Source organism: Neohoeflea coraliihabitans, assembly GCF_019334345.1.
GTDB lineage: Bacteria > Pseudomonadota > Alphaproteobacteria > Rhizobiales > Rhizobiaceae > Pseudohoeflea > Pseudohoeflea coraliihabitans.
The window spans coordinates 114772-171644 of sequence record NZ_JAHWQX010000003.1 but is presented as its reverse complement, the minus strand read 5'-3'; the positions used below and the strand labels follow the sequence as shown (position 1 = coordinate 171644).

Genomic DNA, 56873 nt, shown 5'->3' with positions numbered 1-56873 from the left:
GCCGACATCTGCGCCGACGACCGATACCCCGGACAGGTTCATGTTGACGATCATCGGCACCAGAAGGTCGAGGTAACTCCAGTCCGTTCCGTTGTCGCCCATCCACAGGCCGCCATATTGCTGCGAGCCGATCTGGCCGCCGCGGGCGATGATGTAGCTGCGTTTGAAACGGTCGCGTGAACTTTCGGTGTTCTTGATGCCTTCGTCATAGGTGGCAGAGCACAGCATATAGGCATGCTCGTTGCGCACTTCCGCAAAGGTCCGCTGTGCGCCATCGCCGAACCGCGGATCGGTGATGTATTGCTGCGGATGGAACGACCGCCAGTTGAACTTGTCGGCATAGTCGACATCCGTCGTGTTCGCGTCGTAGTTCGCCTGTTCCAGCGGCGACATATCGGTCACATCTGTCGTGACCGGATCGCCGATCTCGTGGGTATCCATTGAGGGCGTCGTCATGTCCTGCCAGACAAAGTCGAGGCCGATGTCAAACAGATCCTTGTAGTTCGCCCCCCACCAAGCTGGCGTGCCATCGGCGCCCCAGTCCGGGAAGACGGCCGTGCAGCGGGCCGTCGAGCCATATTGCAGCTGCCCGCAATAGGCGTCGGAATAACCGGACCCGTCATTCATCGTGGTGTAGGAACCGTCCGCCGCATCGGCCTTCAGGTAATAATCGGTCCCCGAGAGGCTGGTGTAGACGTCGTAATCGGTCTGATCGTCGCGGATGAAGCAGGTGATGTTAGTCTGCGTCACCAAGCTCTCGCCTTTGGCCCAGGCGAAGATCGAATCCCCGGAGCCAACGGCGCCCCCGGTCCAGAAGCGGGCATTTGTGGTGAAGACCTCGTAGGTCTGCTGCACGTCGATATCGACAGCAAGGCCTTCCAGTGGAATGCCGGCGTCGGAATAACCCGAAACAATCGTGTCGAAGGAAATGCCGTTGGAGACGTAGGAGATGTCTTGTCCGGTCACGGTCTCAAACGCATCGTCCGTCACCGCAAGCGCGCCATAGACGCCCTGGAAATAGCCGAAAAGATATTTCGGCGGCAGCGCGGCATATTTTGTCAGCGCGGCGCCGGGATTGGAGCAGAGATAGGCCAGCCCCTCGGTCGCCGTCCGCACCGTCCAAGTCAGGGTGTCATCGATGATCTCCGGGGCGCCGAAGACGAAATACTTGTCGATCTCGCCATACTGCGCGCCCATGTAGCACAGGTCGGACTGACCCACGCTGTCGCCGAAGGAGGTGTCGCCCGTATTGGTATAGGTTTGCGACTGGTTGTTGAGAAAAATGCCGTAGGCATAAGGATTGGTGCTGCTTTTGTCGCCCGCCACAATCAGCCATGGCGCAGAGAAATAGAGCGGATAATAGTAATTCGGCGTTGAGCCGTAGGTGTCGACGTCGTTGTTTGCATTCGGGTAGAGCTCGGAATGCTGATAGGATATCTGGTCGTAATTGTAATTGGTCATCGAGGCGCCATTATTGCTCCCCGTATTGCTGGCGCTCGGCAGCTTTATGTTTCCGTTCTTGCGAACGACATAATAGCCGTCTTCATCATAGGTGTTGACTTCCCCCTGCCCGAAGAACTCTTCGGCTTGGCTGGCGTCCTTGTTGTTCTCCCAGAAGGTCGCCACGGCACTGCCATAGGCCGGATCCACGAAGGTGAGGCCGCCGTAATATTGCGTGTCGGGGCACAATGCATCCGAGTAAATGGAGCTGCCGGTGGTTTTGCTGTAGACCTGCAGCTGAAAACTGTCCGTCAGGACAACCCGGATATCGTTCAACGTGAACTGGATCGCGGTGGAGGCAGCGCTGCTGTAGTCAAACAGCGTCTCGGGCGCCCCGTCATCGGCGATCTCGTTGCTGCGAATCGTGTCCAGGTTCACCTGGGTGACCGGCCCGAAAGCGATATCGGGATAGCTGTCGTCGACGCCATATGTCGGATCGAAACGCAGCCGGAAGATATTGTTGATGTAGGAAATCACTTCCAGTCGCGCCGTGTAGGTGCCGGCACTCGCGCCGGTCCCGCGATTGGTCGCCGTTGCGGTGATGATGCTGCGCCACGAATTGCTGGCGTCCGTTGCAGCGCCGGTCACCTCTGTCAGCGCAAGCCAGTTGGTACTGTCGAGCGGAGTGAACTGATTGACCGGAACATAGCGATAGACCTGAGCGGCGTCTTCAGCGCTCGGGCGATTCTTTACTTTCGATTGGATGGCAATATCGTCAGGCATAACATCAATCCCATAACTAGTTGGCAATGACCGAGCTAGGATTGATTTGCTATCTTCTGTCAACGTTACTATTAAGATGAAATAAATATAACTCCTATTTTTACTAGGAAGTTTTTGAAAAATCTCGGTTTTAAATAATAAGACTATATTAACTTCAATCAAACAATGGCGCCAAATTCAATCATTCAAATAAAATTATATATCAATTAAATCCGGATAAGCCATTTAGGGACATGCCTCCTGAATAAGAATGGATATTATTGGCTGTATTTCGGCGCTGTTGATTCGATTTTTTCGCTGCAATAAAAGCAGGCGCTATCGAAGAGGACGGCACAGGAGCGTAGCTCGCTCTGCAATCACACCGAACTTTTGGGACCGGCTATAGCCGGCTATCCGGTTCATCGATATCCTCACATCCGTCAGGTCGACGCCGCTTGCATCCGTCTCGACGCAAACTTGACAGGATGGTCGATCCCGCGCCTTGACGGCACATGGAGGTTCAAGACCCGCGAGGAAGGGCCATCGATCAGCAGACCGTGCGGAACCGGTCGACAATCACGTCGAGCACCTCGTTCGGCGGTCGTTTCCACCACTTTTCGGCGGAGAACACCTCGACTTCGCAAAACCCGGCATATCCTGCGCTTTCAACCGCCATACGGATGGCCTTGAGATCGGCCACACCATCGCCCATCATGCCGCGATCAAGCAGCATGTCGGATGTATTCTCCAGCCAATCGCACAGATGATAGCTCAGTATCCGATCCGGGGCCGCAGCGAGCAGGGATTGCGGCAACATCCGGTCCCACCAGACATGGTAGACATCGACGGCGATGCCGATATTCGGAGCGTCGATCTCATCGCAGATCTCCAGCGCATCGCGAGCGGTCATCAGGCAGGTGCGGTTGCCGCCCAGCATTGGGTTCAGGGGCTCGAGGCCGAGTTTCACCCCGCATTGGGCGGCATATTCGGCATGGCCTGCCAAGCGCGCCGTCAATCGCTTGCGTGTTTCCGTCAATCCCTTGGTGCCGGGTTCGGTGCCGCCCGTCACGATGGTCAGGACTTCGGCGCCGAGAGCGGCGGCCATGTCGATCGCGGACCTGACTTCGTCGTCGCTGCCCGCATCGCGTCCAGTCAGAAAAGGGGTTCGGCAGAGACCCGCAACCTGCATTCCGGCCGCGCGCACACGCTCGCCAATTTCACAGCCGCGGGCGCCGACTTCCCGCCGCCAGAACACGATCGCGCCATAGCCGCGCGCGGCACAGGCATCGATCACCTGCTCGGGCGACCAGCCGGCTCCATAGCCGTCAAGATTGTGGCCGAGCGTCGCGGTATTCAGTGCCAGCGCGGCGTGGTTCGACGAAAAATCGCGCATCACGCCACGCCGTAAAGGGCCAGCAGGCGCCTCATGCGGGCCACGGCCATGTCCGGGTCGCGCAGCAGCCCGCATTGATCCGCCAGCTGGAACACTTCAGTGAAATAAGGCAGGGGCCGCATGGCCTGCGCGCCGTTGAGCATCACGAAATGGTCCTGAAAGCCGTTCAGCCAGGCGAGAAATACCACGCCGGTCTTGTAGTATTGCGTCGGCGCTCGGAAGATCAACTTGGCCAGCGGCACGGTCGGATCGAGGGTCGCGCGGAACCCGGCGGCATCGCCCTGGCTGAGCAGCTTCACCGCATGCGCTGCCGCCGGGGCCAGCGGATCGAAAATTCCCAAAAGGGCATCCGAGTATCCCTGTTCATCGCCCTCGATCAGTTCGGGATAGTTGAAATCGTCTCCCGTATACATGCGAACGCCTTTCGGCAGGCGCCGGCGCAGGATCACTTCCTTTTCCTTGTCGAGCAGCGAAATCTTGATGCCATCGACTTTGTCGGCATGGGCTTCGATGATGGCGACGACCGCATCGAGCGCGTCCTCGAACCGGCCGCTGCCCCAATACCCTGCCAGCGCCGGATCGAACATGTCGCCCAGCCAGTGCAGGATCGCCGGGTGATCGCAGGCTGAAAGCACGGCACCATAGATACGGATGTAATCTTCCGGCCCCTTTGCCACGCGCGCCAGGGCACGGCTGGCCATCACGATCACGCGCGCGTCCAGCGCCTGAATGGCGTTCAGCTGCTGCATATAAGCGCGCTCGACGTCATCGATGCTGCGGGCGGCGGCGGGATCAAGGTGATCCGTGCCGCATCCGTTGACCACCAGCGCATCGGGCAGTTCGGCGCGGGTCTGCCGGATCAGTTCGAGCGCTCCGTCCCAGTCGAGTCCCATGCCGCGCTGTGCGGTGTCCATGGCCTCGGCGATGCCGAGGCCGAGACCGTGCAGATGGCGCCGGAAGCGCAAGGTTGCCTCCCAGTCCAGCGTCGCCGGCCCGGAAGGATCATTGCCCGTGAAGGGATCGGCGACCACATGCGCAGCCGAGTAGATCACCCGCGCGGCATTGGCGGGCATGGCTGTCTCTGCAACGGGAACCCCCGTCAGGGTGTAGTCGACCAGAGCGCCTGTCGGAGCGGGCAAGAGGATTGTCATGGAAAGGCCTTTCAATAGCGTGGCACAAGCAGACCGGCATCGGCCGAGATCGCCTGTCCCGTCGTGTAGGGCAGCTTGCCCGCGGCAAGCGAGACGATAATGCCGGCCATGTCCTCCGGCTGACCCACGCGCGGAAACAGCGTCAGGCCTGCTTTGGCGCGCTCTTCATAGTGCGCGATGACCGACGCGGTCATATCGGTGGCAACAAGGCCGGGCTGCACATCGTAGACGGCGATATTTTCCCGCCCCAGCCGCACCGCCCATGCCTTTGAGGCCATCGCGGCGGCGGCCTTGGACACGCAATATTCTGAACGCGGTTCGGCAACCGCCACGGCATTGGACGAGGTCACATTGACGACGCTGTGAAACAGGCCCGGATCACGGTTCCGCGCCAGCAGCCGACGCGCGAAAGCCTGGGTGAGAAAGAACATCGCCTTGGTGTTCACGGTCAGACACCGGTCATAGCTGTCCTCGCTCACCTCCAGCGGGTCGCCGCGCTGCATGACGCCGACCCCTGCATTGTTCACCAGGGTCGTCAGCGGGCCGAGCGCCGCCTCGATCTCGCCGAGGACACGATCATGCGCCGACAAATCGCTGACGTCGAAAGGGGCAGCAAAGACCGCGACCGCTTCGGAGCGCACCTGCTCGAGCGCCGCATGCAGCTCGGAATCATCGGCCGGACCGTTCACGGCAACCGCAAACCCCTCGCGCGCCAGGGCCAGGGCTGAAGCCAGCCCGATGCCGCGACTTGATCCGGTGACCAGTGCGACCTGTCTGCTCACGCGACCGCACCTTTTGCCAGCAGCTCGCGCGCGATGATCATGCGCTGGATCTGGTTGGTGCCCTCATAGATCTGCGTGATCTTCGCGTCGCGATAGAGCCGCTCCACCTCGAAACCTCTGATGTAGCCCGAACCGCCGAAGACCTGCACCGCATCCGCCGTGCGCGCCACGGCCATGTCCCCGGCAAAGCACTTCGCCATGGAGCAAAATTTCGTGGCATCGGCCAGGGTGTCGATCTTGTGCGCCGCATTGAGCACCAGAAGACGGGCGGCCTCGACATCCTTGGCGATGTCCGCCAGGAGCCACTGCACACCCTGAAATTCCGAGATCGGCTTGCTGAACTGCTTGCGTTGCTGGGCGTAATCCACAGCCGCCTCCAGCCCGGCCTGGCCGATTCCGACCGCCAGCGCGGCAATGCCGACGCGCCCCTTGTCGAGGACGCTCATCATCATGTGAAACCCGCGACCTTCCTGGCCCAGAAGGGCATCGGCAGGCAGGCGCACATCGTCGAAATTCAGCGCCCCGACCTGGCTGGCGCGCTGGCCCATCTTGTGCTCCTTCGGACCACGCGAGACACCGTCGGCGTGAAGATCGACAATGAAGATCGACATGCCTCGGCGCCCCGCCTCGGGATCCGTGCGGGCGAGCACAAAACCGATGTCGGCCACCGGCGCGTTGTGAATCCAGATCTTGCCGCCGTTCAGAACCCAACCATCGCTGTCTCGCACCGCGGTCGTGCGGATGCCCGACACGTCGGTCCCGGCCTCCGGTTCGGTGATACAATAGGCCACGCGCGTTTTCGCCGCCAGCACATCGGCCAGCCAGCGGTCACGCTGGGCCGGGGTGCCGTGCTGCACCAGCAGCGTGGAAATCAGTTCGACCAGCCCGCATTGATCCGCGACCGACGCATAGCCGCGCGACAGCTCTTCCATCACAAGAGCATAGGTCATCGTATCGAAGCCCGGCCCACCCATCTCCTCGGGCACGCCAATCCCGAACAGGCCCAATTCCGCCATCTGATCGTAGATCTCGGCTGGAAAACGCTCCTCGCGGTCCAGCTCTTCAGCCATCGGCCGTATGACATCCTCGGCAAACCGGCGGGTCATGTCGCGCACTTGTATGCAGGTCTCGGTCAGAAACATGCCATCTCCTTTGTAACTGTCTAGTTACTTTATGGCGGATGCCGGTGCCGGTCAAGAGACGCGGCGACTTGATCCCGCACGCCGTTCATGCATATAACTATCCAGTTACTTATGGGAGGATGGCATGAAGCCGGATAGCAAGGTGAAATTCGGGCGGGTCGATCTGAAGGTGACCCCTTTCGGGTTCGGCACGGCGCCGATTGGCAATATTTTTCGCGAGATCACCGAGGAATGCTCGGATGCGATGATCCAGGAGGCGTGGACGCAGGGCGTGCGCTATTTCGACACCGCGCCGATGTATGGCCATGGTCTTTCGGAACTGCGTACCGGCCATTCCCTGCGCTGGAAGAACCGCGACGATTTCGTCCTGTCCTCCAAGGTCGGCCGCATCTTGCGACCGGCGCGCAAGGAGGACATCGACTACGCGCCCTGGACGAATGCGGGCCGCTTCACCATGCATTTCGACTATAGCTACGATGGCATAATGCGCAGCTTCGAGGACAGTCTGCAGCGACTGAACCTTGAACGCATGGACATCTGCTTCATCCACGATATCGACGTGTTCACCCGTGGCAGCGAACAGCCCGAAGTGTTCAAACAGGCCATGGACGGGGCTTGGAAGGCCCTGTCAAACCTGCGCGAACAGGGTGTGGTCAAGGCGATCGGCGTCGGTGTCAATGAGTGGGAAGTCTGCTACGCCGCCCTGCAACAACGTGATTTCGACTGTTTCCTGCTGGCCGGGCGCTACACTTTGTTGGAACAGGAATCGCTCGACAAGTTCCTGCCGCTTTGCGAAGAGCGCGGTGCGGCGGTGGTCGTGGGTGGCGGCTTCAATTCCGGCATCCTCGCCACCGGCGCAAAGGACGGCGCCAAGTACAATTACGCCCCCGCTCCCGATGATATCATCGACCGGGTTCGCAGGATCGAAGCGGTCTGTGCCGAGTATGGCGTGCCCCTGCCCGCCGCTGCCCTGCAATTCGTCGTCGCGCATCCGGCAGTGCCGACCTTCATGGCCGGCACGCGAACGGTCGAGCAGTTGAAACAGAATCTTGCCTGGTTCAGCCACCCGATCCCGGCCCAGTTCTGGGCGGACCTCAAGGCCAAGGGCCTGCTGCGCGAAGATGCTCCGACGCCATGAGGTCGATCACGATGTTCAAGACCGGATCAGGATCGCCCTGAAATCATTGACATTCGTTCCGGTCGGACCCGTCACAAAAAGATCATCCACCGCCTCGAACGCGCCCCAGGCATCATGCGATGAGAGCATGGCGACCGGGTCGAAACCGGCCGAGCGCATGCGCGCCGCGCTGTGGCCGTCCGCAAAGGCCCCGGCATTGTCTTCCGACCCATCAATCCCGTCGGTGTCGGCCGCCAGAGCGGCCGTGCCGTCAAGCCCATCCACCGCCGTGGCAAATGACAGCAAAAACTCCGTGTTGCGCCCGCCGCGCCCCTTTTTGCCGCGAAGCGTGACAGTCGTCTCGCCACCCGACAGGAGAACCACCGGTGCGTGAAACGGGCGGTCGCGGATCGCCACTTCCCGTGCAAGCGCTGCATGCACGAGGCCGACATCCCGCGCCTCGCCCTCGATCGCATCCGAAAGTATCACCGCCGGCACACCCTGCCGCACCGCTTCGGCCTGCGCCGCCTCGAGCGACAGCCGCGCCGAGGCGATGACCCGTGTCTGGGCGCGAGCAAAGACGGCATCCCCCGGGTCCGGCGCACGGGCCGCTTCGCTTTCCAGATGCGCCATGATCCGTTCGGGCAAGGCAATGGCATGGTTGCGGATCAGGGCCCGTGTCGCCTCGAGGCTGGTATCGCAGGGCACGGTCGGCCCGGATGCCACCTGCGCCGGGTCGTCACCCGGCACGTCGGACACAACCAGTGAAACCACACGCGCCGGAAACGCCGCCGCCGCCAGCCGTCCGCCCTTGATCCCACTGACATGTTTTCGGATGGCGTTCATCACGCCGATCGGCGCGCCCGAGTCCAAAAGCGTTTCGTTGAGCATCTGTTCGTCGGCAAGCGCCAGACCGTCCGGCGGCGCCGGCAAAAGCGCGGACCCACCGCCACAAATCAGCGCGACGACAAGATCGTCTTCGCTCAAATCCGACACCGCTGCCATCAGCGCCGCGCTGGCCGCAAGCCCGGCCTCGTCCGGCACCGGGTGCGCGGCCTCCAGCACCCGGATGTGGCGGCACGGGACGGCATAGCCGTAGCGCGTGACGATCACGCCCTCGACCGGCGCAGCCCAAAGCTTCTCGAAAGCGGCGGCCATTTGCGCCGCTCCCTTGCCGGCCCCGACGACGATCGTGCGCCCTCTGGGGCGCGCTGGCAAATGCGGACGCAGCGCCTGCACCGGATCGGCTGCGGCCACGGCCACGTCAAACAGGCCTGACAGAAAGGTGCGGTCCGCGGGCGTCATCACAGGGCGATATCGCAGACCAGGATGCCGTCCGCCCCGCCGTCCAGACAGGCAACGATATCCGCCCCGATAGCCTGATGGACTTCGTCGGCCAGATAGGCATCGCGCGCAACAGCATCGCGAAAATCGAACCAGAACATATCGAGGAACCCCCGCATCAACGGCTCTTCCACTGACACATTTTCGCGGTGCTGAAAATCTTCAACGCCCGCAATTCGGTCGGTCAAAGCGGCAAGACGGTCATACAGCTTCTGTTTGGTGGCGACATCCACATCCGAACGAAAGCGCAGGTGAACAAGATGTCGGATCATGGTTGTCTCCCTTGAGCTGCCAAAATCAGGCTGCCGTTTCTGTTTGAAGGCGGCCACGCCCTCGCGCAAGTCCTCGCTGGCTGCTGCAATGTGCCCGGCAAAAGACTCCAGCACGCGTTCGTGCTCTTCATCTTCGGCCGCATTGATCAGCATCTTTGTCAGCTCGGTAGCGACCGGGCCGCGGCGAAGAACCTGCCGGGCCAGCTCCCTGGCGGCTTCCAGCGCCTCACCTTGAGAAACGACCTTGTCGACGAGCCCTTCCGCAAGCGCCTCGCGTGCTGAAAGCACTTCGCCGAACAAGGCCATGCGCCGGATGATGCGGGAGCCGAAGCGCCGTACGGCGCGCTGCGTGCCGGACCAGCCCGCGATGATGCCGAGCGCCGATTCAGGCTGACCGAATTTCACATGCCCCTCGGCAATCCGGTAGTCGGCACAGGCCGCAAGCTCGAGCCCTCCCCCCAACGCATGGCCATTGATTGCAGCAATGACCGGCTGTCGCAGACGAGCCAGCCGGTCAAATGTCTCATGCCCGTCGCGGATCCAGCGGCGTGCGAAGGCATCCGGACTCCGGCCGCTCCAAGCCGAAATGTCGCCTCCCGCACAAAAGCTTTTTCCGGTTCCGGTGAGCACGAGGACGGCAATGTCGTCGCGCCGCTCGATTTCTCGACACAGATCCGCCAGGGCGTCTATCATCTCTGCATCGAGCGCATTGCGCTTGTCTTCGCGGTCGATGCGCAGAATTGCGATGCGATTGTCGACCTGCAGCGAAAAGGCCGTCCGGCCAGTCACGGTCACGCCGTCTCCAGTTCGAGCTGCATCGGCTCAGGACGAAACAAGCGGTCATCCATGACCTTTAGATCATTGGCAACTTTCAGGTCTGTGTCCGCCTGATCCAGGACATCGCGACGCACGTTCAGGCCCGGCGCGATCTCCGTCACCACAAGTTCACCGCCCAGCAACCGGATGACGCAACGCTCGGTGACATAGATCACATCCTGATTCTGCTCCTGCGCACGCGCGCCGGAAAATGAGACCTGATCGACCTCCTCGACGAATTTCGCCACCTTGCCCTCGACGTCGATGACCGGGCGCCCGTCGGCGATCCGCATTTTCGCTCCGGCATTGAAATTGCCGGAAAAGACAATCTTGCGGGCCCGTGCCGTGATGTCGACAAAACCACCCGCCCCGGCCGTGCGATGCGGCACCGCCGAAAGCCGGGAGACATTGACCGAGCCATCCCGCCCGACCTCCAGAAAGGACAACAGCGAGGCGTCAAAACCTCCGGCCTGAAAATAGGTGAATTGCTGCGGTGAGGCGACAAACGCCTCGGCATTGGCCGAGCAGCCAAACTTGAAATCCAAAAGCGGCACGCCACCCACCGCCCCCTGCTCGATCATCCAGGTCACCGAGCCGTGCAGGTCTTCCTCGACCAGGATGCGCGGCACATTTGCAGATATGCCAAAACCGATATTGACCGCCCACCCACAGCGCAACTCCTGCGCCACGCGGCGGGCAATCACCTTGCCGATGTTGAATTCGGCTTGCCGGAAGGTATGCAGCGGACGGATCAACTCGCCTGAAATGGCCGGATCGTATTCCGTGGCGGTGGTCTGCAGTTGATCGGGCGCCTCAACGATCACATCGACGAGGATACCCGGCACATGCACGTCGTGCGGGCGGATCGACCCGTTCTGCGCCACTCTCTTGACCTGGGCAATCACCAGGCCACCGGAATTGTGAGCTGACAGAGCCATTTCCATGGCGCCGAGATAAGCGCCTTCATGTTCGAAACTCAGATTGCCGCGTTCATCGGCAGTTGTGGCCCGGATGATGGCCACGTCCGGCGCAATCGCCGGGAAATAGAGCCAGTCCTCCCCATCGAAATCGCGATGGAAAACGATCGGCGACGCGCCGGCGGCGGCGTTCATGGCACAGGCTTCGAGATCGGGATCAACAAAGGTCTTCAGCCCGACCTTGGTCAGGACACCGGGTCGCTTGGCCGCGCTTTCGCGCAGGATGTCGAAAATGATCCCGGAGGGAACATTGTAGGCCTTGACCTGGTTGGCCGTGATCATCTGCCAGATCTTCGGGGGCTCGGCTTTCGTGGGGCCGGAGGGATAGGACCCGCCGATGATCCTGCTTAAAAGGCCGGGCTTGGCGATATGATCAATGCCTTTCGTGCCGAACATGTCGCCCGCGGCAATTGGGTGAATGGAGGTCAGGTTTCTTGGCGCCCCCTCCTTGTCGAACCGTTCGCCCAGTGCGGCCAGAACGGCGTCCGGACAACACAGCCCGCTGGACGAGTTCACCGCTATGATCGCATCATCCTTGATCCGGCGCACAGCCTCGTCCGCGGTCGCGATTTTCGACATCATCATTTGCCTTTTGTAACTAACTGGTTATTTTAATATGACGTCAAATGATGGAGCAATCAAGTCCGATATTCCAGTCAAACGGGCTGGATTGGCTTGGCGCAGCACAGGGAGATCAATCGATGACAATCTACTTTGAAAAGACGTACCAGCGCTGCTTCGGTACGTTTCCTCTCAAAGGACAGCAATTGCATGACGCCGTTCTGGCGGCCGCGGAGGTTGGCTATCGCGCGTTCGACACGGCGCAGATGTACGAGAACGAAGCTGAGACGGGGGCCGCCTTGCAGGCGACGGGCGTACCGCGGGATGAGCTGTGCATCACCACCAAGGTCGACATCGCCAATTTCACCGGCGAGAAATTTCTGCCTTCGGTCGAGGAGAGTCTGAAGAAACTGCGGATCGATCAGGTCGACGCGTTGCTGCTGCATTGGCCGGCGCCCGACGGCGACATACGGGAATCTCTCCAGTTGCTGCAGCAGGCGCAGCGTCACGGTCTGACCAAACATATCGGCGTTTCGAACTACACGGCGCAAATGATGCGCGATGCCAAGGCGCTTCTGGACACACCTTTGGTGACCAACCAGGTCGAGTTTCATCCCCTGCTCAATCAGGACAAGCTCCTGAAGGCCGCCACGGAAACGGGCATCCCGCTGGCGTCCTACTGCTCCGTGGCGCGGGGCGAAGTCTTCAAATACCCGATTTTCGCGGATATCGGTGCCGCCTATGGCAAGACTGCCGCCCAGGTCGTGCTGCGCTGGATCCTGCAGAAAGGGGTCAGCATCAACACGATGTCGACCAAGCCGGCCAACATTGAGGCGAACTTTCACGTGATGGATTTCACCCTGTCGTCAATCGACATGCATCGCATCGAAGACATGACGAAGACCGGCTACCGCATCGTCGGCAAGGACCTTGTGCCCTACGCTCCGGACTTCGACTGAAACGCGGGGCAAGAGCGCCGCGTCAGGTCAATGGCGCGGCGTGTCATTACCGCGAATGAGATCAGCGGCTTTTTCCGCGATCATGATGGTCGGCGCGTTGGTGTTTGACCCGATCAGGCTGGGCATTGCCGAACTGTCGCAGATGCGCAGGCCATCGACGCCGCGCACGCGCAATTGAGGATCGACCACCGCCATAGGGTCGCTGTCGGCGCCCATCTTGCAGGTGCAGGTCGGGTGATAGGATGTGCGGCCGTATCTTCTGGCGTAAGCCTCGTAATCGGATTGCGACTTCACATCCTCATCGGGAAAACGGATCTTGCGGATGTATTTCTTGAGAGCCGGCTGCTCGAAGATCTCACGGCTGATCTTCAGCCCTTCCACCGACGTCTTCAGATCATCCGGGTGCCCCAGGAAATTCGGGTCCACCAACGGCAAATCGTCCGGGCGCGCCGAGCGCAGACGCACCGTGCCTCGCGCCTTCGGCCTGAGCGTATAGCTGTTCAGCGTGATGCCTGACGACCCCGCCGGTACCGAAGGCACCCCCGCCTCGGCGCCGGCGCCGGCGAGGAAGTGAAATTGCAGATCGGGAACGGGCTGGGAGTTGTCCGCATACCAGAAGGCCCCGCCTTCGACCACGTTCGAGGTCACCGGGCCGGTCCCGAACAGATAGTACTGAGCGCCCGCCCAAACCATCCAGTGCAGCCTGTTGTACTTGTCAAGACTGTCATGGCGCTTCAGCTCGGCGACAATGTCGATACCGAAGTGATCATTGAGATTGGCGCCCACGCCCGGCATGTCCTGCACCACCGCGATTCCGTGTTCGCCCAGATGCGCCGCGGGGCCCAGCCCCGACAACATCATCAGCTTTGGCGTGCCGATCGCGCCCGAAGTCACAAGCACTTCCGCATCCGCCCGCGCGCTCTGGCGTCCGGCCTTGTCGATATAGTCCACGCCGATTGCGCGGCCTTTCTCGATCACGATCCGTTGCACCATGCACCCGGTCTTCACGGTCAGATTGCGCCGCTTCATCGCCGGGCGCAGATACCCGACCGCAGCCGAGCACCTTCTGCCGTTGCGGATCGTCGTCTGGTAAACGCCCGAGCCTTCCTGCACCGAGCCGTTGAAATCGGGATTGTAGGGGATGCCGCGCTGCTGGCAGGCCTGCACGAAGGCAGAGGTCATCCTTTGCGGCCCGGCCAGGTTGGAGACGCCCAATTCGCCCTCCGTGCCATGCCAATCACCGGCAAAGAAGCTGTTGCCCTCCGAGCGCAGGAAGTAGTTCCGGATTTCCATAAACGACCAGCCTTCGCACCCCTCCTCCTGCGCCCAGCGATCGTAGTCCGCCGGGTTGCCACGGGTGAAAACCTCGGCATTGATCGACGAGCCACCACCGATCACCCGCGCCTGCGCATACGGGATTTCACGGTTGTCGGCGTGTTTCTGCGGTGTAGTGGTAAAGCCCCAGGTGTGCGGGCCGGAGGTCAGCTTGGCAAAACCGACCGGCATATGAATGAGCGGATGGTTGTCCCTGCCGCCCGCTTCGATCAGCAGAACCCGCACGGCGTCATTCTCACTCAGGCGGTTGGCCAGGACACAGCCGGCTGACCCGCCGCCTACGATGATATAGTCATAGCCTTCGGCCATGGTGCACCTCCCTCATGCAATCCAAGGGCTGCGCTTGCCGATCTCGATGTGAACCGATTTGACCTGGGTATATTCCTCGACCCCGTACATGCCCGCCTCACGCCCCCAGCCCGATTGCTTGAACCCGCCCAGGGGCAGTTCCGGTCCACCCGCCAGCGTCGTGTTGACCCAGAACCGGCCCGCCTGAACACGCCGCGTGACCAGCAGCGCCTTGTCGATATTCTTGGTCCAGACCGACGCAGCCAGACCGTACTCGGTATCGTTGGCGATGGCGATCGCCTCTTCGACGGCATCGAAGGGCATGATGGTCAGGACGGGACCGAAGATTTCCTCGCGCGCAATGGCCATATCGCGGGTCACGTCGCCGAACAGCGCCGGCGAAATGGACCGTCCACCGCCGAGACCGATCTGCTCTCCGCCACAGATGAGGCGGGCACCTTCGGCCCGGCCTTTCTCGATATAGGACAGGATGGTGCTGTTCTGGGCGTCCGTGGTGATCGCGCCGATCTGCGTGGCGTTATTCAGCGGATCGCCTATGACCACCTTGGTGAATTTCTCCTCAATCATGCGGGCCAGATCGTCCGCGACCGAACGTTCCACGATCAAACGAGAGCCGGAGACGCAGCATTGCCCCGTATTGAACCCGATGCCGAAAGCGACCCCATCGGCGGCGTCCTCCAGATCGGCATCAGCGAAGACGATCTGCGGGTTCTTGCCGCCCAGTTCCAGTCCCAGCTTCTTGAAGTTTGTTCGTCCCGCCGCTTCGACGACTTTCCGCCCGACGGATGTCGAGCCGGTAAAGGAGAGCATGTCGACCAGCGGATGTTCGATCAGCCCCTGTCCGATGGTCGAGCCTGAACCGGTGACAACATTCATCACACCGTCCGGCAGGCCAGCCTGGCTGAGAATTTCGGCCAGTATCAGGGTCGTGGCGCTGGTGACTTCCGAGGGCTTGGCGACAATCGTGCAGCCGGAGGCGAGCACATACGGCACCCGTTCGCAAAGGATCAGGAACGGAAAGTTCCACGGCGTGATGATGCCGACGACGCCGATCGGCTCGCGGGTGACAAGACCGAACATGCCGTCGCCCAGATTGTTGAAGCTGTCGCCGTGCAGGCTGCGCGCCAGACCGCTCGCATATTCGAACATGTCGGCACAGCCGCCCACCTCGGCCCGCGCCTGGCTGATCGGCTTGCCGTTCTCCAGCGTCTCCCAATAGGCGATTTCCTCACTCCGCTCGCGGATCAGGGCACCCGCGCGCAACAGGACCGCCGCCCGCGCCTGTCCGTTCAGACCCGACCAACGCCGATCGTCAAAAGCGCGCCGCGCCGCCGCGACCGCGTCGTCAAGATCCTCGGGCGTACATTTGGGAATGCGCGTCACAGGCACACCGTGACCCGGCGAGTTGCGTTCAAACACCTCACGGCTGCCGGCTTCAACGGATTGCCCATCGACAAAGAAACCGAATTTGCGCGGCTTGGCAGGCGGCGACAATGCCTCGATGTGCTGGTTCACGGCTCACTCCCAAAATTTTCGAACTGCATTATAAGTAACTAGATAGTTATATCAAGGGCACGGAGAAATCTCCCGCCATGCGCCATGTCGGATTCAGTCTTCGACCGAAACCATCGTTCTTATGACCAGCGGCGTGGACAAGGCCGCCTCCATTTTCGGTGCCCATTCGGCGAACCATGCCTGGGCCAAATGCGCGTCGAGCGCTTGTTGGGAGGACCACACCTCGATGATCGTCATGCGGGCGGGATTGTCCGCTTCGCGCCACAACTCATATCGCTCGCATCCATCTTCGCGGCGTGATCGGGCGATGAACTGGGCCTGAAACATCTCCGCAAAGGAGGCTTGCGCGTTGGGTTTGATGTCGAGCTCGACCAACAATCTTGCCTTGCCCATCAGTTTGCGAGCTCCCAGAACCGTTCATATTGAGATTGCAGCGGATGCAGGTCCTTGCGGCCTTCCATGTAATAACCGACCCATTCCGCCAGGCGACGGCCCGCTCTGCGGCACGATTCCTGGGCGTGCACCGCGCGGGGCTCACCGGCAACGACCGCGCCGTAATGCAGGCTCTCCTTCTTGGCCACGTAGTCGGTGATGCCGAAGACGAAATAGCCCATGTTCATCATCATTATGCTCAGCGCATTGCAGGCCAGTTCGCCGCCCCCGCCGAGGCTGCCGGCGGATGTGAACGGCACGGCGAATTTGCCATCGGTCTTGAACCAGATGTCCGGGGTGCGGTCGTCCCACCATTTTTTCATGCGCCAGGAAATGTTGCCCAGATGGGTCGGGCATCCGATCGCGATGCCGTCGGCCCAGAACACATCCTCGGTTTCAGCCTCATCGACGAAACGGACCCGCACCTCCATGCCCTCGACGGATTCCACGCCTTCCTTGACCAGCGGAACCATGGTCTCGGTAAAGCGCCGATCGCTGTCGGTGTCATAGATGATCAAAATTTTACCCATTGATCGAATCCTCTCAAATAATGATTTGGCTCTTAAGATCGCCGGGTCTCTTGCCGTGCGTGTCAAAGGCGGCCTGAATGTCGTCGAGATCGAAAACCGCCGACGAGAAAAGCGACGGATCGATGCGGCCATGCACCAGCAGCGTCAGCGCGTCGTGCATGTCCTGGCCGATGCCCGCCACCGATCCCTTGATCGAATTTTCTTCGAGAATGGTCGACAGGATATCGACGGCGAGCGTCTCGCCAGCGCCGGTCAGACCGAAGGCAGCGATATGCCCGCCCTTGCGCATGAGCGTCGTGGCCAGCCCGTAAAGCGCGGGATCACCAACGCTTTCGATAATGATATCAGCACCGCGACCGTCGGTGACGTCCATCACCGTCCTGTGCAGCGCTTCCGGATCGGCAACGCCGATGTCAGCCCCCACCGCGCACGCCATATCGACCCGCATCTGGGACAGATCCGTGACGATGATCGGCGCGGCACCGATGGTACGCATCAATTGCACATGCAGATTGCCCATCGGCCCGGCGCCGATGACAACCACCGACTGCCCGAAAGTCACCTGCGACTTTCGCGCCGCGCGCACAACGCAGGCCAGGGGCTCGACCAGCGCCAGCACCGCATCGGGCACATCATCCGGCGCCGCAATCACCAGACGCTCGGGCACGCAGATATACTCGCTGAACGCGCCATCCATCGTGATGCCGATCTGGTGCATGGACGGGCAGCTCAGGATCTCCTGCCGGCGGCACCAATAACAATTCCCGCAGCCGATATTCATGTCGACCACGACTTTCTGACCGACCCGCAACCGCTCCGGACCCTCGCCCAACGCCGCGATTGTGCCGGTGAACTCGTGACCGGGCACCAAAGGCAGATTGTCGGCGGCGTAGTGGCCGTTAAACATATGCAGGTCGGTCCCGCAGATCCCCACCCTCGAGATCTTGATCAAGGCTTCGCCGGCACCCGGGCGCGGGATCGGTCTCGTCTCGATTTCGAAACGGCCCGGCGCGGCAAGGACGGCCACACGCATCATTTGACGATTCGCATCTTCGAGCGGTCGATGGTCGTGGCGATGGCGAGGATCAGGATCAGACCGAAGATCATCTGCTGCATCGTGGCGTCGATCTCGAGATAAACCATGGCCGAGCGGATCACGACGACGATCAGCGTGCCCACCAGCGTGTTGATCACGCCGCCAACCCCGCCCGTCAGCGGCGTGCCGCCGACCAGCACCGCCACAATGGCGAGGATGAGAAAGCCGTTGGCCAGATTCGCATCGCCGCCTGACAGCTTGACGGAGAACATCAGTCCGGCAATCGCGGCGAAGGCGCCCGACAGCGCAAAGGCCAGGATCTTTATCCGATGAACATTCAATCCCGAGGCCACAGCCGCGAGCTCTCCGGCGCCAACGGACTTGAGTGCCCGGCCGAATGTGGTGCGGGTCTGAAGGAACCATGCCAGTGCCAGAAGAAGCGCCGCGATGATCAATTCATGCGGAACACCGCCGGTATTGCCGAACATCCAGCCAAAGCTCGCATCCCGCGCCTCAGCATTCATCGACAGGGCCCGCTCGCCCGACAGAAAGCGCGCGCCGGACAAGGCGATGAAACCCATTGCCAGCGTTGCGACGAAAGAGGGCACGAATTGCCGTGTCGTCACCCATCCGGATACGGCGCCGATGGCAAATCCCACCGCGATGCAGATGACCGTCACGAAGACACCGAACTGCGCCAGATAGACGGTCGCGATGACCGTTACGAGGTTCGCGACCTGCTGCACCGACAGGTCGATACCCCCGATATAGATCGCAAAGGTCATGCCGACAGCCATAATGAAGAGCGGCACGATGTCGGCCACCAGCTGCAGGAGGCTGGCGGGATTGAGGAACGACGGATTGACCGCCCCCACAAGCAGCAACAGCACGCCCAGCGTAAGCCATGGGAAATAGGGTTTGAGTTTTTCAAGTGACATATCCGCCGCCCTCAGGTCATGTGATGTACAAGGTCGTAGAGTGTCGGCTTGTCACCCGGTGACCCGTCAAAGCGTTTCTGGAAGATACCGTCCTTGAGCACGAGAATGGTGTGGCTGAGGCCGATCGCCTCTTCCAGCGTGTCGGCGACCAGGACGATGCCGGCGCCCTCGTTGCACATTTCGCGGATCATGTCGTAGACGTCTTCCTTGGCGCCGATGTCGAGGCCGCGTGTGGGGTGGTCGAGCAGGATGATATCCGACCCACCCGAGCGCCACTTGGCGAGAACGACTTTCTGCTGGTTGCCGCCCGACAGCCCGCCGCAATCCTTGTAGACATCCGGCGTCTTGATCCCGAGCCGGTCGATCCAGGTCTGCGCCAGCGCCTTTTCCTCGGCAATGCGCAACACGCCCCTGGTCGAAAATCTGCCCATCTGGCTGAGCGTCATGTTCTCGTAGACATTCATGCCGTCCACGATGCCTTCGACCTTCCGCTCGCGCGGGACATAACCGACACCGCGGGCCACCGCCTCCTGCGCCGTGGCGCAATGCGACGCGCCCTTGACATCGACCGTTCCGCCTGTCGGCCTTTCCAGCCCGAAAATGGTGCGCAGGATCGCCTCGCGCCCCGAGCCCTCGGTGCCCACAAGGCACAGGACCTCTCCGGCGTGCAGATCGAAGGAAATGTCGCTGAACTTTCCCGCAACGCTCGCGCGGTCGAAGCGCACCAGCGTCTTCGAGGCGTCATAGGGTTTCTGCAGTTGTTCGCGGTAATATTCCTTGTCCACGTCGCGGCCGACCATCTTGCGCTGAATCGCGTCCACATTGGCCTCGGCCTGTGTGACCACGTCGACAACGGCGCCGTCCTTCATCACGTAGATGCGGTCGGAGAGTTCGAGAACCTCGTCCATGCGGTGAGAGACAAAGATGAACGAGGCGCGACTGGTCAGTTCACGCACCAGCGAGAACAGCAGTTCCACCTCCTCGCGGGCCAGAACCGAGGTCGGCTCGTCGAGCAGGATGACCAGATCGCCCTTGATGCGCTCCTCCAGCGCCAGCACCTTGGCCAGTTCCACAAGCTGGCGCTGCGCGAAAGACAGCTGCGAGGTGACCATGGCCGGATCGATATCCAGCTTGACCTTGCGCAACTGGTGCCGGGCAGCCTTGGCCATGGCTTTCCAGTCAATCACCCCCCAGCGCACGAATTGCTGTTCGAACCCCAGAAAGATGTTTTCCATCACGGTCAGGTTGATGATCAGCGATTGCTCCTGAAACACCATTCCGATGCCGTGGTCCATGGCCTGGCGCGGGTTCTGGAACCGCACCGTCGTTCCATCGATTGACACGGTGCCGCCATTGGGTTGGTAGGCGCCGTAGATCACTTTCATCAGTGTGGATTTGCCCGCGCCGTTTTCGCCCACCAGCCCGACGATCTCGCCGCGTCCGATGGTGAAATCGACCGCCTTGAGGGCATGCACGCCGGGGAATGTCTTATCGACCTTGTTCAGCTGATACATCGGACCACCACCTATTTCACGAAGCTGATGGATTTGCGGTCGGTCGACAGGATGACGGCCAGGATCACGAGGATCCCCAGCACTCCGTCCTGCACATAGCCGGGCAGCCCGATGACCACCATGCCGTTGCCGATGACGAAGACAATCAGCACACCGACCAAAGTGTTCCATACCCCCCCGATGCCGCCCCAGAGCGCCGTGCCGCCGACCACGACGGCAGTGATCGACAAAAACATGAAATTGTTGCCCGTCGCGGTTTCGGCGATGCCGATCCGCCCCACGGCGAGAAGCGCGCCGACAGAGAAGAACATGCCGGCCAGCGCAAAGCCCATGACCCGCACCCGGTTGACGTTGAGGCCCGATGCGACGGCCAGGTCTTCGCCGCCGCCGACCGCATAAAAATTGCGGCCCAGCGTCGTGCGTGTCTGGATGAACCAGGCGATCAGCAGGAAGATGCCTGCCACGTAAACCATCAGTGGGAAATTCAGAATCCGCTCTGTCAGCAGCGAGCGGAACAACTCATCCTCGATGCGGATGCGGTCACCGCCGGTCGTCACCATGGCCAGCCCGGTCCCCACAAAACCCATCGCCAGAGATGCCATGAACGAGGGTATCTTCAGCTTGACGTGGATCAGCCCGTTGATGAACCCGAGCGCAGCGCCCACCAAAAGAGTTATCGGCAGTGCCAGCCACGCCCAGCTTGCCAGCGTGCCGCCAAACCACAGGAAGCAAAGCGCAAAGGCGACCGCGCAAACCGAGACGGTGCCCTCCATCGACAGATCGATGGAGCCCATGATGATGACGAATGTCACCCCGATCGCGACCATCAGTGCCGGCGATGCGGCAATCAGGATTCGTGCGAAATTGCGTGTCGACAGAAAGCGTGGCTCCATCAGCGCGAAAATGCCGCAAAGCACCAGAAGAACCAGAAGCGGCGCCCATTTCACGAGCACCTCTCGTCCGATCGCGGCCCGACCGCGCTTGCCGCCGGATGTTTCCAAAATGGTCACACAGTGCCCTTTCCCCAAAGCGACTGCATAAAGACAAATTCTGCAAGAATAGGAGGGTGGCCGGACACGACGTCCGGCCGTCCCCCACAGGTCCGCCCTTATTTGTAGACGATGGCACCGTTGGATGGACCCCAGAAGTCCGTCCAGTCATAAGTCGGCACGCTGTCGAGGTAGTTCGCCTTGAACTCGACCGCGTCCTCGGGCCTGATCAGGATCGTCGGCCCATAGAACTCGCGGTGCTCATTGGGCTCCTCGGACGGTTTGAAATGACCCGTCGCTGCATGATAGGCGAGCGAAGCGGTGATGCCTCCGCCCCAATGCGGATTGGTGAACACGGTGGCGAGGATCTTCTTGTCCGCCACGAGCTTCACCGCCTGCGGGTTGCCATCATAGGAAACGATGGGCATGTCTTCGATGCCTTCGGCGCGCAAGGCCTCCAAGACGCCGTACGCAATCGTGTCGTTGGCGCAATGCACACCGGTGATCTCGTCGCCGTACCGCGTCAGGAACGCCGACATCACCTGGTTGGCCTTCTGCGTGTCCCAGTCGGCTGGCTCGGCCGCCAGAAGCTCGACGTCCGGATAGTCCTTCAGCGCATTCTTGAGCCCTTGCAGGCGCTCGATGGCCGGATTGTTGGACGCGATACCGCCCAGATGCACAACGCCGCCCTTGCCGCCCATGGCATCGAGCAGAATGCGCGCCGTCTGCTCCGCCGGCCCCTCGTCCGACCAGCTCATATGGCTGACATAGTTGTCCCCGAAATCCCACGGATGCAGATCGTCGGTCTTGTTCCAGAGCGTTGACGCATAGCCCCCCGCCCCGGCGACCGCTTCGACCACCGGCCGCGCATTCGGCGCGTCATTGGTGTCGATCGCCAGCGCCAGATTGCCGCTGGTCTTAGCCAGAATCGCCTTCACATCCGCCAGCGACTTTTCAGAGGACCCCTCATTGATCAGATGGGTGAGCGCGCCTTTCGACATGCCCAGGCTTTCAACAAAGGCTTCCCCGCCGGAGACGATTTCGTTCCAGTACGGATTGGTTCGATTGCGGTACGACCAGGCAATGGTCGGATCCGTCAAAGCCGCACGCGCCGTGCCCGGGCCGAATGCGCCCAGAGCAGCCGCCCCGCCCAGGCCATAGGCCGAGGCAAACAGGAAATTCCGGCGGTTGATTTTTTCTCTCTCAATAAATTTTTTTATGAATGTAGACATTGGTTTCCTCCTCAATCGTCATGCTGCCGTTTCTAAGTCACCTGCCCCTTTATTTGACCCGCGCGATTGCCGGCAGTCGCGGGTCGTAGGCACATAACGCACTAAACAGTTACTTCCTTATTGCCATTTCCTCAAGCCCTATGTCAAACTTTAAGATCGGTGCCATGGAAAAACGCTGGATATCGAACGCTTTGACGTCCATTCCATGTGCGAGATAGATGCAAAAAAGCTGCGAAAATGGACCTGACGAAACCAATGGCAACAAAAACGATCAAGAAGGTTCGCGATGCGGATGCCACGCGCGCCCGCATTCTTGCGGGCGCCAAAAAGGAATTCGCCAAGAACGGCCTGGGCGGGGGCCGTGTCGACGAGATCGCCCTGCGCGCCAAGGCCAACAAGCGGATGATCTACCACTATTTCGGGAGCAAGGAGGATCTCTTCAGAACCGTCCTGGAGGAAGTCTATACCGACATTCGTGCCGCCGAACGGGCTCTTGAACTCGAGCATCTGCCGGCCCGGGAAGCCCTCGAAAAGCTGATCCGGTTCACCTGGGACTACTATCTGAAAAACCCCGAATTCATCACCTTGGTGAATAGCGAGAACCTGCACAAGGCTCGCCATCTGAAGAAATCCGAAAAGATCGAAAAGTTGTTCAAACGCTTTGTCAGCATGGTCGGCGGCCTACTGGATCGGGGTGTCCAGGAGGGCGTCTTTCGCCCCGGTATCGATCCGGTGCAACTGAACATCACGATCGCGGCCCTGGGCTATTATTACCTCACCAACCGCTACACCGGCTCGATTGTGTTCCAGCGCGATCTGATGGCCCCACAAGCGCTCGAAGAGCGTCTCGCATTCAATATCGAGACGATCATGCGGCTGGTGTGCGTCGATCCGTAACGCCGATCCCGGGGCAGCCGCTCTTATGGTGACCGCTGGAAACAGGCCAACCGGGGCGCACCTGCCTCAGTGATCAAGTTGACCTGCCAGGAACCGCACGAACAAAAGCGTAAGGTTCTCGCGACGCGAGGTGTCGGGCCAGACGGCGAAGATGCCCAGCGGAACGAGCTGCCAGTCTGGAAACAGGCGGATCAGTCTGCCTTCGGCCTCCCCCCGCTCTGCGAGATGTTCGGGCAGAACCGTGGCGCCAAGGTTCTGGCAGCAGAAATGATACAGCGCATCCACGCTATCGACCTCGAGCCGCGCCTGCCCCAGGATCTTCGCCTCCTCGCCTCCGGGTCCGTTCAGCCGGGTATATTCGGAGCGGTGCCGGTAACGTATCCAGTCCCAGTCCTCGAGATCGGAGGGGTGTCGCGGCGCCGGGCGCATTGCGGCATAGCCGGATCCTGCCACCAGCGCCCGCGCGCTTTCGCCCAGCTTGCGTGACATCATCGCACTGTCGTCGAGCCAGCCGACGCGAATGTTCACGTCAAAGCCGTCATTGATGAGATCCATTCTCTGATCCGTGAAGGCCAGCGACAGCGCCACCTGCGGGTGAAGGCGCGAGAACCTGGCGATCGCGGTCGCAAGGGACGATGAAGACATGAACGCCGGCATCGACACCCGGAGCGCGCCGACGGGCTCCAGCGCCAGGGCGTTCAGCTCATTCAGCCCGTCTTCAGCGCTGCGCAGCATGTCGGCAACGCGTACATAGAACATGCGCCCCTCGTTGGTCAGCGCGATCTTGCGCGTCGTGCGATAAAGCAGCGTCACGCCGAGGAAATTCTCAAGCTCGGACACCGTTTCGCTTACCCGCGAAGGTGCCACACCGACAGCTTTGGCCGCGGCGCGGAACGAGCCTTCGTCGACCACCCGCGCGAAGATGGCCATATGCCTCAGATGGTCGATCATTGTTCCGAATTCCGGAATTATTACTTCTGAATTCAAGGAATAAACCGATCAATCGCGAGGCGCTAGATGTTCTTTGCAACACAAGGAACCATGGCATGAAAGCGACGACCCATTTCAATACCGACAAGGCGGAGCGCTACCTCGAGACTCTCTGCAAACATTTCGGCCACAAGGTACCGGTTACCCATAAGCGCAATGAAGGCCATATCGCCCTGCCGTTCGGAGCATGCGATCTCATCGCATCAGAGAACGGATTGACGCTGAGCGCCGCCGCCGATGACCGCGCCAATCTCGAGCGGACCGTGGAGGTCATGACCAGCCACCTTGAGCGATTCGCATTCCGCGAAGCGCCCGAACTGTCCTGGAACTACCCCGCCTGACAGCTGAATAGCTGCCCCTTTTCCAAGGACCATCCGCCCGTGCAGCCGGTCAGGTTGCGCCGCCACACGTCCACCCCACTGAAACGAAGGAATTTCCGATGCAACTGAAAACTCTTCTCGCCTCTGCGGCGATCGTGGCCACGCTGCCCTTTGCGGCGTTCGCCGACAGTGCGGCAAACAAGGCGTTTGTCCTGGAAGCCCTGGAGAACACACTGCTTGCAGGCGATGTCGCCGCCGTCGAGCGGTACTTCGCGGCGGATCTCATTCAGCACAACCCGATGTTCGCCAACGGCCTTGAGGCCCAAAAAGGCGTCGTCGGCTTCCTCGCCGGCAGCGGCGACTTCAAGGCCGAGTATTTCCGCGTGATCGCAGACGATGACCTCGTCGCCGTGCATGCCCGCTACGAAGGCTTCGGTCCGACGCCGGTGATCGGCTTCGACGTGTTCCGTGTCGAAGACGGCAAAATTGCCGAGCATTGGGACAATCTGATCGATGAGCAGCCGGTGAACCCCTCGGGCCGCAGTCAGATCGACGGTGCGACCGAAATCAAGGACCGCGAACTGACGGCGCAGAACAAGGCCAAGGTCGAGGACTTTCTGACCCGCGCCCTGATCAACCACGAACAGGTTGACTTCACCCAATACATCAACCCCACCAACTACCTGCAGCACAATCCGCAGGTGGCCGATGGCCTCGACGGCTTCGGCGCCTTCATGGCCGAGATGGCAAAACAGGGCATCAGCATGGACTACACCGAGATCCATGAGGTGATCGGCGAAGGCAATTTCGTGCTGGCCCTGTCAGAGGGGACGCTCGGCGAGGACGCCATGGCCTTCTACGACCTGTTCCGCCTCGAAGACGGGCTGATCGTGGAGCACTGGGACGTCATCGCTCCGATGCCCGGCCCTGATGCCGCGCACAATGAAGCAGGAAAATTCTGATCGAAACCGGCGGCCCGTTTCGCAGCGGAGCGCCCTGACATGGAGCAACACATGAAACGCAGAACCCTTCTCACGACCTCGCTCGGCGCATCGCTGGCGATCATTCTCGGACAACACGCAGGAGCACAGGACATGGATGCAACCACGCAAGAGAGCTTTGACACCGTAATGGCCTTCATGGGCGCGATGGGGTCAGGCGATATGGAGAAAATGGCCACCCTGATGGCCGACGATATGGTCTGGCACAACGAGGGCGATGAAAGCCTGCCGTGGATCGGCGAGGCGCGCGGCAAACAGGCGGTCTTCGACTTCCTTGCCGTCTTCAGCGAGAACTTCCAGACCACTGCCTGGGACAACACCGATGCCTTTGCCTCGGGCGACACCGTCGCCGTCTTTGGCAAGATGAGCGGCATCACAAAGAAATCGGGCAAGGAAACCGGCCCCTTCACATTTGCCCTGCGGGCCAAGGTTCGCGATGGTCAGGTGGTGTTGTGGCACTGGTTCGAGGACAGCTTCGCCGTCAGCCAGGCCTATCACGCCTGATATCCGCAAGCTGGCATGGTCCGCCTGTCGGGCCATGCCAGCCTTCCCCAAGCCGAAGGAGAGACCCGTGCGCTATGCCGTCACCGCCGTGTCCGGCCAGCTTGGCCAGGAAATTGCCCGCAAGCTCATTGCACGAACAGATCGATGGTCGGTCATCGGCCTCGCCCGCACACCCGCCAATGTCACCGAGTTGGGGATCGATCTGCGGCCAGGCGATTATGACAAGCCGGAAGACCTTCAAGCATCCCTTGCAGGCATCGACGCGCTTGTCCTCGTCTCCGGCATGGCCCCGCCCGAAGACCGCATCGGCCAGCACCGCAATGTGATTGCGGCCGCCAGGGCCGCCGGCGTTCGCAAGATCGTCTACACCAGCATTCAGGGCCCGAAAGACGGCACCGCCTTTTCGCCCGTCGTGCAGAGCAACCGCCAAACCGAGGCCGACATCCGCGCCAGCGGATTGGACTGGGCCATCGGCCGCAACGGCATCTACATCGAGCCGGACGTGGAATATATCGACACCTACCGAGCCAAAGGCGAGATCGCCAACAGCGCTGGAAGCGGCAAATGCGGTTACACAACGCGCTCGCAACTGGCGCATGCCTACGCGGCCTTGCTGACGCGGGAAGATCTGAATGGCCAGATCTTTGATCTGAACGGCACACCGATCACTCAGCCTGAGCTGGCAGATTATCTTAACGCCGCGTTCGGCACCCGCCTGACCTATCGCAGCATGTCAGCAGAAGATTATGTCGCTGACCGCACCGCCGAACTTGGCGATTTCATTGGCCCGATCATCGGCGGCATTTACGACGGCATCCGCCGCGGCGCCTACGACACACCAGGTGACTATGAGGTCGTGACAGGACGCCCGCACCAGAGCTGGGATGACTACTTTTCCTCTCTCACGCGCTGAGAACGACACAAACGCGGGCTTGCTGCGTAAAACCACACCCTCCTCGGAGACAGGCCATGTCCATCCTCAAATCAATCTGGGATCATCCCGTCACCTTCTGGGTGCTGTTGAGCCTTCCTGCCATTCCGATGATCCTCGGCCTCACCTCCGGCGATCCGGAAGCGATCGCCGACGTGCTGCATCCAACCGGTGAGTTCGCCGCGCGTTTCATGATCCTCGCCATGATGATCACCCCGCTGATGCTGCTCTTTCGCAACGCAAGCTGGCCACGCTGGCTGATGAAGCGTCGGCGCTATCTCGGGGTGGCCGCGTTCTTCTACGCGCTGGCCCACACGCTGCTCTATCTTCTGGATGAAGGGGCCGTCGCCTTCACCGGCGGCGAGGTGACAAGGCTCTACATCTGGACCGGCTGGGTCGCTTTTCTGATTTTCGTGCCTCGGGCCATTACCTCGACGGACCAATGGGTGCGGCGCCTTGGACGGTCGTGGAAAAGACTTCAGCAATGGGTTTATGGCGCGGCTGTGTTGACGCTTGTCCATTGGGCTGCCCTGCACGATTGGGGCGGGGTCGCTCCGGCCGTGGTGCATTTCGCTCCACTGGCGCTGCTTGAGATTTACCGTGTCTGGTCGAGGCAACAACGCCGTCACCAGCGCGCTGCAGCGTGAGCCGTGCCTCGCATTGGGCCGCCGGATTTTCCTTCTTTTCAGAGACTTGCGCCAGTTTCCGCTAGTCGCGCGCAGCACCCTGTGATCAGCGCAGCAGCCTCCACACCCGGCGTTTTCGAAGGGCATAGGCCGTTGCAGCAAGCACGAGCAGGCAGAGTGCCGCCTTTGTCACCACCTCCATCGTCCCATCGATCAACCAGGTATGAACGACGGTGCCTGCAACGATGATGACGACCGCAACGCTATGGCCCAGGCGCCAGAACCGCGGCCCGATCTTTCGTCTCACTGCAGCAAGAAGGGCGGCGGCGAAGACCCCCCACATGGCCATCGCCCCCCAGACGGCGAAGGGTGTGGGTGAGCGGAAGAGCAGCACATCCACGACATCCGGCGGGCTGGTGATCCACAGACCCGCCACATGCAGGACCACCGCGACAACCAGTCCGGAGCCGAACCAGATGTGCAGTCGCCGCGCCGAGAACCCGGAAAAGGCGCCGGCGATCAGAAGCGGTTGCACGAGCAACAAGGCCAGACCCACGATCCCCGCAAAGCTGGCGGCGATGTAGATCGGATCGCGCCATTGCAGCAGTGGGCTTTGCGCCGCAGCGAAGAGCGGCAGGAAGACGGCCAGCGCGACGGCGGCCCGGATCAGCACGCCGCGCCGGGTCATCAGACCGGACGCAGGACGAATTCCACTTCAAGGCGCGTGTCCGACGCCCGCGCCAATAAGGGGCGCAGGAAAACGGTCTCAAAGCCGGCGTCATCGAAATCCGCATCATAGGCAAGATGCCCATGCGCCTGACCGAAAGCGGGAACGATCTGCGGCATCTCGATACGGAAAACGCCATTCGCATCGGTCAGGGTCGCGCCATGCGATCGCGCATCACGCTCATGCCCTTCCGTCGTATGCGCCCAGACCTGAATGCGCCGCCCGGCCAGAGGCGCGCCGTCGCCGGCACGGCGCACGGTGCCGGTCGTCAAAAATCCGCCATTTCCAATTCTTTCAACGATCGGCGCGCCGGGTCGATAATTGTTGGCACCACCGCGCATCGTCGGGGTGGGCGCAAGAGATTTCGCGCGGGCGGGCACAGTCAGGCCGGAGGCGCTCACGAGCAGCACTGCTGCTGCGCCTGTTACAATCTCCCGGCGTGTCGGCGTCGCTATCGGCATCTCGACTTCTCCCTGCCTTGCCGTCGTGGAATGGGCTTGACTATTTCTGCATATAATTCGCTTTGAGCTTGATCCAACCAGACCACACGCGAAATTTATCCCCGTTTATCAGAGCAATATCGAAGCCGATCAAACCCGGTTTATCCCGCCAGATAGGTGCGGAACCATGCGATCATGCGCTCTTCGGCCAGACGGGCGGCCTGTTCATCGTAACGCGGCGTGGTGTTGTTGTGAAATCCGTGGTTCACGCCCGGATAGATGTGCGCCGTGTACCGCTTGTCGTTTTCCTCCAGCGCCTTCTGGTATTCGGGCCACATGGCATTGATGCGCTGATCGAGCGCGGCGAGCTGGATCATCAGCGGCGCCTCGATCCGGGCGACCTGACCGCTTTCTGGCGCAGCACCGTAGAAGGGCACGCCCGCCGCCATTTCGGGATAGGCGACCGCCAGCTTGTTGACGACGCCGCCGCCGTAGCAAAAGCCCGTTGCCCCCACCTTGCCATTGGTGCCCTCGAGCTGCTGGAGATACTCGAAGCCGGCGAAGAAGTCGTTGAGAAGCGCTCCCTGATCAAGGCTTCGCTGCATCTCGCGACCTTCTTCATCGCTGCCGGGATAGCCGCCGAGCGACGACAGACCGTCCGGTCCCATTGCCACGAACCCCGCCTTGGCAAGGCGCCGCACGACATCGCGGATATAGGGGTTCAGCCCGCGGTTCTCGTGGATGACGAGCACGGCTGCCGGCGGGCGGTCGGCGTCCATCTCGGTGGGCCGGACGAGATAGGCCGTGATATCGCCGGTGCCGTCTGGGCTGGGGTAAGTGATGTCTTCGCCTTGGATGTCCGCATCATCCTCGGCCACCTCCTGCGCCAGCGCGTAATTGGGTGCAAGCGTGCCGAGGATTGCCGCCGCTGTCAGACCCCCGACGGCCCATTTGCCCGCCCGGTCCAGAAACTCCCGTTTCGAGATCTTGCCGTGGGCGTAATAGTCGTAGAGATCGAGAAGCTCTTGATCGAAATCGGCGGCGGTAAGACGGGGCTGGGTCGTGTGGCTGGCCATCGGATAGTCTCCTTTGCGGGATGAAATTCACCAAGCGCCCCTCTTGTGTCCTCGACGGCACTATAGCTCAGCTTGATGGCAAACCTGCAACGTCTGTTGATGATCCAGGCGCCTGAATCAGCCCCCTCTCCGCCCATCTCCATCGTTCTCGCATTTCGCCGCATTATTCCCGATACTTACGGGCGATACCGGATTCAGTACTGAAACAAAGACCAAGCGGTCCGACGCTCGCTGCCTCCGCAGCAAGGAGCGCTCCCAAAGGAGAAATCACACACGCCCTATCGCATGAAAGCGGATTGGCAAGCGCGCTGGCGACCGGATGACGCGTGCAGACCAAGCTGACTGCAATAGCCAAGCGTGGTATTGGCTGTGAAAAGGAACCCGAAACATGCAGATTGTTGTCCTTTACCTGATCACCGCCACCGTCTTCCTGCTCCTCGACGCGGTGATGTTGAAAACGCTCATGAAACCGCTGTTCGAAAGACATATCGGCGATTGGCTTCTGGACGACATCCGCCTTGGGCCGGCCACCGTGTTCTATCTCTTTTACGTCGCGGGCGTGGTGTGGTTCGTGTCACTCCCGGCGCTGCGCAGCGGAATGCCATCCCAGGCCCTGCTTGCCGGCGCCCTTCTCGGTGCGATGGCCTACGGCACCTACGAATTCACCAATTATGCCACCTTGCAGAACTGGTCTTTGCAGATGGTGGCTGCCGATGTGACCTGGGGGGCCGTCCTGACCGGCTTTTCCGCATGGCTCGGGGTGACGCTGACACGGGCCTTTGTCTAGGCAGCGGCCGTTTCGCGATGTTCCGGCAGCCGTGTCTGGCGGGGATACGACAGACCATCGCAGCACATCCGGCCAAAGGTGAGCCCCAATGAAAAAAGCTTTGATCGTCGGCGCAAGCCGCGGCATCGGCGCCGCGCTGGCGCAAGACCTGACCGATCGCGGGGAGAGCGTCATCGCCCTGTCGCGCAGCGCCGATGGCCTTGACGTCACCGATGAGCAGAGTGTCAAAGCGAGCCTTGCCCGTCTGGACGGGACGTTCGACACGATCATCGTTGCGACCGGTGCGCTCTCTGCCGAGGATCATGCGCCGGAAAAAACCCTGAAAATGCTCGATCCGGCCGCAACAGCTGCCCAGTTCGCGGTGAACGCGACAGGGCCCATGCTGGTTCTCAAACACGCCCTGCGCCTGCTGCCGCGCGACCGGCGTTCGGTTTTCGCGGCGCTGTCAGCGCGCGTCGGATCCATCGGCGACAACCGGCTGGGCGGCTGGTACTCCTACCGCGCCTCGAAGGCAGCCTTGAACCAGCTCGTGCATACCGCCGCCATAGAAATTGCCCGCAGCCACAGCCAGGCGATCTGCGTGGCCCTGCATCCGGGCACGGTCGCCACCGCGTTTACTGAAAACTACCGCGACCGGGACAAAGTGACCCCGAAGCATGCCGCAGCAAACCTGCTGGCCGTGATCGATGGCCTGTCAGCCGCAGATACCGGTGGCTTTTTCGACTGGGCTGGCAAAAGCATCAAGTGGTGAACGCCCGACCCAGCGGCGCGTAAATGCTGGTGCAATTCATGGCCACCCGTTCGCCGGCCCAGGCGTGCGAACCCGCCGCTTCACGGAGTTTTGTGGCGACGCCGCGCTGTGCCGCTGCCATACTGCCTGATCCGGGCAAGCGCTGCATGCCGGACCCGCGTCACTCATTTGAGGAGGAATTCAATGCCCGATTATGTGTTTGCCTATCACGGTGGAGGCCGGCCCGAGACCCAGGAGGAAGGGGAACAGGCAATGCAGGCCTGGGGGAAGTGGTACGAGGAAATGGGAAACGCCGTCGTGCATGGCGGCGGACCAGTCGGCGCCTCGAAGACCGTCAGTTCAGGCGGCGTAACCGATGATGGCGGCGCCAATCCGCTCTCGGGATTCACCGTGGTCCGTGCCGACAGCATCGATGCCGCCTGCGCAATGGCCAAGGGCTGCCCCCTGGTGGCGGATGGCTCCGGCTCGGTCGAGGTCGCCCCGATCATCGAGATGTAGCACCTGGCTTAACTCTGCTACTGGTTCGGGTGACCAGAAATACTGGATAGCGGCCCCTGATGACGTTGCTTGCCCAGCTCGCTGAGGTCGGTCGAGGGCGCGCTCGATCTTGATCGCCGCCGGTCCGGCGATCCATGTCGCAGGATGTTCCGAGCATGGCTAACCCTTGTCGCGAGAAAGGGATTGAGCAATGACCGGAAGGGCGACAAGATATTCCTGATCCTGTCGGCTCCAGGGATGTAAGCATGTCTCGATCGACCTTTTTCTGCATTGACGGTCACACCTGCGGCAATCCTGTGCGCGTGGTCGCCGGCGGCGCCCCGGTGCTCTCTGGTGCGACAATGCTCGAAAAGCGCGCCGATTTCCTGGCCCGGCATGACTGGATCCGGACCGGATTGATGTTCGAGCCGCGTGGCCACGATCTCATGTCCGGCAGCATTCTCTACCCCCCGACCCGCCCCGATTGCGATGTCGGGGTGCTCTTCATCGAGACATCCGGCTGCCTGCCGATGTGTGGGCACGGAACCATCGGCACTGTCACGATGGCGCTGGAAAACGGCCTGATCACGCCGCGGCAGGACGGCGTCCTGAAACTCGATACGCCGGCCGGGCTGGTCACCGCCGAATACACGATGAGTGGTGGCAGGGTCTCGGAGGTACGGCTGACAATGGTCCCCTCTTTCCTCTATGCCAAAGGCATGTCGGTGCCGGTTCCCGGCCTGGGCGAAATCACGGTCGATGTCGCCTATGGCGGCAATTTCTACGCCATCGTCGAAGCGCAGGAGTGCTACCGCGATCTCGCCGATCACACGGCGGCGGAATTGATCGCCTGGAGCCCGGCCCTGCGAACTGCGCTGAATGAGAAATTCAACTTCGTGCATCCGGAACGCCCCGAGATAAACGGGTTGACGCATGTCCTCTGGACCGGCGCCCCTACCTCACCCGAAGCGTCGGCACGCAACGCGGTTTTTTACGGCGACAAGGCAATCGATCGCTCCCCCTGCGGCACCGGGACCTCCGCACGCATGGCGCAGCTTGCTGCACGCGGCGCATTGCGGGTGGGAGACAGCTTTGTTCATCAAAGCATCATCAACTCCGAATTTCGCTGCAAGGTGCTGGCACAAACCCGCGTTCAGTCGTTCGGGGCGATCCAGCCGCAGGTCGGTGGCTGGGCCCGGGAGACGGGAAAGAACACCATAACGATCGATGATGACGATCCTTACGCGCATGGGTTCGTGGTGCGGTGAGAAGAGCAGTAAGGAATTCGGATCTCTGCAGGCCGGGTGCGGTGGCCGGTGCGGCGCCAGGTGACGCTTTCACCCGATTCAATCGCGGCGCCAATTGTTTTGCAAGGACGCATAGAGCGTCCGCGGCCGATCGGTCTGGATCAGGCGCACGCCCAGTTCGATCGCGCGCCGCCAGACCTTCTGCGGGTCCATCATTGCATCGCGATCCTTCAACACATCTCCCGCAATGCCATCGAGAGAATTGAGAAACACATCGGTCCCGTGTTTGCGCATGCGTGGCACGACCGCTTCGATCTGCTCCCAGGTTTCAAACAATGCCTCGACGACCGGAAACGCGCGCCGCTCCAGTTCGCTCAGCATCCAGTCAAGGTTCCCCGCCGTGACCATGACAACCGGCTTGAAGATGAATCCGGTGTCTCGCGCCATTCGCTCACACCGGTCGAAATCCTCCGAGCGATGAATTTCGATCTTCAGAATGATCTGTCGGCCCATATCCAGCGCTTGGATGGCGGCGACAGTATCGTCGAGCAGGTATTCATGCTTGATGTCAAGATCGATGTAGATGCGCTCGCGCGCCGCCTCGAGAATATGTTCAAGCGCCGGGATGGTATGCGGTGAGAGCTCCGCCGCCGGCCCGCCATCGGCATATTTCAGGGCGGTAGACGACAGGGTGCGCCAGTCGTGCAGGTCGACCGGCCCGGTCATCGCGGTCATTCGATCTAGTGTTTCGTCGTGAAAGCAGATCAGCTTTCCATCGCGGCTTCGGCGCACGTCGATCTCGACGAATTGCAGATCGCTGGCGATCGCCGCCTCGACCGAAGCCACGCTGTTTTCGCTGGAATCGCGCCACACGCCGCGATGCGCAACGATGGCACAACACCAGTGGGGATCCCGGTGAAAGTCGTGCAGGTTCTGCAGTGTCATATCCGTGCTCGTTTCAACATCTGCCTGTCCGAACCGCCACCCGATCCGCGCGCGGGAGCGCAATGCCCCCTGTGCCGGGCGCCGCGCCGCACGCGTCTACCGCTCCAGTATAACGGTCTCAATGAATTTCTCCTCGACCGGTTTGCGCAGCTCGTCGGATGGCCAGGCCGTGCTGCGGCTGCGCTGCGTGTTCGACACCAGCGCCGCGCTGTCATCCGACGCAGCGTTCATCGGCGCGGTTCCGAATACCCGGTTGAACTCGGACTGTACCTCCGGGGAAGTCAGCCAGTGCACCAGGAGCGCCGCTGCAGCCGGATGTGCGGCGTTTCGGGGGATGGCGACGCCGTTGGAGCCACCGCTCATGCCGAATTCCGGAATGTAGAACTCTATGTCCTTGCGCACCTCGCCGCGGTTCTGCAGCCCGGCGAGATGATCCTCCCAGCCCGGAACGAGCCACAACTCGCCATCGCTGACCCGGATGATGCTGTCGGCATTGGATGCCGTGACGACATAATTGTCCGCATGCGCATTGAAGAAGTCATATCCGGGCTGCAGTGATTGCATCGTCGCACCGTCCGCTGCCGCGGATGTCATATCCACGCCGGCAACCGCGCCCATCAGGTTGAGATAGAAGGACGGCCCGGAACCGCCATTCTCGTAATTGAAGCCGAACTTGCCGGGATGCTCGGTCCAGAAACGGGCAAAATCCTCCGCGGTCTGCGGCAGGTCCGCCTGCGCCAGCACCGATGTGTCATAGGCGATCCCGGTCTGATTGCCCCAGAACGACAGGATGTAGGACTTGCCATCCTCGCCGGACACACTCGCCAGCCGCCCCTCATCTTCTGGCAGGAAGTCCAGCGGAAGGAACAGCGCCGTAATATCCAGGCTCTCGAAATTGTTCAGCCCGTAGGTGAACACGTCGATATCGCCGGGCTCGCGATCGCGTTCGGACAACAGCTTCTGCGCATTGGCATCAGCCGTGCCCTCGGGGATCGTCACCGCGATCCCGTATTTCTTCTCGAAGGGCTGAACGAAACGCCGCAGGTCATCGCGCAGGTACCAGACGAACCAGTTCACCCTGCCCTCCTCCCTGGCCTGAGCGACCGTCTGGTCCCACTCGTTTGCCGAAACATCGTCGGCTGATGCCATCGCTGCCCCGGCGACGCATAGCGCCGCGGCCACGAGTAATTTTCTCAACATGTTTTGCTTCCTCTTTTTGTTCAGTCGCGGCTTATCCCTTGCCGGAACTCAGGCTGGGATTGGCCGATTTCAAAAGCCGTTCGAGAAACAGCATCAGCAGAATGTTCGGGACCACCAGGATCAGCGACAGCACGGCGGCGTTCGGACGCACATAGTCCTGGCCCAGTGAGGCGAACAACAAGGACGGGATCATCACGATATCCGGCGAACCGACGATGAAGGCGATGGCGAACATCTCGATGGATTTGATGAAGACGATCAGCGTGGCCGCGAAAATTCCGGGCCGCAGGGCCGGCAGATAGGCCACGTACCACCGACGCCAGAAGACGGCCCCGAGATCGCGCGCCGCCTCGATGTGGTCATCGCGCACCTGCTCGAAACTGACGATCAGGATGCGTATCGAATAGGGCAGAAACAAAACCGCATGCGCAAACACGATGGCACCGAACTTCCATCCCGTCAGCCCCAGCTGGAACAACAGCGATGAGAAGAACACCGCCGTCACATAGCTCGGCACCACCAGCGGCAGAAGCACCAGAAGCTTGGCGATCTCGCGTCCCGGAAAGCGGATGCGGCCGAGCGCATAGGCCGTGGGAAAGGCCAGTGACAGCGACAGCGCCGCCGCCAGCGGCGCTTGCGTGTAGGAATTGATCAGCGCCGCTTTCAGAGACGAATTCTGCCACATGTCGATCCAGCGGCTGAACGACAAAGCCGGAGGAAGCAGGCGATCGGCGGTCCACGGCGCGGCGGGATCGACCAGCGACCACAGGATGGCCATGCCAAAGGGAATGACCAGCCAGACCACGCAAACGGCGAGCAGCGCGAAAAGAAGGATATCATTCAGCCGTTGCTGGCTCACCGCACTCGCTCTCCCCTGACCAACAGACGGGCGAGCACGGCAAGAACCGCCGAGCCGATCAGCGCCAGCACCATCAGCGTCACGCCGACCACGGCGGCATCGTGCCAGCGGCCATGGCCCTGGAAGTAAATCATCAATTGCGACATCGATTGCCGGTTTGTCGGTCCGGCGATCACCTGAAAGCTGAAATCGGCCAGGGCCCCGATGAAGATGATGACCAGCGCGGCCTGCATGGCCGAGAGACTGAGCGGTGCGATGATCTTGCGAAACCGCGTGAAGGATCCCGCGCCCATATCGCGCGCCGCATCGAGAACGTCATCCGAGATGCCCTGAACTGCGCCTGTCAGCAGCAGCAATGCGAACGGCATGTTCTTCCAGGTCTGCAGGATCAGCACCGCAATGCCGTAGCGATCGTTCTGCAGCCGGCGCGGCCCGTCCCAGATGCCGAGCGCCTCCATCAGCTGATTGACGATGCCGTGATAGGCAATGACATTGATGAACAGGAAGGCGGCCACCAGCCCGGGAACCAGAAGCGGAGCTTTCAGCAGGGTTCCGATCAGCATCGAGCCGGCAAACGGCTTGCGCAACCAGATGGCCAGCGGATAGGCCAGAGCCACGGAAAAGACGGCGCTGAGCACACCGATATACAGCGAATACTGAACCGAACGGAAATAGAGCCTGCGATCCAGCATCTCCGCCCAGTGCTCGAGACTGAAGACACTCTCGCCGGACAGGTTGTAGTAGCCGAACGATTGCGTGACAGCCATGTAAATGACGGTGCCGATCAGTGCGAGAATAAGGCCGAGTCCCGGTGCGAGCAGCAACGCAACCTTCGCCCACGCCTTTGCGGTCATCTGCATGGCCCGGCGGCCACCGAAAAGCGGAGCGGCGCGACGATCTTGCGCAGCAGCGTTTTCACGCCGGCTCGCAAGTCGCGCGCCGCCTCCGGCACCTTGCCAGATTGCCCCTTTATTGCTCTGGCAGGGTGAGGAAGCGCGAACAGCATGGTTTTCCAGGATTGCCGAACGGGCGCGCCGCCGATGCGGCGGCCACCCACAACCCTGTCAGGTCCGTCCAGAATGCTAAGCGCTTCCATGGATTTGATGTCGATGGTCCCGGGCGGCAGGCCCCCGGGATAGAAAAGAGATGCCGGAAAACGGGGGGCCGGCTTGCTTCTCGCATCCGACCGCCCGTCGCCACCAACCTGCCCGAACCTCATGCCACCGGCTCCAGCAGCACGATCTTTTCCGGGGCCAGCGTAAAGCGCAGGAGATCGCCGACATCGGCATGCACCTGCGGCACCAGGATGCGAAATTCGCAGCCCTCCTTGTCGAGGAACAGGTCGGTATAATGACCCTGAAACGAACGATGCGTCAGCCGGGCCTCGATGCTTTGCGCCTCGGTTCCGTCAAGCTCCGCCGCTTCCGGACGCCAGCAGATGCGGATCTCCTTGGCCCGCGGCGGCGCGGCACTTCTGGCCTGCAATTGACCGAGTTCAGTCTGCAGCCGCCACAGGCCGGGCTTGTCTTCACCCAGAACGGCGGCATCGATCACGTTCGCATTGCCGATGAAGTCGGCGACGAAACTGGTGCGCGGCGCGTGATAGAGTTCCTCAGGCGTGGCCACTTGCTCCACACGCCCGGCGTTCATCACGACCACCCGGTCTGACATCGCCAGCGCTTCGGCCTGATCGTGCGTGACATAGATCGCAGTCAGCGCATGGCTCTTCTGAATGCGCCGGATTTCGATGCGCACCTGGTCCCGCAGTTTCGCGTCGAGATTGGACAGTGGTTCATCGAACAACAGCACTTTCGGGCGCATTGCCAGGGCGCGACCCAGGGACACACGCTGCTGCTGTCCGCCCGACAATTGGTTCGGCAGCTTCGCGAGTTGCAGCTCCAGCGCCAGCTGCGCGGCCACCTCATCGATCCGCTGTCCTCTTTCGCCGCGCGCCATGCCCTTGTTGAGCAGACCGAATTCAAGATTGTCGTTGACGCTGAGATGCGGAAACAGCGCATAGGATTGAAAGCACAGCGCCGTGTCGCGCTTTTCCGGAGGGACCTGCGTGACATCCTCGCCGCCGATCTCGATGTGCCCGCTTGTCGGCACCGTGAAACCGGATATGATCTTCAAAAGAGTTGTCTTGCCGCAACCGGATGGACCCAGCAGCGTGACAAATTCACCTGGTGCCACGGACAGGGATACGTCTTCGAGGGCGACGAACCGGCCGAACCGCATATGCACATTGCGGATGAAGACACCCGACACGGCGAACTCCCCCTTCCGCCCCAATTATTACCCACTATAGGTAATAAGTTGATGACAGTCGAGCGCTTTATGGGCTAATCTTCCGAGAACTTCCTAGAAATCCAGTTGTTCCAGGGGTTTATGTCTGGCAGATTCCCACACCCGGTGCATCCTTCGCTCAATTTTCCGGTGTCCCGGACCCACGCGGAATTGATCGAGATCATCCGCGCCCATGGCCCTCTCGCGCGCAGCGAGATCGCCCAGCATACGCTTCTGTCGCAACAGTCCATTCATCGGCTGACGGAAGAACTCGTCAAGATGAAGCTGCTGCAGCGGCATGACGCGATCATCAAGGGCCGTGGCAAGCCCAGTCCGCGCCTTGCCATCGACCCGAACGGAGCCTATGCGGCCGGCCTTTCCATCGAGCCCGATGCCATCACCATCTGCTGGGTCGATTTCAGCGGTGCGATTCTCAAGGTCGCCACCGTCGCTGCCACACCCAACAGTCCCGCCGAGGTACTCGCAAGAACCGTGGAGATGATCACCGATGGCTGCAGCGCCCTGAAGCGACCGCTCGCAGACCTGGCCGGCTTCGGCATCTCCATGCAGGGCTTCCGAACCGACCGCAGGGACGCCTCTTCCTTCACCACCCCGCTGCAACTCGAGGCCTGGTCGGGGGTGGACGTTGCCGCCCTCTTTGCTCCGCGCCTGACCTGCCCTGTCTATGCGGAAAATGACGCCGCGCTCGGCGCGGTGGCGGAGCAGTGGTACGGCGCCGGGCGCGGTCTCAGCTCCTTTGTCTATCTCGCCATCAACTTCGGGCTTGGTGGCGGACTGGTCATCAACAACCGCGTGTACTATGGGGCTCACGGCAACGCCGCCGAACTCTCGGACATGTATCTCAAATCCGACACGCCCCGCCGCCCGGCGCTGGGCGGGTTGCTCGCCCAGATGCGCAAGGACGGACTGAACGTGTCATCCATTCGCGAGGTCATCGAACATGCAGATCCTCAGTCGCCGAGCGTGAAGAAATGGATCGAGACGGTCTCGCCGCAGCTCAACCAGCTGGTCCGGGCAGCCACGGCAATCATCGATCCGGAAGCAATTCTGTATGGCGGCCAGGCGCCGCGTGCACTGCGGCGATTGCTGATTGCCGCCACTCAACCGCGCTATCCGGACCGATACGGGCGCGCCGTGCCCGGACCGCAGCTTCGCCTTGCCGAAGTGGAACAGGCGCCAAGTGCTGTCGGCGCGGCAATCTACGCGATGCGCCGAACCGTGCTGAACCGCTTCTGACCGGCAAACGGAGAGCGAAAAGAAAAAGGCGGTGCCGGACATGCCGGCGCTGCCTCTCGGCACGCTTTGCTGGACCCAATCGGCCCGCTGCCCATTACCTGTTCTTCGAGGGCACTTCCTCATAGGAGGTCACCTCGACCGTACCAACCCCTTGCATGCAGAACGACATATCAGCGCGGGTGCCTTCTATTTTCGCATATTCCCCCGGCGTGAAATTCATGTCGCCGGTCAGAGACCACAGATCGCCATCGGGCGTGGTCAGCGTAGCGCATTCCACGCCCTTCCCGACACGCCCTTCAAGCTCGACATGCGCGTCACGACCGGTGTCCTGCCGCGCCGTGACGTCGAAGTCTGCCGACTTCAGCGTGACGCCGCGATCAGTGTCGACGATGAAGGTGAGAACATCGCCCGGATCAGCCCATTCCGGCACCCGCACCTGTGTCGAGATCTCGCCGTCCGCAGCAACTTGCACATCGCGCAGCGCCCGCCATTCCGAAGAACGCGGCCCGACGCCGATGGTGACATAGTCGGCAGGACGCAGGTGACGGGCGCGAACAGTAATCTGCGAACCGGGAGAGCCGCTGAGAGGACGCACGCGCAGCGCTGCCGAACGACGGCCGTCGACCGGCACATTGATCATTTCGCCGACCGCAAGCCGCAAGGGGTCGAGATCCTTATTGCTGTTGAGCAATTCCATCAGCGAGATCCCCATAGCCTGCGCGATCGAAGAGGCTGTATCGCCCTCCTCGATGCGGTAGCGGCCATCGGCATCCAAGCGCCTGCGGCTTTCCTCGCGATTGTCGGCGTCACTTGCAGCCTGCCCACCAGTGAGGCGAACTTCCGTGCCGACGGAGAGGCTGCGCGGATCGAGCTGCGGATTGAGATTGTAAATCCGGCTCAATGCCACCCGGCAATCCTGGGAGATGCTATAGAGCGTGTCGCCCGACTGCACTGTCGCTGTGGAGCCGCAGCGACTCTGTGCACTGGCGCCGGACACAACCACCAAAGAAAGTGCGGCGACAGCGGCCGCGGTTTCAAGGTATCGAACCGAGATCATGAAATCCTCCTTTCATTTGAGCGTTTGTACGGCGAACCCCACACCCCGGGAGCATGTTCCGATATCGCAGAAAAATTAAATCCCGCGCGCCGCCCTCCCCGGCTGACCCCGCCTTTCCCTCGACCGTCGCCGGACATTGCGCTGAATGCAAAGCCGAAAGGCAGCGCCGCGGCCTAAGCCTCGCTGCTGCTCCCGCCGCTGCGCCCGCGACGCCTGTTCTTGCGCACCACCTCAAGCAACAGGGGGTCCGCCTCGGAGGACGCCGCCCATCGGCGCAGCTGCTCAAACGTACGCCGCACATCCGCTCTGTCGCATCGGATGATGCAGCCTCCCTTACCCAATGGCGAGACCGGCTTGTTGGCAATGCGAACGGTGATGTATGCCGTATCGTCGACATATTTGACCCAGCTTCGCGGTCGGCGAATCTTGGTCTCGACCGTGCCATCGCGCTTGTGCACCGATTTGCGCAATTCCAGCCGATGATCGGCAAGCAGCTTGATCTGCAAGTCGATCTCCCGTAGCAGGTTGGATCGCGCAGCACTTAGGCATGATGAGGTGGCGCGCTGATCGCGCGCCGGGATCGTCTTCACAAATTCCATACTATCCAGTAGTGACATTACTTCTTCTCGAATCGTTCCCTATTTAACAATAGCTCACAGTATAGTGATTCTACTGTTTATGGAAAGAATTGTATTTTTAAGTTTCCTGTAATTCGATTTTCGTCTGACACCCGGGATTCAAGTATTTCATTGCGATGCCGGCATGGATATATCTTGCCTGATCTCAGCCCAGATACACGTTTGAATTGTGAAATGCAAAATATGCACGCTTCAAAAGAGATTGCATCGATCCTGTCGCTTTTAGCCGGGGGCGCCGATCGGATCGGCGCGACGCCTTGCAACCTCGGGCCGCAAGCCTTGCGAAGCGACCCGCAAAAACGCTAGACTCGCCTCGTTTCAGTTCTGCTTTTTTATTTTTCTGCTCTCGGGAAGCCCCCGACGAGCCGCCCATTTTAGCCTGGCCATTTTCATGGAGCTCTTTTCGCATGCTGACCAATTTGCAGATCGGGCGCATTGCCGCCCTGGCAACCGATGTACTCGCTTCGCCCCTGTTCGCCCGAAGACAAGCAACCCCGGACCAGTTGCACCAGTACGGGCTGGTCTTCTGGCCGGTGCAGGTCGCCCTGGTTGCCGGTTTGCCCGCTCTTGTCGCAACGCTTTGCGACGCCATCGCAGAGGTGGCCCTGTCCGGCGACAATGTCAGACAAGAAATCTGTCTCCAGCAGGCGCTACGATCGATTCTGCCGGCGGCCAATGATGAACTGGGAAGCGGCCACGACCCGCTCGGCTGCATGCGTCATGACTTTTTCGCCGCACAGTTGCAGGAGCGCAGCGGGCTCGACCCGGCTCACCTGCGTGAAAATTGGGTGCGCGGCGGCGCCAACGCACAATTGGCCGGGGAAATGAGGCGCGCCTTCGCCTCGCTCGAATCCGGGTTGCACATGATCTATGTCGTCGACACCTTGGCCCCGCATTTTCTCGCGCACCAGGAGACCCTGTTCGGCAGCTGTGCCGAACCCGGCGCAACCATCCATCCCCGACGCCATCAGGAGCACGCTCTGCACGTCTCGCCGAATGCAGCGGAATTCACCGGCCTCGTCTCTCTGGAAATGCAGCGTCTTGAAACCTTCTTTCGCCTTTGGCGGGCGACCGCGGACCAGCTGCATCACCGTATGAATCTTGCTGTGGCATCGGACGCGCCGTCCCAGCACGATGCGCTGAGAGCTTGATACCGCTTGCTGGCAAGGCGTTTTTCAGGCTTGCGGATCGCGCCGCACAAACGCGCTGCGGGATTGACGCACCAGTGTCGTGATGAAATCGACGATTGCCGCCACGCGCGCGATGCCGCGCAAGCTCTCGTGATAGACCAGCCAGTAGGACCGCTCAACGTGCAACTCGGGCAGGACCGGCACCAGTTCGTCAACACCCGCGGCCAGATAATCGTGCAGAACGCCGATCCCGGCGCCGTGGCGGATGGCCTGCAACTGGCCCGTCGCGGTGGCGATCTCCAGATCCGACTGCCAATGCGGCCAGAACAGCCGCGCATAATCGAGCGAGCTCGACACCACCAGATCCTCGACATAGCCGATCAGCCGGTGCGCCGCCAGATCCTCGGGACGCTGCGGCGTACCGTTCGCGGCCAGATAGGCGCGGCTGCCATACAGACTGACCGTGTAATCGGTGAGCTTCTGCCCGACCAGGCGCCCGGTCTCCGGCTGCCCCACCATTACGGCAATGTCGGCCTCACGCCGCGACAATGACAGGCTGGCACCCAGCGGGACGAGTTGCACGGTCAGTTTCGGATGCGCGGCGCGCAATGCCGGCATCTCCGGCAACAGGAAAGACGTTCCGAACCCGTCGGGAGCACCGATCCGCACGGTCCCGCTGACATCGATGCCGCCGCCCGAGAGCGCCGATTGCGCGCGCATGAACTCCGCTTCGATGCGCTCCAGCGAGCGCATCAGTTCAACGCCTTCGTCGGTCAGGCTGCTGCCTTGCGGATGACGGATCAGAAGACTGGCGCCGAGCGACCGCTCCAGTTGCGCCATGCGCCGCGACAGGGTGGCCTGATTGACACCGACCACCCGCGCCGCCGCCAGCATCTGGCCGGCCCGCGCCACGGCCAGGAACAATTTGCCGTCGTTCCAATCCATTCCGGCCCCTCCGCCCAGCGGCAAGCTATGCATTCAAGCATACCAAAATTCGATTTCGGCTAATTGCCTTTATTTTTTTGTCATGTCAAATCGACGGCAGAGTTTGCAATCGAGGACAAAGCCATGGAAACCGTCACGCATTTCATCAACGGCGAAAAGACCCGCGGAGACGCCGAGCGCTCCCAGAAGGTGTTCAACCCGGCCACCGGCGCCGCCGAGAAGGAAGTCATCCTTGCCGCCGCAAGTGACGTCGACACCGCCGTCGCCGCTGCCAAGGCAGCGTTTCCGGAGTGGTCGAAGACGCCGCCGCTGCGCCGCGCCCGCATCCTTGACCGGTTCAAGATGATCCTCTGGGACCGCCTCGATCAGCTGGCCGCCCTGATCACCGCCGAGCACGGCAAGACCTTCGACGATGCCCAGGGCGAAGTCACCCGCGGTCTGGAAGTCGTGGAATTCGCCACCGGGGCGCCAACCTTCCTCAAGAGCGATTTCTCCGAGAATGTCGGCACCGGCGTTGACAGCTTCAACGTCCGCCAGGCCCTCGGCGTCGTTGCCGGCATCACCCCCTTCAACTTCCCGGCGATGGTGCCGATGTGGATGTTCCCGGTCGCGATCGTCTGCGGCAACACGTTTGTTCTCAAGCCGTCGGAACGCGATCCCTCCTGCGCCTTGCTGATCGCCGAATGGCTCAAGGAGGCCGGCCTTCCCGACGGCGTCTTCAACGTCGTCCAGGGCGACAAGGTTGCCGTCGATGCGATCCTCGCCAATCCCGACGTCAAGGCCGTCTCCTTTGTCGGCTCGACGCCGATCGCCCAGTACATCTACACCCAAGGCACGGCCAACGGGAAACGCGTCCAGGCGCTCGGCGGCGCCAAGAACCACATGGTCATCATGCCGGATGCCGACATGGAAGGCGCGGCCAACGCGCTGATGGGCGCAGCCTATGGCTCGGCCGGTGAGCGCTGCATGGCCATCTCGGTCGCCGTCCCGGTCGGCGAGAAGACCGCCGACGCCCTGATCGAGACGCTGGTTCCGAAGATCAAGGCGCTGAAGATCGGCCCCGGCATGGATGCCGACAGCGAAATGGGCCCGCTTGTCACCGGACAGCACCGCGACAAGGTGCGCTCCTACATTGATGCTGGCGTCGAGGAAGGCGCCGAGCTGGTGATCGACGGTCGTGGTTTCTCGGTCGACAAGCAGGGCTATGAGAACGGCTTTTTCGTCGGCGCGTCGCTTTTCGACAAGGTGACGCCGGATATGTCCATCTATCGTGACGAAATTTTTGGTCCAGTATTGTCAGTGGTCCGCAGCACCAGCTATCAGGACGCGGTCGATCTGATCCACGGACACCCCTATGCGAATGGCACGGCGATCTTCACCCGCGATGGCGATACCGCCCGTGCCTTCCAGCAGGACATCGAGGTCGGCATGGTCGGCGTCAATGTGCCGATCCCGGTGCCGATGGCCTTCCACTCCTTTGGCGGCTGGAAGGCGTCGATCTTTGGCGACCACGCCATGCACGGGATGGAGGGAGTGCGCTTCTTCACCCGCATCAAGACCACCACGGTGCGTTGGCCGACCGGTCAGCGCGTCGACCCGGAATTCAAGATGCCGACACTGGGCTAGCACTGGTGGGGGCGTCGCAGCAGCCACAAGGAACCGTTGATGACGCCCCACCCCTCCTATGTGCTCACCGTCAGCTGCCAGTCGCAGCGCGGGATCGTCGCCGCCATTGCAACCTATCTGGCGGCGATGAAATGCAACATCACCGATTCATCGCAGTTTGATGACGAGGTCACCGGCGCGTTCTTCATGCGCGTCTCGTTTGATTCCGAGGGCGGCATCGCGCGGGAGGAACTGGCCGAAAAATTCGAGGAGATCAGCGATCGCTTCTCCATGCAGTTCGCCATTCATGACATCGCCCAGCGCACCAAGGTCGTCATCATGGTCTCGCGCTTCGGCCATTGCCTGAACGATCTCTTGTATCGCTGGCGCATCGGCGCCCTGAAAGTCGATATTGTCGGCGTGATTTCCAATCACCTCGACTATCAGAAGCAGGTCGTCAATCACGACATCCCCTTCCACCATGTGCCGGTCACGCCGGCCAACAAGGAGAAGGCCGAAGCGCGGATGATGGAGATCGTCGAGGAGTCCGGCGCCGAACTGATCGTTCTGGCCCGCTACATGCAGATCCTGTCCGATGCCATCTGCAAGAAAATGTCGGGCCGGATCATCAACATCCACCACTCCTTCCTGCCGAGCTTCAAGGGCGCCAATCCCTACAAGCAGGCCTATGAGCGCGGCGTCAAACTGATCGGAGCGACGGCGCACTACGTCACCGCCGATCTCGACGAGGGGCCGATCATCGAGCAGGAAACCGCGCGCGTCACGCACGCCCAGAGCGCCGCCGATTACATCACGATCGGCCGCGATGTCGAAAGCCAGGTGCTGGCCCGCGCCATCCACGCCCACATCCAGCAGCGCACCTTTGTCAATGGCGACCGGGTCATCGTCTTCCCGCCCAGTCCCGGCGCCTATGCCTCAGACCGCATGGGCTAGGCGGGCGGGCGCTCAGCCCATCGCCGCGTCCGAGGCCGCGCGAATCGCCGCGATATTGTCGCGATAGGCAGCCTCGCTGCCGCCCTTGAACACCGCCGAACCGGCGACCAGCACATTGGCACCGGCAGCGGCAACCAGCGGTGCGGTCTCTGCCGTCACGCCGCCATCAATTTCGATATCGATCGGCCGCTCGCCGATCATCGCCTTGACGCGCGCCACCTTGTCGACCACCGCCGGGATGAATTTCTGCCCGCCAAAGCCGGGATTGACCGTCATCAGCAGCACCAGGTCGAGGCGGTCGAGCACATATTCGATGACGCTTTCCGGCGTCGAGGGATTGAGGGAAACGCCGGCCTTCTTGCCGAGATCACGGATCGCCTGCAGCGACCGGTCGAGATGCCGCGTCGCCTCGGCATGCACGGTGATGATATCGCAGCCCGCCGCCGCGAAGGCGGCAAGATAGGGATCGCAGGGTTCGATCATCAGATGGCAGTCGAACACCTTGTCGGTGCGATCGCGAACCGCTTTGATCACCGGCGGACCGTAGGTGATGTTCGGCACGAAATGACCATCCATCACGTCAAGGTGAATCCAGTCGGCGCCCGCCCGCGCCACGGCCTCGATTTCATCGCCCAGGCGCGAGAAATCCGAGGCGAGCACCGAGGGGGCGATAAGGGTCCGGCTCATCAGTGAAGTCTCCCGTTCGTCGGCGCGTCACACGCCTCATGGCCAGTGTGACCCGCAACCCGTTGTGATTGTGCGCGGCGCCGGGCTCAGCAGCCCGGCCGACCATGAGCGAGGCCTATAGCCATCCGCGCGCCGCGCGTACAGCCCGTTTCGTGTGCAATTCCGCGTAAAGGACCGCTCTGCTGATCAGGCCTGCGGCCCCAGCGTCTCGTCCTCGACATCCGGCGACAGGTCCTGCTCCGCCTGCTCGGGCTCCTCGCCCAGCTTCTGACGCGTGAAGCCTTCCGCCCCATGCAGCGTTTCCTCGAAATCGCTCTTGATCTTCACCGGCGAGCGCACATAGGCGGTAATCAGCTCCGCCAGCGAGCGCAGCGCATGCAGGTGAATGCGCTCGTAACCGTGCGAGGCGTCCACCCCGAAGGTCAGAAGAGCCGTTCGCACATCCGCCCCGGCGGCCACCGCGCTGGCGGAATCCGACCGATAGTAGCGGAACACATCCTTCTGGTAGCGCACCTCATTGTCCTGGCACAGCCCGACCAGTTTCTTGGTCAGGTGATAGTCGAATGGCCCCGTCTGGTCGGCCATCGCCACGGTGACCCCGAACTCATCGGAATTCTGACCCGGCGCCGTCGTGCCGTTGTCGATCGAAATCATCGAGGCGACCTCCGGCGTCAGGATGGAGGAAGCGCCGACGCCCACCTCTTCGGCCACCGTAAACAGGAAATGCACGTCGACCGGCGTCACCGCCTTGTGCTTCTGCAAGGCCTTGAGCGCCGCCAGCATCAGCGCCACACCGGCCTTGTTGTCGAGATGGCGCGACACGATATAGCCGTTCTCGATGAATTCCGGCTGCGGGTCGACGGCGACCATGTCACCGATCTCGATCCCCAGTTTTTCGAGGTCCAGCGCGTTGCGTGACAGCGCATCGACGCGCAGTTCGAGATTCTCCCAGCTGACCGGCTGGGTGTCGATCTCCTCGTTGAAGGTGTGCCCCGATGCCTTCAACGGCAGCAATGTGCCCCGGTAGCTGCCCTTTTCCGAAAACACCGTCACCCGCGCCCCTTCGGCGAATCGCGACGACCAGGTGCCGATCGGCACCACAGAACACCGGCCATTGGCCTTCAGGAACTTCACCTGCGCGCCGAGCGTGTCGAGATGCGAGACGATGGCCCGCGCGCCCTTGCGCCGCGATCCCTGGCGCACGGCCCGGATTGCCCCGCGCCGGGTCAGTTCCGGCTCCAGCCCGAGAGCTTCGAGCTCGCGCGTGACGAACCGCACGATGGTGTCTGTGAACCCTGATGGGCTTGGGATGTCCAGCAATGCCTTCAGCGTGGTCTGCAGATACTCATTGTCAATCGTCAGACGGCTCATCAGTCCTCCCTGCCTGCAGGTTCTTGCGCAACGCCTGGCGCGCCGCCAGAGGCATCGACAGCGGGAACAAGAGGTCGATGAACCTCTCGGCTGTCGGTTGCGGTTCGTGATTGGCCAGACCCGGCCGTTCATTGGCTTCAATGAAAGCATAGTCCACGGACCGCGGTGACGTCACCATCAGATCAATGCCACACACAGGGATATCGATCGCCCGGGCCGCCAGCACCGCCGCTTCGACCAGATGCGGGTGCACGATGTCGGTGACATCATGGATCGTTCCGCCGGTGTGCAGATTGGCGGCCTTGCGCACCGTCAGTTCCTCGTTGCTCTCGAGTACATCCTCGAAGCTTCGCCCCGCCGCCAGCAGCGTGCGTTCGGTTTCCGCATCGATCGGGATCTCCGATTCCCCGCCCGTGGCCGCCGAGCGCCTCCGGCTTTGCGCCTCGATCAACTCGCGGATATTGCTGCGCCCGTCGCCGATGATCTTGGGCGGCAGGCGGATGGCCGCGGCGACCAGGCGGTAATTGATCACCACCAGGCGCAAATCCTTGCCGCGCACCATTTCCTCGATAATGACACTGTCGGCATGCTGGCGCGCCTCCTTGATGGCCTCGCGCACCTCGTCCGGCTGCGTCAGGCCGATGGAGATGCCGCGCCCCTGCTCGCCACGCGCCGGCTTGACGACGACCGCGCCGTGCTTGGCGACAAAATCCGCCACCGCCGCGTCGCCGGCCGACGCCATGATCTGTGCCGGAACCCGCACGCCGGCCCGCGCCACCGTCCGTCGCGTCACGGTCTTGTCATCGCAGATCGACATCGCCACGGCACTAGTCAGTTCGCTCAGGCTCTCGCGGCAGCGGACGGAAACGCCGCCCTGGGTCAGGCGGAACAGCCCGCCCTCCGCATCGATGATCTCCACATGGATGCCGCGCCGCCGCGCCTCCTTGACGATGATCTGCGCATAGGGATTGAGACCCTCCTCCGCTTCACCACCGGTAAACAGGTTTTCGTTGATGTGGTTCTTGCGCTTGACGGCGAAATACGGCACGCGCTGAAAACCCAGCTTTTCATAGAGCTTGATCGCCTGTTCATTGTCGTGCAGCACCGACAGATCCATGTAGGCCGCCTGCCGCGCCTGGAAAAATTCCGCCAGCCGCCGCACCAGCGCCTCGCCGATGCCGGGATGCCGCGCCTGCGCATCGACCGCCAGGCACCACAGCGACGAACCGCGTTCCGGATCGCCAAAGGCCCGGGCATGATCGACCCCCGTCACGGTTCCGATCACGTCGCCGGTGCGCTCATCCTCGGCAACGAAATAGGTCAGCACGCGCGCATCGCGCTTCGACCAGAAGAAATCCGGCGAGATCTGCACCATCGAACGCGAGGCATAGATGCGGTTGATCGCCTGGGCATCCTCGCGCGACGTCAGGCGGCGGATGAAATAGCCCTTCGGCATTCTTTTCGAGACCCGGTAGGTGGGCAGATTGAGCCGGAACGTGTGTGAGGGATCGAGAAACAGCTCATTCGGCGCGCTGGCCAGCAGCACATGCGGGTCGCGCACATAAATGGCGATGTCGCGGGTGTCGCCGCGCTCCTCGCGCAAGGCGCCGACCAGCGCATCCGCCTCGTGAAAGGTTTGCCCGAAAGCCAGCCGTCCCCACCCGCAATCGAGCACGTAGTTCGAACGCACCTCGTGCGCGCTCTCCGCGCCATGCGGCGAGATCGGTGGCTTCAGACCCTGCTCACGCAAGCGCTTCAGCCGGTGGCCGGCGCCCTTTCGCCCCTCGCGCTGCAGGCGCGATTCGGATCGCTGCGACGTGTTCGGCTTGTCGTCGTCGGACATCGGCCGGCTCCTCAAAAATCGTGGGTCTGCAACCACATTTCCAGAAGGGCCGCCTGCCAGAGCTCGGAACCGCGCAGCGGCGTGATATGCTCGGAGGGATCAGCAAAAAGCTGGTCGAGCCACGCCGTCTGGAACAGGTTGCGTTCCTTCGCCTTCTGCGATGTCAGTGCATCGCGGACCATGTCGAGAAATTCGCCCTGGATGTATTTCAGTTGCGGAACCGGGAAATAGCCCTTCTTGCGGTCGATCACCTCGTGCGGGATGACCAGCCGTGCCGCATCCTTCAAGATGCCCTTGCCCTGATCGTTCAGTTTCAGTTCCGGCGGCACCCGCGCCGCCAGTTCAACCAGTTCGTGATCGAGGAACGGCACCCGCGCCTCGAGCCCCCAGGCCATCGTCATGTTGTCGACGCGCTTGACCGGGTCATCGACCAGCATCACCTCGGAATCGAGCCGCAAGGCACGATCGACAGCCGTCGCCGCTCCCGGCGCCATCAGGTGAGCGCGCACCAGTTCGAGACTCTCGTCCTGGTCCGCCATCCACTCGGGCGACAATTGCGTCGCCAGCTTCGCGTGGCTGCGGTCGAAGAACACCTTGGCATAGTCGCCGACAACGTCGTTGCTCGTCTGCAGCGGCGGATACCAGTGATAACCGCCGAACACCTCATCGGCGCCCTGCCCCGACTGCACCACTTTGATGTGTTTCGCGACTTCCCGCGACAGCAGGAAAAAGCCGATATTGTCATAGGAGACCATCGGTTCCGACTGCGCCCGGATCGTATCGGGCAGATGCTGCATCAACTCGGCCGCCGGAACGAAGATCTTGTGATGGTCGGTCTTGAAATGCTTGGCGATCAGGTCGGAATAGACGAACTCGTCGCCTTTCTCTCCATTGGCCTCCTCGAACCCGATCGAGAAGGTTTTCAGATCATGCTGGCCCTGTTCGGCAAGCAGCCCCACAATGACGCTAGAATCCACGCCGCCCGACAGCAACACGCCGACCGGCACATCGGCGACCATGCGCCGGCGCACCGCCAGCCGCAGCGCGTCGAGCACCCGGTCGCGCCAGTCCTCGCGGCTCAGCCCGCTGTCCTCGGCGCGGCGTTCATAGATCGGCTGCCAGTAGCGCCGCTCGCGGCTGCTGCCGTCGGCCTCGATGCGCCGGATGGTTGCCGGCGCAAGCTTGCGCACGCCTTTCAGGATGGTGCGCGGCGGCGGAACCACGGCGTGAAAACTCATATAATTGTGCAGCGCCGCCCGGTCGATCTCCGTATCCGTATCGCCGGCCGCCACCAGCGCCGGCAGCGACGAGGCAAAGCGCAACCGCTTGCCGTTCGGCGCCAGATAGAGCGGCTTGATGCCGAACCGGTCGCGCGCCATCGTCACCACGCCGCTGTTCATGTCCTGAATGACGAAGGCGAACATGCCGTGAAAGCGCTCGACGCAGGCATCACCCCACTTGTGGAAGGCCTTGAGGATCACTTCCGTGTCCCCGTGCGAGAAGAAGGTGTAACCCGCTTCTTCCAGTTCAGTGCGCAATTCGGGATAGTTATAAATGCAGCCGTTGAAAGAGATCGTCAGCCCGAGCGCCGAATCGACCATCGGCTGGGCCGAATGATCCGACAGGTCGATGATTTTCAGACGGCGGTGGCCAAAGGCGATGGGTCCGCGCGCAAATACGCCTGACCCATCCGGGCCGCGCGGCGCCAGCACATCGAGCATTCTGGTCACCGAAGTGGCATCGGCAAAACGTCCGTCGAAGCGGATCTCTCCGGCAATTCCACACATTGAACGTTGGTCATCCTTTTTTGGCGGCGCGCCGGGGCGTTCGCCGCATATAAAAAAAGGTGCGGCTTGCCCCACACCTCCGGTTTGTCGTGACTGGATGCAAACTAGGGCACGCCGGCAGGGAAATCAAATGCACTGCCAGCCGCCGGATGCCGTTTTTTATGCGCGGTGCGACCTAGTCAAAAATGCTGCGGGGCATGTGAAACGAAACCACCCAGTTGGGGGCGTCGACCACTTCGCTCAGTCGCAGATCAGCACACACCGAGACCAGCATGTAGGCATCTTCCGGCGCCATGCCGTAGGAACCGCAGAGAAGGTCGATCATGCCGCTGACCGCATCGCGTGCCGCCGCCATCAGATCCGGTCCGATCCCGGTCGTCACCTCCGCCCCGTTCCGGTCCAAATGGCGCGGATCGGCGCTCAAGGTCGTCAGGCGCGGAAAGCGCGGCGCCCCGCCTTTGACGACATCAAGCGTGATCTCGACATCCATGGCGCTCTCGATGGCCGTGCCGCACACTTCCCCATCGCCCTGTGCCGCATGCGTGTCGCCGATCGAAAACAGCGCGCCCTCGACCTCGACGGGAAGATAGAGAATGCTGCCTGTGCGCAATTCGCGCATGTCCATGTTGCCGCCCACATGGCGCGGCGGGATGATGTCATGTCGTCCGGCCTCGGCCGGCGCCACGCCGATCGTACCGGCGAACGGCATCAGCGGCACCCGCCCATAAGGTGAGAACGCTGCCGGTTCGTTCAGCTTGGTATCGTAGTGCCACAGATGCAGTTTCGGCACCGGGAACTGATCGGCAAGCAGTCCGAAGCCGGGTATGATCCCGGTCCAGCCGAACCCCGAGGGAGTGAAGGCGCCGATCGTCACTTTCAACGCATCGCCGGGCATGGCGCCCTCGATGAACACCGGCCCGTTGACCGGATTGGTGCGCGCCGCATCAAGCCGCGCCAGGCAGTCCGAGGTGCTCGTCGCGGTGATCTGCCCGTCGGAAGCATCCTTGCAGTGAAACAGCAGCGTTTCGCCCGGAGGTACGATCTGCACCGGCGCAAGCGCGTTGTCCCAGCCATAGTGGCACTGCCCGGCATGCAGAGTATGCGCATAGTGGCGATGCGTCATGAGGTTGTGCCCGCCCCCCGCCGCCGGATCTGCGCCATGTCGAGCATATAGGCTTCCGCCTCCACCATGTGCCGCGCCATGATATCGCGCGCCTCCTTGCTGCGCCCGGCCTTGATCGCCCGCAGCAACTGCACCTGATAGGTCAGGCCGCTCTCGCGCAGGCTAGGATTGCGCGTGTGGTAGATCTCGCGGCAGACGGTCATGTCCCGCAGCAGGCTGACCATGAAGATGCAGATGAAACCGAGCACCCGGTTGTCCGAGCGCCGCGCCAGTTCCGCGTGGAAATCAAGTTCGGCCAGTCTTTGCTGATATTCGTCCGCCGCGGTAGCCGGCTCATCCTCGTAAAGCCGGATTGTCGCGTGCAGCGCCGCAAGATCGGTTTCCGACAGCCGGCCGGCGACACTGGCGGCCAGTTCCGGCTCGATGACCTTGCGCAATGCATAGATGTCGGCGATCGTCGGCGCCTCGAACAGGAACAGATTGTCGAGCATGCGAATGGCATCGTCAGTGCGCACGGCGGCGACAAACACGCCTCCGCCGGGTCCGCTGCGGCTTTCGACCAGCCCCTGCACCGCGAGGATCTTCAGGGCCTCGCGCGCCGTGCCGCGCGACACGCCGAGGGTCTGCGGGTCGATCCATTCGCCGGGCACCCGGCTGCCGGGCTGCAGATTGGCGGCGATGATCTGCTCGCGCAGTCGGTCGGCCGTCTGGTCCGGTCGCCGCCGCTTGCGTTCGCGCGCCGGCGCTGCCGCCGCACCGTCCCTGATCATGGCCCCGGATCCCTGTCGTCTCCGGCCGGATGGTGGCAGGCGGCCAGATGCTCCGGCGCATCGGGCGCCGGACAGAGCGCCGGCATCTCGGCCTGACAGATTTGTGTCCCCGCCGGGCAGCGGGCGAAAAACGGGCAGCCGGGCGGCGGGTTGAAGGGATCGGGCAATTCGCTCTCGGCATCGCCGGCATCGAGATTGCGGCGCCCCGGCGCCGGTGCCGAATTGAGCAACAGCCGCGTGTAATGATGGCGCGGCTGACCGAACAATTGCCGCGCCGGTGCCATTTCCACCAATTGACCGAAATACAGCACCGCCACGCGGTCGCTGACGCTTTCGACCACCGACAGATCGTGGCTGATGAACAGGAAGGTCAGTCCGAAACGCCGCTTCAGATCGGCAAGGATGTTCAGCACCTGCGCCTGCACCGAGACGTCGAGCGCCGAGACCGGCTCGTCAAGGACGATCAGGTCCGGATCGGCGGCCAGCGCCCGCGCGATGCCGATGCGCTGGGCCTGGCCGCCGGAAAACTCGTGCGGGTAGCGGTCGAGGAATTCCGGCGCCAGATTGACCGCCTGCATCAGCGTTTCAAGCCGCTCCCGGCGTTCGGTCCGGCCAAGCTTTAGCAGATGAATGAGCGGCGCTTCGAGGATGGTGCGGATCGTCTTGCGCGGATTGAGCGAGGCCAGCGGATCCTGGAAGACATACTGGATCTTGCGCGATACCGCCCGGTGATCCGACTTGATCAGCGCCACCAGATCCTCGCCCTCGAAGGTAATCCGTCCGCCGGTCGGACGGTCAAGCCCGGTCAGCATGCGCGCCAGGGTCGACTTGCCACAGCCCGATTCGCCGACAATGCCGAGCGTTTCGCCACGCTTGACGTCAAACGAGATGCCCTGCACCGCATGCACGGCGGGGCGCGGCTGTCCGAACAGGGTTCGCCCGCCGCCGAAGGTCCGCTCGACCGCATCAAGCTGCATCAGCGGCTCTGCGGGCTGAGCGGCGAGTTCCTGGCTGGGTTCAGACATCGGCGGATCCTTCTTCACCGAGCGGGTGCAGACAGCGCGCGCCGCGCTCGGGGCCAAAATCGCGCATGGCGATCTCGCCCTGCAGGCAATCGGGCTGGGCGCGCGGACAGCGCGGTGCGAAGGCGCAGCCCGGCGGCAAGGCATTGACCACCGGCGGCCGGCCCTCGATGGCATCGAGCCGCCGCTCCGGCTGTCCGAGCACCGGCACGCAATCGATCAGCTTGCCCGTATAGGGGTGTTTTGGATCAGCCAGGATCTCTTCGGTCGTGCCGGTCTCGACGATCTTGCCGGCATACATCACCGCCACCCGGTCGCAGATTGCCGAGACCACACCGAAATCATGGGTGATGAACAGGATGCCCGTGTCGTGATCGCGACGCAGCGCCGCCAGCAGCGACAGCACCTGCGCCTGCACCGTCACATCCAGTGCCGTTGTCGGTTCATCGGCAATGATCACGTCCGCCGCGTTGGCGAGCGCCATGGCGATGCAGATGCGCTGCCGCATGCCGCCGGACAATTCGTGCGGATAGGCGTTGAGCCGTTCCTCGGGATTGGGGATACGCACCGTCGCCAGCAGTTCCGCCGCCCGTTGCCGCGCCGAAGCGTGTGAAAGCGGCTGGTGCGCGCGGATTGCCTCGATCAGCTGATCGCCGACCGTGTAAAGCGGATGCAAGGTCGACAACGGATCCTGGAAAACATGCGAGACCGCGCCGCCGCGCAATTGCCGGATGCGCTCGTCGGACGCCGAAAACAGATCCTCGTCGCCCAGCATCGCCACCCCGCCGACAATGCGGCCGGGCGGTGTCGGCACCAGCCCCATGATCGACATGGCCGACACCGACTTGCCTGAGCCGGATTCGCCGACGAGGCCAAGGCACTCGCCCTTGCGGATCTTCAGATCAACACCGCCGACTGCCCGGTAGACCGAAGAACCGATCTCGAATTCCGTCTTCAGCCCGCGCACGTCGAGGACGGCATCCTCGCCGCGCACATCGGTGGCCGGCACGCTTTTGCGCTCGACGGCGGTGCGCGCCGTCGGACGGGTCAGCGAGCCGGATTTCAGGCGCGGATCAAGGATGTCGCGCACCCCGTCGCCAAGCAGATTGATGCTCATCACTAGAACGAATATCATCAGTCCGGGGACGATCGAGACATGCGGCGCGGTGAACAGGATCTTGCGCCCCTCGCCAAGCATCGAACCGAGATCGGCCTGCGGCGGTTGCGCGCCGAGCCCGAGAAATGACAGGCCGGCCGTTTCCAGGATCATCCAGCCGATCGTTGTCGACATGGTGATGATGATCACCGGCAGCACGTTCGGCAGCACCTCACCGAACAGGATCTGCGCATGCGACTTGCCCGACAGCCGAGCCGCATCGACGAATTCACGCCGCGACAGCCCGAGCGCGATACCGCGGATGTTGCGCGCAAAGAAGGGCACATTCACCACGGCAATGGCATAGAGCGCGTTCAGCAGACCCGGCCCGAGCACCGCGACGATCGCCAGCGCCAGCAGGATGTAGGGAAAGGCCATGACCATGTCGATGCCGCGCATCAGCAGTGTATCCGTGCGCCCTCCGGCATAGCCGGCCAACAGCCCGATCAGCGAGCCGAAAAAGGCGGCGATCAGCGTCGCCGAGATGCCGACGGCCAGCGATACGCGCGCCCCCCAGATCAGCCGCGACAGGATATCCCGGCCCAGGGCGTCGGTGCCAAGCAGGTGACCGGCACTGAACAGCGGTTGCAGCCGGTCGGCTGGCGCCGTGGCATCGGGATCGGGCAGCGGCAGGATTGGCGCCAGCGCCGCCACCAGCACGATAAGCGAAAAAATCACCAGCCCGGCCGTGGCCAGCTGATTGTTGAGAAGCAGCCGCAGGACCGAGGGACGCCCCTTGCGGTCCTTCTTGCGCCGTTTTTCCGGCTGCTGGCCGGTGCTCACTGCCGCCTGATCGCTCATCAGCGCAACCTCGGATCGATCAGGGTCTGCACGACATCCGCCGCCAGGTTGAACAGCACATAGGCCGCCGCCACTACCAGCACGCCGCCCTGCACGAGCAGAAGGTCGCGGGTCGAG

Annotated in this window: 55 protein-coding genes (2 of these 55 only partly in view); 16 read left to right on the top strand and 39 right to left on the bottom strand. The window is 61.9% G+C overall.

Translation table 11 applies throughout. From position 1 onward, the window contains the following. The 5 genes from KY465_RS11890 to KY465_RS11870 all read right to left on the bottom strand — a co-directional run. Positions 1-2223: the 5' portion of a TIM-barrel domain-containing protein gene (locus KY465_RS11890; RefSeq protein ID WP_219201930.1), read on the bottom strand. Its footprint begins 1167 nt before the window's first position; 2223 of the gene's 3390 nt are visible here — the first part of the coding sequence; it begins with the start codon at positions 2221-2223; its stop codon lies beyond the left edge, outside the window. A 526-nt stretch (positions 2224-2749) separates the two neighbouring features. After that, a complete protein-coding gene (locus tag KY465_RS11885) occupies positions 2750-3595 on the bottom strand; it encodes a sugar phosphate isomerase/epimerase family protein (RefSeq protein ID WP_219201929.1) in 846 nt (281 codons plus the stop codon). Beyond that, entirely contained in the window at positions 3595-4746 is a 1152-nt protein-coding gene (locus KY465_RS11880) for a dihydrodipicolinate synthase family protein (RefSeq protein WP_219201928.1), read from the bottom strand. The genes KY465_RS11885 and KY465_RS11880 overlap by 1 nt, the downstream gene beginning before the upstream one ends. A gap of 11 nt (positions 4747-4757) precedes the next feature. Continuing rightward, positions 4758-5528, bottom strand: a complete 771-nt coding sequence (locus KY465_RS11875) for a 3-ketoacyl-ACP reductase (protein ID WP_219201927.1) — start codon at positions 5526-5528, stop codon at positions 4758-4760. Beyond that, the gene (locus KY465_RS11870; RefSeq protein ID WP_219201926.1) at positions 5525-6670 is read right to left on the bottom strand and encodes an acyl-CoA dehydrogenase family protein; all 1146 of its coding nucleotides are present in this window, start codon (positions 6668-6670) and stop codon (positions 5525-5527) included. Before KY465_RS11870 ends, KY465_RS11875 begins: the two co-directional genes overlap by 4 nt. A 124-nt stretch (positions 6671-6794) precedes the next feature. Here KY465_RS11870 and KY465_RS11865 point away from each other — a divergent pair, with 124 nt between their 5' ends. Then, positions 6795-7808 (top strand): aldo/keto reductase, encoded by a 1014-nt coding sequence (locus tag KY465_RS11865; protein WP_219201925.1) that lies wholly within the window; start codon positions 6795-6797, stop codon positions 7806-7808. Between the two features lie 15 nt (positions 7809-7823). Here KY465_RS11865 and KY465_RS11860 read toward each other — a convergent pair whose 3' ends face one another. From KY465_RS11860 to KY465_RS11850, 3 genes are read right to left on the bottom strand one after another with little or no spacing between them, the layout of a single operon-like run. Beyond that, on the bottom strand, positions 7824-9092 hold the full coding sequence (locus KY465_RS11860) for a glycerate kinase type-2 family protein (RefSeq protein ID WP_219201924.1): 1269 nt from the start codon (positions 9090-9092) through the stop codon (positions 7824-7826). Further along, positions 9092-10198, bottom strand: coding sequence for an enoyl-CoA hydratase-related protein (locus KY465_RS18795; protein ID WP_219201923.1), 1107 nt, complete (start codon positions 10196-10198; stop codon positions 9092-9094). Before KY465_RS18795 ends, KY465_RS11860 begins: the two co-directional genes overlap by 1 nt. Further along, on the bottom strand, positions 10195-11775 hold the full coding sequence (locus KY465_RS11850; protein ID WP_219201922.1) for an acyl CoA:acetate/3-ketoacid CoA transferase: 1581 nt from the start codon (positions 11773-11775) through the stop codon (positions 10195-10197). The genes KY465_RS18795 and KY465_RS11850 overlap by 4 nt, the downstream gene beginning before the upstream one ends. 122 nt (positions 11776-11897) lie before the next feature. Here KY465_RS11850 and KY465_RS11845 point away from each other — a divergent pair, with 122 nt between their 5' ends. Next, positions 11898-12716, top strand: a complete 819-nt coding sequence (locus KY465_RS11845) for an aldo/keto reductase (protein ID WP_219201921.1) — start codon at positions 11898-11900, stop codon at positions 12714-12716. Between the two features lie 27 nt (positions 12717-12743). Here KY465_RS11845 and KY465_RS11840 read toward each other — a convergent pair whose 3' ends face one another. From KY465_RS11840 to KY465_RS11800, 9 genes are all read right to left on the bottom strand, one after another. Then, the gene (locus KY465_RS11840) at positions 12744-14360 is read right to left on the bottom strand and encodes a GMC family oxidoreductase (RefSeq protein ID WP_219201920.1); all 1617 of its coding nucleotides are present in this window, start codon (positions 14358-14360) and stop codon (positions 12744-12746) included. Positions 14361-14372: 12 nt separating this feature from the next. Continuing rightward, entirely contained in the window at positions 14373-15875 is a 1503-nt protein-coding gene (locus tag KY465_RS11835; protein ID WP_219201919.1) for an aldehyde dehydrogenase family protein, read from the bottom strand. Positions 15876-15968: 93 nt separating this feature from the next. Beyond that, positions 15969-16268, bottom strand: coding sequence for a putative quinol monooxygenase (locus tag KY465_RS11830; protein ID WP_219201918.1), 300 nt, complete (start codon positions 16266-16268; stop codon positions 15969-15971). Next, on the bottom strand, positions 16268-16837 hold the full coding sequence (locus tag KY465_RS11825; protein ID WP_219201917.1) for a flavodoxin family protein: 570 nt from the start codon (positions 16835-16837) through the stop codon (positions 16268-16270). The genes KY465_RS11830 and KY465_RS11825 overlap by 1 nt, the downstream gene beginning before the upstream one ends. A 13-nt stretch (positions 16838-16850) precedes the next feature. Next, positions 16851-17873 (bottom strand): zinc-dependent alcohol dehydrogenase, encoded by a 1023-nt coding sequence (locus KY465_RS11820; protein ID WP_255561635.1) that lies wholly within the window; start codon positions 17871-17873, stop codon positions 16851-16853. Then, entirely contained in the window at positions 17870-18811 is a 942-nt protein-coding gene (locus KY465_RS11815; RefSeq protein WP_219201916.1) for an ABC transporter permease, read from the bottom strand. Before KY465_RS11815 ends, KY465_RS11820 begins: the two co-directional genes overlap by 4 nt. A gap of 11 nt (positions 18812-18822) precedes the next feature. Continuing rightward, on the bottom strand, positions 18823-20325 hold the full coding sequence (locus tag KY465_RS11810) for a sugar ABC transporter ATP-binding protein (protein ID WP_219201915.1): 1503 nt from the start codon (positions 20323-20325) through the stop codon (positions 18823-18825). Positions 20326-20336: 11 nt separating this feature from the next. Continuing rightward, positions 20337-21335, bottom strand: a complete 999-nt coding sequence (locus tag KY465_RS11805) for an ABC transporter permease (RefSeq protein ID WP_346432633.1) — start codon at positions 21333-21335, stop codon at positions 20337-20339. A 98-nt stretch (positions 21336-21433) separates the two neighbouring features. Beyond that, a complete protein-coding gene (locus KY465_RS11800) occupies positions 21434-22546 on the bottom strand; it encodes a sugar ABC transporter substrate-binding protein (RefSeq protein ID WP_219201914.1) in 1113 nt (370 codons plus the stop codon). Positions 22547-22801: 255 nt separating this feature from the next. On the opposite strand from KY465_RS11800, the gene KY465_RS11795 reads away from it, so the two are divergent. Continuing rightward, positions 22802-23443: a TetR/AcrR family transcriptional regulator gene (locus KY465_RS11795; RefSeq protein WP_219201913.1), complete on the top strand. Its 642-nt coding sequence runs from the start codon at positions 22802-22804 to the stop codon at positions 23441-23443. A gap of 66 nt (positions 23444-23509) precedes the next feature. On the opposite strand, the gene KY465_RS11790 is transcribed toward KY465_RS11795, so the two are convergent. Next, complete coding sequence (locus KY465_RS11790) at positions 23510-24394, bottom strand: LysR family transcriptional regulator (RefSeq protein WP_219201912.1); 885 nt, start codon at positions 24392-24394, stop codon at positions 23510-23512. Between the two features lie 95 nt (positions 24395-24489). Between KY465_RS11790 and KY465_RS11785 the strand changes: the two genes are divergently transcribed. From KY465_RS11785 to KY465_RS11765, 5 genes are all read left to right on the top strand, one after another. Next, entirely contained in the window at positions 24490-24774 is a 285-nt protein-coding gene (locus KY465_RS11785; RefSeq protein WP_219201911.1) for a DUF2218 domain-containing protein, read from the top strand. Positions 24775-24872: 98 nt separating this feature from the next. Continuing rightward, positions 24873-25715, top strand: a complete 843-nt coding sequence (locus tag KY465_RS11780) for a nuclear transport factor 2 family protein (protein WP_219201910.1) — start codon at positions 24873-24875, stop codon at positions 25713-25715. A gap of 51 nt (positions 25716-25766) precedes the next feature. Further along, a complete protein-coding gene (locus KY465_RS11775) occupies positions 25767-26258 on the top strand; it encodes a nuclear transport factor 2 family protein (RefSeq protein ID WP_219201909.1) in 492 nt (163 codons plus the stop codon). Between the two features lie 67 nt (positions 26259-26325). Beyond that, positions 26326-27171, top strand: a complete 846-nt coding sequence (locus tag KY465_RS11770) for an NAD(P)H-binding protein (protein WP_219201908.1) — start codon at positions 26326-26328, stop codon at positions 27169-27171. A 56-nt stretch (positions 27172-27227) separates the two neighbouring features. Further along, on the top strand, positions 27228-27836 hold the full coding sequence (locus KY465_RS11765; RefSeq protein ID WP_219201907.1) for a protein-methionine-sulfoxide reductase heme-binding subunit MsrQ: 609 nt from the start codon (positions 27228-27230) through the stop codon (positions 27834-27836). 85 nt (positions 27837-27921) lie between these two features. On the opposite strand, the gene KY465_RS11760 is transcribed toward KY465_RS11765, so the two are convergent. The 3 genes from KY465_RS11760 to yghX all read right to left on the bottom strand — a co-directional run bounded on the left by KY465_RS11760 (position 27922) and on the right by yghX (position 30058). Next, positions 27922-28503 carry a ferric reductase-like transmembrane domain-containing protein gene (locus KY465_RS11760; RefSeq protein WP_219201906.1) on the bottom strand — a complete coding sequence of 194 codons (582 nt, stop codon included), beginning with the start codon at positions 28501-28503 and terminating at the stop codon, positions 27922-27924. Further along, positions 28503-29003, bottom strand: a complete 501-nt coding sequence (locus KY465_RS11755; protein WP_219201905.1) for a twin-arginine translocation pathway signal — start codon at positions 29001-29003, stop codon at positions 28503-28505. The genes KY465_RS11760 and KY465_RS11755 overlap by 1 nt, the downstream gene beginning before the upstream one ends. A gap of 140 nt (positions 29004-29143) precedes the next feature. After that, positions 29144-30058, bottom strand: coding sequence for a YghX family hydrolase (yghX, locus tag KY465_RS11750; protein WP_219201904.1), 915 nt, complete (start codon positions 30056-30058; stop codon positions 29144-29146). Between the two features lie 388 nt (positions 30059-30446). Between yghX and KY465_RS11745 the strand changes: the two genes are divergently transcribed. The 4 genes from KY465_RS11745 (at position 30447) to KY465_RS11730 (ending at position 33341) form a co-directional block, all read left to right on the top strand. After that, on the top strand, positions 30447-30845 hold the full coding sequence (locus KY465_RS11745) for a DUF2177 family protein (RefSeq protein WP_219201903.1): 399 nt from the start codon (positions 30447-30449) through the stop codon (positions 30843-30845). Between the two features lie 88 nt (positions 30846-30933). After that, complete coding sequence (locus tag KY465_RS11740; protein ID WP_219201902.1) at positions 30934-31596, top strand: SDR family NAD(P)-dependent oxidoreductase; 663 nt, start codon at positions 30934-30936, stop codon at positions 31594-31596. Between the two features lie 183 nt (positions 31597-31779). Further along, positions 31780-32094 (top strand): YciI family protein, encoded by a 315-nt coding sequence (locus KY465_RS11735; RefSeq protein WP_219201901.1) that lies wholly within the window; start codon positions 31780-31782, stop codon positions 32092-32094. Positions 32095-32339: 245 nt separating this feature from the next. Beyond that, positions 32340-33341 (top strand): 4-hydroxyproline epimerase, encoded by a 1002-nt coding sequence (locus KY465_RS11730; protein ID WP_219201900.1) that lies wholly within the window; start codon positions 32340-32342, stop codon positions 33339-33341. Positions 33342-33419: 78 nt separating this feature from the next. On the opposite strand, the gene KY465_RS11725 is transcribed toward KY465_RS11730, so the two are convergent. From KY465_RS11725 to KY465_RS11700, 6 genes are all read right to left on the bottom strand, one after another. After that, positions 33420-34265, bottom strand: a complete 846-nt coding sequence (locus KY465_RS11725; RefSeq protein WP_219201899.1) for a glycerophosphodiester phosphodiesterase family protein — start codon at positions 34263-34265, stop codon at positions 33420-33422. A gap of 96 nt (positions 34266-34361) precedes the next feature. Further along, complete coding sequence (locus KY465_RS11720; protein ID WP_219201898.1) at positions 34362-35465, bottom strand: extracellular solute-binding protein; 1104 nt, start codon at positions 35463-35465, stop codon at positions 34362-34364. Between the two features lie 31 nt (positions 35466-35496). After that, positions 35497-36324 carry an ABC transporter permease gene (locus tag KY465_RS11715; RefSeq protein ID WP_219201897.1) on the bottom strand — a complete coding sequence of 276 codons (828 nt, stop codon included), beginning with the start codon at positions 36322-36324 and terminating at the stop codon, positions 35497-35499. Beyond that, positions 36321-37184 (bottom strand): ABC transporter permease, encoded by an 864-nt coding sequence (locus KY465_RS11710; RefSeq protein ID WP_255561633.1) that lies wholly within the window; start codon positions 37182-37184, stop codon positions 36321-36323. Before KY465_RS11710 ends, KY465_RS11715 begins: the two co-directional genes overlap by 4 nt. Further along, a complete protein-coding gene (locus KY465_RS11705; RefSeq protein WP_219201896.1) occupies positions 37175-37543 on the bottom strand; it encodes a hypothetical protein in 369 nt (122 codons plus the stop codon). The genes KY465_RS11710 and KY465_RS11705 overlap by 10 nt, the downstream gene beginning before the upstream one ends. Further along, on the bottom strand, positions 37540-38592 hold the full coding sequence (locus KY465_RS11700) for an ABC transporter ATP-binding protein (RefSeq protein ID WP_219201895.1): 1053 nt from the start codon (positions 38590-38592) through the stop codon (positions 37540-37542). Before KY465_RS11700 ends, KY465_RS11705 begins: the two co-directional genes overlap by 4 nt. A 168-nt stretch (positions 38593-38760) precedes the next feature. Here KY465_RS11700 and KY465_RS11695 point away from each other — a divergent pair, with 168 nt between their 5' ends. Beyond that, positions 38761-39867, top strand: a complete 1107-nt coding sequence (locus KY465_RS11695) for an ROK family transcriptional regulator (protein ID WP_219201894.1) — start codon at positions 38761-38763, stop codon at positions 39865-39867. Between the two features lie 94 nt (positions 39868-39961). Here KY465_RS11695 and KY465_RS11690 read toward each other — a convergent pair whose 3' ends face one another. Together KY465_RS11690 and KY465_RS11685 are read right to left on the bottom strand one after the other, a co-directional pair. Next, positions 39962-40924 carry a LysM peptidoglycan-binding domain-containing protein gene (locus tag KY465_RS11690; RefSeq protein WP_219201893.1) on the bottom strand — a complete coding sequence of 321 codons (963 nt, stop codon included), beginning with the start codon at positions 40922-40924 and terminating at the stop codon, positions 39962-39964. Between the two features lie 173 nt (positions 40925-41097). Then, the gene (locus KY465_RS11685; RefSeq protein WP_219201892.1) at positions 41098-41541 is read right to left on the bottom strand and encodes a hypothetical protein; all 444 of its coding nucleotides are present in this window, start codon (positions 41539-41541) and stop codon (positions 41098-41100) included. A gap of 428 nt (positions 41542-41969) precedes the next feature. On the opposite strand from KY465_RS11685, the gene KY465_RS11680 reads away from it, so the two are divergent. Then, entirely contained in the window at positions 41970-42713 is a 744-nt protein-coding gene (locus KY465_RS11680) for a hypothetical protein (RefSeq protein WP_219201891.1), read from the top strand. Between the two features lie 24 nt (positions 42714-42737). Here KY465_RS11680 and KY465_RS11675 read toward each other — a convergent pair whose 3' ends face one another. Further along, positions 42738-43637 carry a LysR family transcriptional regulator gene (locus tag KY465_RS11675; RefSeq protein WP_219201890.1) on the bottom strand — a complete coding sequence of 300 codons (900 nt, stop codon included), beginning with the start codon at positions 43635-43637 and terminating at the stop codon, positions 42738-42740. 123 nt (positions 43638-43760) lie between these two features. On the opposite strand from KY465_RS11675, the gene KY465_RS11670 reads away from it, so the two are divergent. Next, the gene (locus KY465_RS11670) at positions 43761-45263 is read left to right on the top strand and encodes a CoA-acylating methylmalonate-semialdehyde dehydrogenase (RefSeq protein ID WP_219201889.1); all 1503 of its coding nucleotides are present in this window, start codon (positions 43761-43763) and stop codon (positions 45261-45263) included. A 39-nt stretch (positions 45264-45302) separates the two neighbouring features. Further along, positions 45303-46196: a formyltetrahydrofolate deformylase gene (gene purU / locus KY465_RS11665; protein WP_219201888.1), complete on the top strand. Its 894-nt coding sequence runs from the start codon at positions 45303-45305 to the stop codon at positions 46194-46196. 12 nt (positions 46197-46208) lie between these two features. Here the strand turns inward: purU and rpe are convergent, their stop codons facing one another. From rpe to KY465_RS11620, 9 genes are all read right to left on the bottom strand, one after another. Next, on the bottom strand, positions 46209-46883 hold the full coding sequence (rpe, locus tag KY465_RS11660) for a ribulose-phosphate 3-epimerase (protein ID WP_428982997.1): 675 nt from the start codon (positions 46881-46883) through the stop codon (positions 46209-46211). 186 nt (positions 46884-47069) lie between these two features. Continuing rightward, the gene (locus KY465_RS11655) at positions 47070-48254 is read right to left on the bottom strand and encodes an osmoprotectant NAGGN system M42 family peptidase (protein ID WP_219201887.1); all 1185 of its coding nucleotides are present in this window, start codon (positions 48252-48254) and stop codon (positions 47070-47072) included. Continuing rightward, positions 48235-50097 (bottom strand): N-acetylglutaminylglutamine synthetase, encoded by a 1863-nt coding sequence (ngg, locus tag KY465_RS11650; RefSeq protein WP_219201886.1) that lies wholly within the window; start codon positions 50095-50097, stop codon positions 48235-48237. Before ngg ends, KY465_RS11655 begins: the two co-directional genes overlap by 20 nt. An 11-nt stretch (positions 50098-50108) precedes the next feature. Further along, complete coding sequence (locus KY465_RS11645; RefSeq protein ID WP_219201885.1) at positions 50109-51884, bottom strand: N-acetylglutaminylglutamine amidotransferase; 1776 nt, start codon at positions 51882-51884, stop codon at positions 50109-50111. 175 nt (positions 51885-52059) lie between these two features. After that, positions 52060-53007, bottom strand: a complete 948-nt coding sequence (locus tag KY465_RS11640) for an acetamidase/formamidase family protein (protein WP_219201884.1) — start codon at positions 53005-53007, stop codon at positions 52060-52062. Then, on the bottom strand, positions 53004-53777 hold the full coding sequence (locus KY465_RS11635; protein WP_219201883.1) for a FadR/GntR family transcriptional regulator: 774 nt from the start codon (positions 53775-53777) through the stop codon (positions 53004-53006). Before KY465_RS11635 ends, KY465_RS11640 begins: the two co-directional genes overlap by 4 nt. After that, a complete protein-coding gene (locus KY465_RS11630) occupies positions 53774-54802 on the bottom strand; it encodes an ABC transporter ATP-binding protein (RefSeq protein ID WP_219201882.1) in 1029 nt (342 codons plus the stop codon). The genes KY465_RS11635 and KY465_RS11630 overlap by 4 nt, the downstream gene beginning before the upstream one ends. Continuing rightward, positions 54795-56756 carry a dipeptide/oligopeptide/nickel ABC transporter permease/ATP-binding protein gene (locus KY465_RS11625; protein WP_219201881.1) on the bottom strand — a complete coding sequence of 654 codons (1962 nt, stop codon included), beginning with the start codon at positions 56754-56756 and terminating at the stop codon, positions 54795-54797. The genes KY465_RS11630 and KY465_RS11625 overlap by 8 nt, the downstream gene beginning before the upstream one ends. Next, positions 56756-56873, bottom strand: partial view of an ABC transporter permease gene (locus KY465_RS11620; protein ID WP_219201880.1) — the 3' end only. Its footprint extends 827 nt past the window's final position; only the last 118 of its 945 coding nucleotides appear in the window; its start codon lies beyond the right edge, outside the window — the gene reads right to left on this strand; its stop codon occupies positions 56756-56758. Before KY465_RS11620 ends, KY465_RS11625 begins: the two co-directional genes overlap by 1 nt.

What these genes read in the sequence shown, in the direction of transcription:
- KY465_RS11635 (WP_219201883.1), bottom strand. Translation starts at nt 53,777, where the DNA reads ATGATCAGGGACGGTGCGGCGGCAGCGCCGGCGCGCGAACGCAAGCGG.
- KY465_RS11645 (WP_219201885.1), bottom strand. Translation starts at nt 51,884, where the DNA reads ATGTGTGGAATTGCCGGAGAGATCCGCTTCGACGGACGTTTTGCCGAT.
- KY465_RS11705 (WP_219201896.1), bottom strand. Translation starts at nt 37,543, where the DNA reads ATGAGGTTCGGGCAGGTTGGTGGCGACGGGCGGTCGGATGCGAGAAGC.
- KY465_RS11795 (WP_219201913.1), top strand. Translation starts at nt 22,802, where the DNA reads ATGGCAACAAAAACGATCAAGAAGGTTCGCGATGCGGATGCCACGCGC.
- KY465_RS11830 (WP_219201918.1), bottom strand. Translation starts at nt 16,268, where the DNA reads ATGGGCAAGGCAAGATTGTTGGTCGAGCTCGACATCAAACCCAACGCG.
- KY465_RS11865 (WP_219201925.1), top strand. Translation starts at nt 6,795, where the DNA reads ATGAAGCCGGATAGCAAGGTGAAATTCGGGCGGGTCGATCTGAAGGTG.
- KY465_RS11850 (WP_219201922.1), bottom strand. Translation starts at nt 11,775, where the DNA reads ATGTCGAAAATCGCGACCGCGGACGAGGCTGTGCGCCGGATCAAGGAT.
- KY465_RS11670 (WP_219201889.1), top strand. Translation starts at nt 43,761, where the DNA reads ATGGAAACCGTCACGCATTTCATCAACGGCGAAAAGACCCGCGGAGAC.
- KY465_RS11860 (WP_219201924.1), bottom strand. Translation starts at nt 9,092, where the DNA reads ATGACGCCCGCGGACCGCACCTTTCTGTCAGGCCTGTTTGACGTGGCC.
- KY465_RS11800 (WP_219201914.1), bottom strand. Translation starts at nt 22,546, where the DNA reads ATGTCTACATTCATAAAAAAATTTATTGAGAGAGAAAAAATCAACCGC.
- KY465_RS11640 (WP_219201884.1), bottom strand. Translation starts at nt 53,007, where the DNA reads ATGACGCATCGCCACTATGCGCATACTCTGCATGCCGGGCAGTGCCAC.
- KY465_RS11780 (WP_219201910.1), top strand. Translation starts at nt 24,873, where the DNA reads ATGCAACTGAAAACTCTTCTCGCCTCTGCGGCGATCGTGGCCACGCTG.
- KY465_RS11790 (WP_219201912.1), bottom strand. Translation starts at nt 24,394, where the DNA reads ATGATCGACCATCTGAGGCATATGGCCATCTTCGCGCGGGTGGTCGAC.
- KY465_RS11785 (WP_219201911.1), top strand. Translation starts at nt 24,490, where the DNA reads ATGAAAGCGACGACCCATTTCAATACCGACAAGGCGGAGCGCTACCTC.
- KY465_RS11815 (WP_219201916.1), bottom strand. Translation starts at nt 18,811, where the DNA reads ATGTCACTTGAAAAACTCAAACCCTATTTCCCATGGCTTACGCTGGGC.
- KY465_RS11885 (WP_219201929.1), bottom strand. Translation starts at nt 3,595, where the DNA reads ATGCGCGATTTTTCGTCGAACCACGCCGCGCTGGCACTGAATACCGCG.
- ngg (WP_219201886.1), bottom strand. Translation starts at nt 50,097, where the DNA reads ATGTCCGACGACGACAAGCCGAACACGTCGCAGCGATCCGAATCGCGC.
- yghX (WP_219201904.1), bottom strand. Translation starts at nt 30,058, where the DNA reads ATGGCCAGCCACACGACCCAGCCCCGTCTTACCGCCGCCGATTTCGAT.
- KY465_RS11685 (WP_219201892.1), bottom strand. Translation starts at nt 41,541, where the DNA reads ATGTCACTACTGGATAGTATGGAATTTGTGAAGACGATCCCGGCGCGC.
- KY465_RS11675 (WP_219201890.1), bottom strand. Translation starts at nt 43,637, where the DNA reads ATGGATTGGAACGACGGCAAATTGTTCCTGGCCGTGGCGCGGGCCGGC.
- KY465_RS11720 (WP_219201898.1), bottom strand. Translation starts at nt 35,465, where the DNA reads ATGTTGAGAAAATTACTCGTGGCCGCGGCGCTATGCGTCGCCGGGGCA.
- KY465_RS11820 (WP_255561635.1), bottom strand. Translation starts at nt 17,873, where the DNA reads ATGATGCGTGTGGCCGTCCTTGCCGCGCCGGGCCGTTTCGAAATCGAG.
- KY465_RS11690 (WP_219201893.1), bottom strand. Translation starts at nt 40,924, where the DNA reads ATGATCTCGGTTCGATACCTTGAAACCGCGGCCGCTGTCGCCGCACTT.
- KY465_RS11735 (WP_219201901.1), top strand. Translation starts at nt 31,780, where the DNA reads ATGCCCGATTATGTGTTTGCCTATCACGGTGGAGGCCGGCCCGAGACC.
- rpe (WP_428982997.1), bottom strand. Translation starts at nt 46,883, where the DNA reads ATGAGCCGGACCCTTATCGCCCCCTCGGTGCTCGCCTCGGATTTCTCG.
- KY465_RS11845 (WP_219201921.1), top strand. Translation starts at nt 11,898, where the DNA reads ATGACAATCTACTTTGAAAAGACGTACCAGCGCTGCTTCGGTACGTTT.
- KY465_RS11710 (WP_255561633.1), bottom strand. Translation starts at nt 37,184, where the DNA reads ATGCAGATGACCGCAAAGGCGTGGGCGAAGGTTGCGTTGCTGCTCGCA.
- KY465_RS11825 (WP_219201917.1), bottom strand. Translation starts at nt 16,837, where the DNA reads ATGGGTAAAATTTTGATCATCTATGACACCGACAGCGATCGGCGCTTT.
- KY465_RS11755 (WP_219201905.1), bottom strand. Translation starts at nt 29,003, where the DNA reads ATGCCGATAGCGACGCCGACACGCCGGGAGATTGTAACAGGCGCAGCA.
- KY465_RS11740 (WP_219201902.1), top strand. Translation starts at nt 30,934, where the DNA reads ATGAAAAAAGCTTTGATCGTCGGCGCAAGCCGCGGCATCGGCGCCGCG.
- KY465_RS11870 (WP_219201926.1), bottom strand. Translation starts at nt 6,670, where the DNA reads ATGTTTCTGACCGAGACCTGCATACAAGTGCGCGACATGACCCGCCGG.
- KY465_RS11655 (WP_219201887.1), bottom strand. Translation starts at nt 48,254, where the DNA reads ATGAGCCGTCTGACGATTGACAATGAGTATCTGCAGACCACGCTGAAG.
- purU (WP_219201888.1), top strand. Translation starts at nt 45,303, where the DNA reads ATGACGCCCCACCCCTCCTATGTGCTCACCGTCAGCTGCCAGTCGCAG.
- KY465_RS11880 (WP_219201928.1), bottom strand. Translation starts at nt 4,746, where the DNA reads ATGACAATCCTCTTGCCCGCTCCGACAGGCGCTCTGGTCGACTACACC.
- KY465_RS11680 (WP_219201891.1), top strand. Translation starts at nt 41,970, where the DNA reads ATGCTGACCAATTTGCAGATCGGGCGCATTGCCGCCCTGGCAACCGAT.
- KY465_RS11630 (WP_219201882.1), bottom strand. Translation starts at nt 54,802, where the DNA reads ATGTCTGAACCCAGCCAGGAACTCGCCGCTCAGCCCGCAGAGCCGCTG.
- KY465_RS11765 (WP_219201907.1), top strand. Translation starts at nt 27,228, where the DNA reads ATGTCCATCCTCAAATCAATCTGGGATCATCCCGTCACCTTCTGGGTG.
- KY465_RS11775 (WP_219201909.1), top strand. Translation starts at nt 25,767, where the DNA reads ATGAAACGCAGAACCCTTCTCACGACCTCGCTCGGCGCATCGCTGGCG.
- KY465_RS11745 (WP_219201903.1), top strand. Translation starts at nt 30,447, where the DNA reads ATGCAGATTGTTGTCCTTTACCTGATCACCGCCACCGTCTTCCTGCTC.
- KY465_RS11625 (WP_219201881.1), bottom strand. Translation starts at nt 56,756, where the DNA reads ATGAGCGATCAGGCGGCAGTGAGCACCGGCCAGCAGCCGGAAAAACGG.
- KY465_RS11760 (WP_219201906.1), bottom strand. Translation starts at nt 28,503, where the DNA reads ATGACCCGGCGCGGCGTGCTGATCCGGGCCGCCGTCGCGCTGGCCGTC.
- KY465_RS11730 (WP_219201900.1), top strand. Translation starts at nt 32,340, where the DNA reads ATGTCTCGATCGACCTTTTTCTGCATTGACGGTCACACCTGCGGCAAT.
- KY465_RS11725 (WP_219201899.1), bottom strand. Translation starts at nt 34,265, where the DNA reads ATGACACTGCAGAACCTGCACGACTTTCACCGGGATCCCCACTGGTGT.
- KY465_RS11810 (WP_219201915.1), bottom strand. Translation starts at nt 20,325, where the DNA reads ATGTATCAGCTGAACAAGGTCGATAAGACATTCCCCGGCGTGCATGCC.
- KY465_RS11840 (WP_219201920.1), bottom strand. Translation starts at nt 14,360, where the DNA reads ATGGCCGAAGGCTATGACTATATCATCGTAGGCGGCGGGTCAGCCGGC.